The sequence below is a fragment of the Clostridium sp. DL-VIII genome (assembly GCF_000230835.1).
Taxonomy (GTDB): domain Bacteria; phylum Bacillota; class Clostridia; order Clostridiales; family Clostridiaceae; genus Clostridium.
The window spans coordinates 2,251,048-2,308,718 of the sequence record NZ_CM001240.1 but is presented as its reverse complement, the minus strand read 5'-3'; the positions used below and the strand labels follow the sequence as shown (position 1 = coordinate 2,308,718).

Annotated in this window: 64 protein-coding genes and 2 pseudogenes (2 of these 66 only partly in view); 21 read left to right on the top strand and 45 right to left on the bottom strand. The window is 32.5% G+C overall.

Annotated features, from left to right (window positions below; translation table 11 throughout):
- Positions 1-458 carry the 3' portion of a nitroreductase family protein gene (locus CDLVIII_RS10515; protein ID WP_009169435.1) on the top strand. 139 nt of this gene lie to the left of the window's left edge, so only the last 458 of its 597 coding nucleotides appear in the window; its start codon lies off the left edge, out of view; the stop codon is at positions 456-458.
- A gap of 325 nt (positions 459-783) precedes the next feature.
- Here the strand turns inward: CDLVIII_RS10515 and CDLVIII_RS30630 are convergent.
- Both CDLVIII_RS30630 and CDLVIII_RS10510 read right to left on the bottom strand, forming a co-directional pair.
- Positions 784-882: pseudogene (locus CDLVIII_RS30630) on the bottom strand (SHOCT domain-containing protein); the annotation flags it as partial.
- A gap of 17 nt (positions 883-899) precedes the next feature.
- Positions 900-2,348, bottom strand: coding sequence for a cell wall-binding repeat-containing protein (locus tag CDLVIII_RS10510; RefSeq protein WP_009169434.1), 1,449 nt, complete (start codon positions 2,346-2,348; stop codon positions 900-902).
- A gap of 364 nt (positions 2,349-2,712) precedes the next feature.
- Between CDLVIII_RS10510 and CDLVIII_RS10505 the strand changes: the two genes are divergently transcribed.
- Positions 2,713-3,285 (top strand): sigma-70 family RNA polymerase sigma factor, encoded by a 573-nt coding sequence (locus tag CDLVIII_RS10505; RefSeq protein WP_009169433.1) that lies wholly within the window; start codon positions 2,713-2,715, stop codon positions 3,283-3,285.
- A gap of 570 nt (positions 3,286-3,855) precedes the next feature.
- On the opposite strand, the gene CDLVIII_RS10495 is transcribed toward CDLVIII_RS10505, so the two are convergent.
- The 5 genes from CDLVIII_RS10495 to CDLVIII_RS10475 form a co-directional block, all read right to left on the bottom strand.
- Positions 3,856-5,064 (bottom strand): L-serine ammonia-lyase, iron-sulfur-dependent, subunit alpha, encoded by a 1,209-nt coding sequence (locus CDLVIII_RS10495; protein WP_009169432.1) that lies wholly within the window; start codon positions 5,062-5,064, stop codon positions 3,856-3,858.
- 140 nt (positions 5,065-5,204) lie between these two features.
- Positions 5,205-6,041, bottom strand: coding sequence for an enoyl-CoA hydratase/isomerase family protein (locus CDLVIII_RS10490; protein WP_009169431.1), 837 nt, complete (start codon positions 6,039-6,041; stop codon positions 5,205-5,207).
- 142 nt (positions 6,042-6,183) lie between these two features.
- Positions 6,184-7,125, bottom strand: a complete 942-nt coding sequence (locus CDLVIII_RS10485) for an enoyl-CoA hydratase/isomerase family protein (RefSeq protein WP_242835881.1) — start codon at positions 7,123-7,125, stop codon at positions 6,184-6,186.
- A gap of 79 nt (positions 7,126-7,204) precedes the next feature.
- The gene (locus CDLVIII_RS10480) at positions 7,205-7,831 is read right to left on the bottom strand and encodes an enoyl-CoA hydratase/isomerase family protein (protein ID WP_242835973.1); all 627 of its coding nucleotides are present in this window, start codon (positions 7,829-7,831) and stop codon (positions 7,205-7,207) included.
- Positions 7,832-8,066: 235 nt separating this feature from the next.
- Entirely contained in the window at positions 8,067-9,290 is a 1,224-nt protein-coding gene (locus CDLVIII_RS10475; protein WP_035302213.1) for a M20 family metallopeptidase, read from the bottom strand.
- A 377-nt stretch (positions 9,291-9,667) separates the two neighbouring features.
- Between CDLVIII_RS10475 and CDLVIII_RS10470 the strand changes: the two genes are divergently transcribed.
- The 3 genes from CDLVIII_RS10470 (at position 9,668) to CDLVIII_RS10460 (ending at position 13,251) form a co-directional block, all read left to right on the top strand.
- Positions 9,668-10,828 carry a transcriptional regulator gene (locus tag CDLVIII_RS10470; protein ID WP_242835880.1) on the top strand — a complete coding sequence of 387 codons (1,161 nt, stop codon included), beginning with the start codon at positions 9,668-9,670 and terminating at the stop codon, positions 10,826-10,828.
- Positions 10,829-11,248: 420 nt separating this feature from the next.
- Positions 11,249-11,722 carry a MarR family winged helix-turn-helix transcriptional regulator gene (locus CDLVIII_RS10465; protein ID WP_009169426.1) on the top strand — a complete coding sequence of 158 codons (474 nt, stop codon included), beginning with the start codon at positions 11,249-11,251 and terminating at the stop codon, positions 11,720-11,722.
- 233 nt (positions 11,723-11,955) lie between these two features.
- Positions 11,956-13,251 carry a CynX/NimT family MFS transporter gene (locus CDLVIII_RS10460; protein ID WP_009169425.1) on the top strand — a complete coding sequence of 432 codons (1,296 nt, stop codon included), beginning with the start codon at positions 11,956-11,958 and terminating at the stop codon, positions 13,249-13,251.
- A gap of 30 nt (positions 13,252-13,281) precedes the next feature.
- Here CDLVIII_RS10460 and CDLVIII_RS32485 read toward each other — a convergent pair whose 3' ends face one another.
- The 7 genes from CDLVIII_RS32485 to CDLVIII_RS10440 form a co-directional block, all read right to left on the bottom strand.
- Positions 13,282-13,416: a hypothetical protein gene (locus CDLVIII_RS32485; protein ID WP_278245933.1), complete on the bottom strand. Its 135-nt coding sequence runs from the start codon at positions 13,414-13,416 to the stop codon at positions 13,282-13,284.
- Between the two features lie 111 nt (positions 13,417-13,527).
- Complete coding sequence (locus CDLVIII_RS10455; protein WP_009169424.1) at positions 13,528-14,439, bottom strand: phosphotransferase; 912 nt, start codon at positions 14,437-14,439, stop codon at positions 13,528-13,530.
- A gap of 202 nt (positions 14,440-14,641) precedes the next feature.
- A complete protein-coding gene (locus CDLVIII_RS30625; protein WP_242835879.1) occupies positions 14,642-14,773 on the bottom strand; it encodes an AAA family ATPase in 132 nt (43 codons plus the stop codon).
- 50 nt (positions 14,774-14,823) lie between these two features.
- Positions 14,824-14,940 (bottom strand): HTH domain-containing protein, encoded by a 117-nt coding sequence (locus tag CDLVIII_RS32735; protein ID WP_009169423.1) that lies wholly within the window; start codon positions 14,938-14,940, stop codon positions 14,824-14,826.
- 49 nt (positions 14,941-14,989) lie between these two features.
- Positions 14,990-15,805, bottom strand: a complete 816-nt coding sequence (locus CDLVIII_RS10450) for an MBL fold metallo-hydrolase (protein ID WP_009169422.1) — start codon at positions 15,803-15,805, stop codon at positions 14,990-14,992.
- Between the two features lie 730 nt (positions 15,806-16,535).
- Positions 16,536-17,255: a cell wall binding repeat-containing protein gene (locus CDLVIII_RS10445; protein WP_009169421.1), complete on the bottom strand. Its 720-nt coding sequence runs from the start codon at positions 17,253-17,255 to the stop codon at positions 16,536-16,538.
- A gap of 105 nt (positions 17,256-17,360) precedes the next feature.
- A complete protein-coding gene (locus CDLVIII_RS10440) occupies positions 17,361-17,546 on the bottom strand; it encodes a hypothetical protein (RefSeq protein ID WP_009169420.1) in 186 nt (61 codons plus the stop codon).
- 210 nt (positions 17,547-17,756) lie between these two features.
- On the opposite strand from CDLVIII_RS10440, the gene CDLVIII_RS10435 reads away from it, so the two are divergent.
- The gene (locus CDLVIII_RS10435; protein ID WP_009169419.1) at positions 17,757-17,981 is read left to right on the top strand and encodes a DUF1659 domain-containing protein; all 225 of its coding nucleotides are present in this window, start codon (positions 17,757-17,759) and stop codon (positions 17,979-17,981) included.
- Between the two features lie 115 nt (positions 17,982-18,096).
- On the top strand, positions 18,097-18,315 hold the full coding sequence (locus tag CDLVIII_RS10430) for a DUF2922 domain-containing protein (RefSeq protein ID WP_009169418.1): 219 nt from the start codon (positions 18,097-18,099) through the stop codon (positions 18,313-18,315).
- A 64-nt stretch (positions 18,316-18,379) separates the two neighbouring features.
- Here the strand turns inward: CDLVIII_RS10430 and CDLVIII_RS10425 are convergent, their stop codons facing one another.
- The 5 genes from CDLVIII_RS10425 to CDLVIII_RS10405 form a co-directional block, all read right to left on the bottom strand.
- Complete coding sequence (locus CDLVIII_RS10425; RefSeq protein WP_009169417.1) at positions 18,380-18,622, bottom strand: AbrB/MazE/SpoVT family DNA-binding domain-containing protein; 243 nt, start codon at positions 18,620-18,622, stop codon at positions 18,380-18,382.
- Positions 18,623-18,734: 112 nt separating this feature from the next.
- Positions 18,735-19,361 (bottom strand): ATP-binding protein, encoded by a 627-nt coding sequence (locus CDLVIII_RS10420; RefSeq protein ID WP_035302211.1) that lies wholly within the window; start codon positions 19,359-19,361, stop codon positions 18,735-18,737.
- 49 nt (positions 19,362-19,410) lie between these two features.
- Positions 19,411-20,640: a phage replisome organizer N-terminal domain-containing protein gene (locus CDLVIII_RS10415; RefSeq protein WP_009169415.1), complete on the bottom strand. Its 1,230-nt coding sequence runs from the start codon at positions 20,638-20,640 to the stop codon at positions 19,411-19,413.
- 168 nt (positions 20,641-20,808) lie between these two features.
- Positions 20,809-21,390 carry a YqaJ viral recombinase family protein gene (locus CDLVIII_RS10410; protein ID WP_050816251.1) on the bottom strand — a complete coding sequence of 194 codons (582 nt, stop codon included), beginning with the start codon at positions 21,388-21,390 and terminating at the stop codon, positions 20,809-20,811.
- Positions 21,391-21,610: 220 nt separating this feature from the next.
- Positions 21,611-21,805 carry a DUF739 family protein gene (locus CDLVIII_RS10405; RefSeq protein WP_009169413.1) on the bottom strand — a complete coding sequence of 65 codons (195 nt, stop codon included), beginning with the start codon at positions 21,803-21,805 and terminating at the stop codon, positions 21,611-21,613.
- Positions 21,806-21,956: 151 nt separating this feature from the next.
- Here CDLVIII_RS10405 and CDLVIII_RS10400 point away from each other — a divergent pair, with 151 nt between their 5' ends.
- Complete coding sequence (locus tag CDLVIII_RS10400) at positions 21,957-22,310, top strand: helix-turn-helix transcriptional regulator (RefSeq protein WP_242835877.1); 354 nt, start codon at positions 21,957-21,959, stop codon at positions 22,308-22,310.
- 135 nt (positions 22,311-22,445) lie between these two features.
- On the opposite strand, the gene CDLVIII_RS29805 is transcribed toward CDLVIII_RS10400, so the two are convergent.
- The 15 genes and pseudogenes from CDLVIII_RS29805 to CDLVIII_RS10335 form a co-directional block, all read right to left on the bottom strand.
- A complete protein-coding gene (locus CDLVIII_RS29805; protein ID WP_242835972.1) occupies positions 22,446-22,610 on the bottom strand; it encodes a helix-turn-helix domain-containing protein in 165 nt (54 codons plus the stop codon).
- Positions 22,611-22,728: 118 nt separating this feature from the next.
- Positions 22,729-25,104, bottom strand: coding sequence for a trans-4-hydroxy-L-proline dehydratase (hypD, locus tag CDLVIII_RS10395; protein ID WP_347462524.1), 2,376 nt, complete (start codon positions 25,102-25,104; stop codon positions 22,729-22,731).
- A complete protein-coding gene (locus CDLVIII_RS10390) occupies positions 25,105-26,019 on the bottom strand; it encodes a trans-4-hydroxy-L-proline dehydratase activase (protein ID WP_009169410.1) in 915 nt (304 codons plus the stop codon).
- 451 nt (positions 26,020-26,470) lie between these two features.
- Positions 26,471-27,517 (bottom strand): proline racemase family protein, encoded by a 1,047-nt coding sequence (locus CDLVIII_RS10385; protein WP_009169409.1) that lies wholly within the window; start codon positions 27,515-27,517, stop codon positions 26,471-26,473.
- 25 nt (positions 27,518-27,542) lie between these two features.
- Positions 27,543-28,148: a cytidylate kinase-like family protein gene (locus CDLVIII_RS10380; protein WP_009169408.1), complete on the bottom strand. Its 606-nt coding sequence runs from the start codon at positions 28,146-28,148 to the stop codon at positions 27,543-27,545.
- Between the two features lie 13 nt (positions 28,149-28,161).
- A complete protein-coding gene (locus tag CDLVIII_RS10375) occupies positions 28,162-28,890 on the bottom strand; it encodes an amino acid ABC transporter ATP-binding protein (protein WP_009169407.1) in 729 nt (242 codons plus the stop codon).
- A 7-nt stretch (positions 28,891-28,897) separates the two neighbouring features.
- Positions 28,898-29,542, bottom strand: coding sequence for an amino acid ABC transporter permease (locus tag CDLVIII_RS10370; protein ID WP_009169406.1), 645 nt, complete (start codon positions 29,540-29,542; stop codon positions 28,898-28,900).
- Positions 29,543-29,585: 43 nt separating this feature from the next.
- Positions 29,586-30,416, bottom strand: a complete 831-nt coding sequence (locus CDLVIII_RS10365) for an ABC transporter substrate-binding protein (RefSeq protein WP_009169405.1) — start codon at positions 30,414-30,416, stop codon at positions 29,586-29,588.
- 237 nt (positions 30,417-30,653) lie between these two features.
- Positions 30,654-30,824: pseudogene (locus CDLVIII_RS29800) on the bottom strand (iron-containing alcohol dehydrogenase); the annotation flags it as partial.
- A gap of 75 nt (positions 30,825-30,899) precedes the next feature.
- Positions 30,900-32,111 carry an acetylornithine/succinylornithine family transaminase gene (locus tag CDLVIII_RS10360; protein ID WP_009169404.1) on the bottom strand — a complete coding sequence of 404 codons (1,212 nt, stop codon included), beginning with the start codon at positions 32,109-32,111 and terminating at the stop codon, positions 30,900-30,902.
- Between the two features lie 143 nt (positions 32,112-32,254).
- Positions 32,255-32,980 (bottom strand): D-proline reductase (dithiol) protein PrdB, encoded by a 726-nt coding sequence (gene prdB / locus CDLVIII_RS10355; protein WP_009169403.1) that lies wholly within the window; start codon positions 32,978-32,980, stop codon positions 32,255-32,257.
- A gap of 39 nt (positions 32,981-33,019) precedes the next feature.
- Positions 33,020-33,433, bottom strand: coding sequence for a CBO2463/CBO2479 domain-containing protein (locus CDLVIII_RS31920; RefSeq protein ID WP_009169402.1), 414 nt, complete (start codon positions 33,431-33,433; stop codon positions 33,020-33,022).
- Positions 33,433-35,229, bottom strand: coding sequence for a D-proline reductase (dithiol) proprotein PrdA (prdA, locus tag CDLVIII_RS10345; RefSeq protein WP_009169401.1), 1,797 nt, complete (start codon positions 35,227-35,229; stop codon positions 33,433-33,435). Before prdA ends, CDLVIII_RS31920 begins: the two co-directional genes overlap by 1 nt.
- Positions 35,230-35,240: 11 nt before the next feature.
- Complete coding sequence (prdC, locus tag CDLVIII_RS10340) at positions 35,241-36,548, bottom strand: proline reductase-associated electron transfer protein PrdC (RefSeq protein ID WP_009169400.1); 1,308 nt, start codon at positions 36,546-36,548, stop codon at positions 35,241-35,243.
- Between the two features lie 277 nt (positions 36,549-36,825).
- On the bottom strand, positions 36,826-37,698 hold the full coding sequence (locus CDLVIII_RS10335) for a LysR family transcriptional regulator (protein WP_009169399.1): 873 nt from the start codon (positions 37,696-37,698) through the stop codon (positions 36,826-36,828).
- Between the two features lie 924 nt (positions 37,699-38,622).
- On the opposite strand from CDLVIII_RS10335, the gene CDLVIII_RS10330 reads away from it, so the two are divergent.
- Positions 38,623-40,038 carry a glycoside hydrolase family 1 protein gene (locus tag CDLVIII_RS10330; protein WP_009169398.1) on the top strand — a complete coding sequence of 472 codons (1,416 nt, stop codon included), beginning with the start codon at positions 38,623-38,625 and terminating at the stop codon, positions 40,036-40,038.
- A 192-nt stretch (positions 40,039-40,230) separates the two neighbouring features.
- On the opposite strand, the gene CDLVIII_RS10325 is transcribed toward CDLVIII_RS10330, so the two are convergent.
- Entirely contained in the window at positions 40,231-40,638 is a 408-nt protein-coding gene (locus CDLVIII_RS10325; protein WP_009169397.1) for a GNAT family N-acetyltransferase, read from the bottom strand.
- Between the two features lie 369 nt (positions 40,639-41,007).
- Between CDLVIII_RS10325 and CDLVIII_RS10320 the strand changes: the two genes are divergently transcribed.
- A complete protein-coding gene (locus CDLVIII_RS10320; RefSeq protein WP_009169396.1) occupies positions 41,008-41,337 on the top strand; it encodes a helix-turn-helix domain-containing protein in 330 nt (109 codons plus the stop codon).
- A 72-nt stretch (positions 41,338-41,409) separates the two neighbouring features.
- On the opposite strand, the gene CDLVIII_RS10315 is transcribed toward CDLVIII_RS10320, so the two are convergent.
- Positions 41,410-41,850, bottom strand: a complete 441-nt coding sequence (locus tag CDLVIII_RS10315) for a cupin domain-containing protein (protein ID WP_009169395.1) — start codon at positions 41,848-41,850, stop codon at positions 41,410-41,412.
- Between the two features lie 311 nt (positions 41,851-42,161).
- On the bottom strand, positions 42,162-42,482 hold the full coding sequence (locus tag CDLVIII_RS10310; protein ID WP_009169394.1) for a helix-turn-helix domain-containing protein: 321 nt from the start codon (positions 42,480-42,482) through the stop codon (positions 42,162-42,164).
- A 121-nt stretch (positions 42,483-42,603) separates the two neighbouring features.
- Here CDLVIII_RS10310 and CDLVIII_RS10305 point away from each other — a divergent pair, with 121 nt between their 5' ends.
- Entirely contained in the window at positions 42,604-43,251 is a 648-nt protein-coding gene (locus tag CDLVIII_RS10305) for a flavodoxin family protein (protein WP_009169393.1), read from the top strand.
- 268 nt (positions 43,252-43,519) lie between these two features.
- On the opposite strand, the gene CDLVIII_RS10300 is transcribed toward CDLVIII_RS10305, so the two are convergent.
- Positions 43,520-44,344 (bottom strand): TrmB family transcriptional regulator, encoded by an 825-nt coding sequence (locus CDLVIII_RS10300; protein WP_085959794.1) that lies wholly within the window; start codon positions 44,342-44,344, stop codon positions 43,520-43,522.
- Between the two features lie 140 nt (positions 44,345-44,484).
- On the opposite strand from CDLVIII_RS10300, the gene CDLVIII_RS10295 reads away from it, so the two are divergent.
- Together CDLVIII_RS10295 and CDLVIII_RS10290 are read left to right on the top strand one after the other, a co-directional pair.
- Complete coding sequence (locus CDLVIII_RS10295; RefSeq protein ID WP_009169391.1) at positions 44,485-45,408, top strand: EamA family transporter; 924 nt, start codon at positions 44,485-44,487, stop codon at positions 45,406-45,408.
- 1 nt (position 45,409) lies between these two features.
- Positions 45,410-45,856 carry a DUF2000 domain-containing protein gene (locus CDLVIII_RS10290; RefSeq protein ID WP_009169390.1) on the top strand — a complete coding sequence of 149 codons (447 nt, stop codon included), beginning with the start codon at positions 45,410-45,412 and terminating at the stop codon, positions 45,854-45,856.
- 185 nt (positions 45,857-46,041) lie between these two features.
- Here CDLVIII_RS10290 and CDLVIII_RS10285 read toward each other — a convergent pair whose 3' ends face one another.
- Positions 46,042-47,079: an NADP-dependent oxidoreductase gene (locus CDLVIII_RS10285; RefSeq protein ID WP_009169389.1), complete on the bottom strand. Its 1,038-nt coding sequence runs from the start codon at positions 47,077-47,079 to the stop codon at positions 46,042-46,044.
- 144 nt (positions 47,080-47,223) lie between these two features.
- On the opposite strand from CDLVIII_RS10285, the gene CDLVIII_RS10280 reads away from it, so the two are divergent.
- The gene (locus CDLVIII_RS10280; RefSeq protein ID WP_009169388.1) at positions 47,224-47,580 is read left to right on the top strand and encodes a helix-turn-helix domain-containing protein; all 357 of its coding nucleotides are present in this window, start codon (positions 47,224-47,226) and stop codon (positions 47,578-47,580) included.
- A 363-nt stretch (positions 47,581-47,943) separates the two neighbouring features.
- On the opposite strand, the gene CDLVIII_RS10275 is transcribed toward CDLVIII_RS10280, so the two are convergent.
- Entirely contained in the window at positions 47,944-48,549 is a 606-nt protein-coding gene (locus tag CDLVIII_RS10275) for a recombinase family protein (protein WP_009169387.1), read from the bottom strand.
- Positions 48,550-48,826: 277 nt separating this feature from the next.
- Between CDLVIII_RS10275 and CDLVIII_RS10270 the strand changes: the two genes are divergently transcribed.
- The 7 genes from CDLVIII_RS10270 (at position 48,827) to CDLVIII_RS10245 (ending at position 54,058) form a co-directional block, all read left to right on the top strand.
- Positions 48,827-49,468: a TetR/AcrR family transcriptional regulator gene (locus CDLVIII_RS10270; RefSeq protein WP_009169386.1), complete on the top strand. Its 642-nt coding sequence runs from the start codon at positions 48,827-48,829 to the stop codon at positions 49,466-49,468.
- A 1-nt stretch (position 49,469) separates the two neighbouring features.
- On the top strand, positions 49,470-50,678 hold the full coding sequence (locus CDLVIII_RS10265) for an alpha/beta fold hydrolase (protein ID WP_009169385.1): 1,209 nt from the start codon (positions 49,470-49,472) through the stop codon (positions 50,676-50,678).
- Between the two features lie 263 nt (positions 50,679-50,941).
- A complete protein-coding gene (locus CDLVIII_RS29260) occupies positions 50,942-51,472 on the top strand; it encodes a DUF4158 domain-containing protein (RefSeq protein WP_050816250.1) in 531 nt (176 codons plus the stop codon).
- Positions 51,447-51,962 carry a hypothetical protein gene (locus tag CDLVIII_RS29255; protein WP_050816249.1) on the top strand — a complete coding sequence of 172 codons (516 nt, stop codon included), beginning with the start codon at positions 51,447-51,449 and terminating at the stop codon, positions 51,960-51,962. Before CDLVIII_RS29260 ends, CDLVIII_RS29255 begins: the two co-directional genes overlap by 26 nt.
- A 377-nt stretch (positions 51,963-52,339) precedes the next feature.
- Positions 52,340-52,822 carry a MarR family transcriptional regulator gene (locus CDLVIII_RS10255; protein ID WP_009169384.1) on the top strand — a complete coding sequence of 161 codons (483 nt, stop codon included), beginning with the start codon at positions 52,340-52,342 and terminating at the stop codon, positions 52,820-52,822.
- Positions 52,823-52,902: 80 nt separating this feature from the next.
- Positions 52,903-53,532 carry a class I SAM-dependent methyltransferase gene (locus CDLVIII_RS10250; RefSeq protein ID WP_009169383.1) on the top strand — a complete coding sequence of 210 codons (630 nt, stop codon included), beginning with the start codon at positions 52,903-52,905 and terminating at the stop codon, positions 53,530-53,532.
- A 25-nt stretch (positions 53,533-53,557) separates the two neighbouring features.
- Complete coding sequence (locus CDLVIII_RS10245) at positions 53,558-54,058, top strand: GNAT family N-acetyltransferase (RefSeq protein WP_009169382.1); 501 nt, start codon at positions 53,558-53,560, stop codon at positions 54,056-54,058.
- Positions 54,059-54,226: 168 nt separating this feature from the next.
- Here CDLVIII_RS10245 and CDLVIII_RS10240 read toward each other — a convergent pair whose 3' ends face one another.
- The 5 genes from CDLVIII_RS10240 to arsA form a co-directional block, all read right to left on the bottom strand.
- A complete protein-coding gene (locus CDLVIII_RS10240; protein ID WP_035301723.1) occupies positions 54,227-54,487 on the bottom strand; it encodes an aminotransferase class III-fold pyridoxal phosphate-dependent enzyme in 261 nt (86 codons plus the stop codon).
- A 42-nt stretch (positions 54,488-54,529) separates the two neighbouring features.
- On the bottom strand, positions 54,530-54,742 hold the full coding sequence (locus tag CDLVIII_RS10235; RefSeq protein WP_009169381.1) for a hypothetical protein: 213 nt from the start codon (positions 54,740-54,742) through the stop codon (positions 54,530-54,532).
- Between the two features lie 140 nt (positions 54,743-54,882).
- Positions 54,883-55,944 (bottom strand): ACR3 family arsenite efflux transporter, encoded by a 1,062-nt coding sequence (gene arsB / locus CDLVIII_RS10230; protein ID WP_009169380.1) that lies wholly within the window; start codon positions 55,942-55,944, stop codon positions 54,883-54,885.
- A 26-nt stretch (positions 55,945-55,970) separates the two neighbouring features.
- Positions 55,971-56,384 (bottom strand): arsenate reductase ArsC, encoded by a 414-nt coding sequence (locus CDLVIII_RS10225; protein ID WP_009169379.1) that lies wholly within the window; start codon positions 56,382-56,384, stop codon positions 55,971-55,973.
- A gap of 25 nt (positions 56,385-56,409) precedes the next feature.
- A protein-coding gene (arsA, locus tag CDLVIII_RS10220) for an arsenical pump-driving ATPase (protein ID WP_009169378.1) crosses the window boundary here: on the bottom strand, positions 56,410-57,671 show its 3' portion. It continues 487 nt past the right edge of the window; 1,262 of the gene's 1,749 nt are visible here — the last part of the coding sequence; its start codon lies off the right edge, out of view; the stop codon is at positions 56,410-56,412.

Below are 57,671 nucleotides of genomic sequence, written 5' to 3'. Positions count from 1 at the left end.
ATTTCACAGTCGTTCAAAATGAGCGTTTAATTGATCAATTATCTGAAGCAATAAAAAAAGTATACGCAATGATGCCAGTTTCGTTTTTAGAGCAGATGAAAAATGATAAAAAAGCTCAGTTTTTACAGAAGATAGGAAACAATGAAAAAGTTCATTTATTTCATAATTCCCCTACTATTGTTGTGATTTCAGGTGACAAAACAGAAATGTACACAGCAGAAAACTGTTCTCTTGCTGCCGGAAATATGATGAATGCCGCTAAATCTTTAGATGTTGGCTCATGCTGGGTTAGCGGTTTGCCACAACTTATTGATGCAGATCCCGATAACCAATTCATAAAAGAGCTGAACATTCCTGAAGGTTATAAACCTGTGTGTGTTATTTTGTTGGGATACAACGCTGGAGCGGATACGAAAGCACCTGAGAGGAGAAAAAACGTAGTAAACTATGTTAAATAATTCTCTGTAATTAGTTCCCAAAAGGTTCATTTCTGAGTATTTAGGTATTGTCCATGAACTAAAAAGGCACTTATGCCTTTTTAGTTCTACTTTACCTATGGGGACACACTTTAGAGTATAAAAATTAAGGAATTCATGATTTCTAGATCCTTAGAGTGTAATTTCCGCGTTTTGCTGCCTGCTTTTCATCTATTAATGTTCTATTACTTCTTAAATGATAAATTTGATTACTGCTTTATATTATTTATAGCAAATGATTTAATTAGCAATTCGACTCTAGCCAGAGCGGCACCATTAATTTTAGTGAATTGCCATATTACTTGGTTTAGATACCTTGTAGCATGGCTTTTCTCTTTACATATTCTTCTTGACTCATTTCTCCACTTGCAAATTTTTCATTAAGGATTTTCATTGGATCATTAGAGATAAAATCGTTTTATTTTATCCTAATAATTCATCTATACAAATTACTCTATAATCAGTATTACCGAATTCACATCTATGCCCCTTATTCATTTTCTTTTTACAATTACAAGTAGTTTTTTTATAATTTTTGTCATCATATTCATGAATATGCATTTCATGCGTATATTCCATGTTTTCTTCCTCTTCCATCCCCATCATTTTATCATGCATGTCAGTCATTCCATGTTCCATTTTCATCATTTTACCTTGTTGATTCATATTATCCATATGCATGCAACTTGAGCAATGCTTACCGGGTTCCATATTCATCATTTGGTGGTTCATACTCATAATCTTATTCATGTCACAATCCATACCCATCTTTCCATCATACATTTCATACTTCGTGTTCATCATCTTATGGTTCATCTCCATCATGTGATGATCCATGTCCATCATTTCATGATCAATAGAAAGCATTTCTTCAATCATTATTTGTTCTTTATAACTAATATTTTGAGTAGATCCTAAAATAAATCCATGCATAAATGGAGGTTTAGGCATATCTTTTGGCAGCATAGGTTTCACCGATTTAACATATCTTTCTACTACTTCAGGTGTTCTATCTTTTCCCACTAAAAGAGATGGGGTATGCTTACCCATATGAGCAAATAATACACCAGCTATAATATCCATTGGCTTATTAAGCACTCCAAATGTAAAAGCATGACCTTCTCGATAATCTCTCCCCCATCCAAATTCAGTTTTAGAATCTTTGTATTTAGCAAAATTTACTGCTATCTCATAAGGATTATCGCCATTTATTCTATCTACATGCTTAACATTATCAAACTGTGAAAAGTATTTTTCAAAGTTGTTTGATACAGTCTTAGTGGAACCAATTATATAAATATTAATATCATTCACTTTTTTGATTACTTCTAGTACACATTCTGGAATCCTATTTTTCTGTACAAACAAAATTGGATCTCCATGATGTGCTGCCCAATACCCAGAAACAATTCCTTCAGAGTAATCTTCGCCAGACATTATAAGAATATTTTTAAATTCTCTCCTTGCCCTAGCTATCATGCATGCAGTTTCATAATGATTACTACCGCCAATATGATGTGTTTTAAACCCATAATGATTTAATTCTGAAAATACATTTTTTGAAATATTACCAACTAAAATCACATGAATTCCATTGTAGCCCTTAGGGGACAATCTTTGAATTTCTTTTATTGTTTCTTCATTCAAACTGTTACTATCTGTAAATAAAAGAGAAGCGTTAATTGGAAAATGAATTAATGAAGTAGCTGCTATTGCATCAAAAATTTCATTTTTGTTAACTAATATGACAGCATTAGGTCTCATATTACTAAAGCCAATTTTTGATACTTCTACAGCTGTATCTATAGAATCAGCGCTACAAATTCTTGTAGTATTTAATGTAAGCGGACAATTTTCTAAAGTGTTATTCATTATTTTCCTCCTGGAACTTTATCAATAAATAACATATGATTGAATAATATATTTTGCTATAACATAAAAACTGCTAGTGTAACCATAATGGAATTGGTGTAACGTTTCTAATAATAAATATTTTATCATTAGTTTTTTTATCAACCATATAATTTAGAAAATAAATTGTCTTTCCCCCAAAATCTTTTTTATAAGAAAATTCTTAGCAAACGCATGTAAGTCGAGCTTCCTTTAAAAATTTTATCTCATATCAAAATTTTATATTTACATATAAGATATATGTTCATTTACCATATATACTAAATGTAGAGGTTATTTTTATTATTTCTACCATAAATTTATTTTTTAAATGGAGGCGGCCTATATGGATTATGATTATATTGAAAGCTTAGTTTACAAATGCAAAAATGGAGATGTGATAGCAAAAGAAAATTTAGCTAGTGAATTTAGACCTTTAATTATTAATATTTCAAAAAGAACTTTTATAGATGGATTTGATAGAAATGACATAAAGAATGAGTGCTATCAGTCACTTTTTAAATGTGTTTCTTTATACAATCTAGAGAAACATAAATTTGTTGCTTATGCTTCTAATGGAATAAAGAATAACATAAATGACTTAATTAAGCATATTAAAACTAGAAGCTCAACTAACGGCGATGATGCTTTAAGCCTTCATGCTGATGTTGAAAAAGATTTACCTTCTCAAGGTATAAGCCTGGAAGATTTATTTTGTGATAGATGCGATTCTGAAGATTTAAAGCTGGCCATAAATAATTTGACTGAAGAGGAAAAAGAACTTATTGATTTTATATTCTTTAAAAATAATACTATTCAAGATTATGCGTACTATAAAAATATGTGTTACTCAACAGCTTGCCTTAAAAAGAAAATTACATTAAAGAAAATTTATGATTATATTTCTTTAGATTATTAAAATATCTATGTTTAAAAACCAAGGTCACATGAGCCTTGGTTTTTCTTTACAATATATCTTACTTGACATTGTTTTATTCAAAAGAAAAGCTATTTACAATCTCCGTAGTCTTATTAATATAATCTTCAGCTACTTTATCAATTCCATTGCAAATATATTTGAGAGAACATCCCTCACATTTAAATAACAATAATTTATTTGCAGCTTCAAAGAAGTTTATCCGATAGCTAGCATCCGTAACACACTCACTTCTTCAAGTGACGCTAACGGCTGCACGCTCCTGGATGAGTAAAACTCTATCTGCTGCTATTATGGATATATGTTTTAAGCTCAAAATAACATTAAAAATCAATAATATTTTTATGTCAAAACCTTCTCAAGCCGCATTTTTCAAGCATATTCTTAAGAATATTTATGGTGATATGGCTCACAATATATATTCTTATATGGTAATATTCTTCAGAATAAATATGGTAGAGAATATTTATGGTAAACCATATTAGAATATACAGCAATTTAGCATATATTCTAAGCAAGAATACCAGTAAAGGAAAATGCTCATGTCTGAGTTTAGATGTCTATTTTGTAGAGTTTGGCGAGCCCACCATCTGCAGTTTCGCGGTAATCGCTGCTCATATCCAGGCCAGTTTCATACATAGTCTGTACAACCAGATCAAACGATATCTTACGGGTGTTTGACAAGAAATTTGCCAGACTCAGCGCATTGATAGCTCTCATCGCAGCCACGGCGTTCCGCTCTATGCAAGGGATCTGAACAAGTCCGCAGATTGGATCACAGGTTAACCCCAAATGGTGCTCCAACGCGACCTCCGCTGCATACTCAATCTGGTCGATACCCATTCCAAACAACTCTGAAAGAGCTGCCGATGCCATGGAGCAAGCAGTACCAACTTCCCCCTGACAGCCACATTTAGCACCGCTGATGGATGCATTCTGCTTGATTAGGTTGCCAATTAGACCTCCAACTGCCAGAGCCCGTATGATCTGTTCGTCCGTCACATTTTTCTTCTCTTGCATATAACGGAGCACTGCCGGCACCACACCGCTTGCGCCACATGTTGGGGCTGTTACGATTGTACCACCGGCGGCATTCTGCTCGCTGACAGCGAAAGCATAAGCACAGACAATCCTGTTTTCACGAGTCTCCGGGCTCTCATCGATATGCCGCTGGTTATAAAGAAATTGCGCCTTTCGTTCTACGTTGAGACCACCTTCTAGAACACCTGTGGATATAAGCCCTTCGTTAATGGAATGCTTCATCGCATCCCAGATTTCATAGAGAAAATCCCAAATCTTTTTGCCTTCGCACTGCTCGATGTACTCGCTTAGGCTGATATTGTTTGCTTTACAGAGGCTGCTGATTTCTGCAAAGGTATTTTCCTTATATATATCCGGTACCAACATTTCCTCACGCCCATCGATAACTATATCCCCGCCGCCGACACTTACAACACGCATTGATGTTGTTTGCCGCCCGTCTTTGTAATCTAAAAAATCAATGGTATTGGGATGAGGCAGAATAAAATCTGCGTGAGTAATAAATTCAATCTCAGTTGGAACTGGTGACAGTGCCTTAATAATGGCCTTGTCAGTCATATGACCCTTGCCCGTTTTTGCAAGGGAACCATAAATCAATACCTTGAAGCGTTCTGCGCCCTCATTTTCTGTTTTAAAGATTCTAGCGGCTTTTTCCGGACCCATTGTATGGGAACTGGACGGCCCACTGCCGATCTTATATAATTCTGTCAATGATTTCATATCGCCCTTATCTCCTTTCTTTGTGCTGTTTGAAGATCAAAAGACCTTCCTTTCCCTTGACCAATATATTCATCTAATTATAGGCTAGTTGGTCGAATCGGACAAAACGAGTAATTACCAAATCCTTTTAACAAAATGGACTATCTTTCATTCCCCTGAAAACGTCCCTTGATTTTTATCAATCTCTCAAGCACACCCTCTTCATCAATGGACATGTCGTACAATTGGCGAGTAAGTTGGAAACCTTGATCACTGACTAAGGCTTTTTTCCAAGGGCGAGATAAAATTGAATGAGTAAGATGTCTCGCAGAGCGAGGTGCCTTCATTATCATCTCTGCGAGTTCCCATGCACGTGAAAGAAGCTTTTCACGTGGCAGTACTTCACTAACCATACCGAGGTCTAATGCCGATTGAGCATTAATGTTCATACCTGTGTATGCGTAAAATGCCGCTCTCTTAATCCCTAGTAAATTTTGAAATGTTAAAACTATTCCATCTCCAGGAGGTATACCACCAAGATAATGTGCATCGAAAAATTCTGTGCCTTCAGCACAAATTGTAATATCACAAAACGTTCCCAGTTGCCAGTGTGATCCTGTACCATTAATCGCCCCAATTGTTGGAATGTCGATGCAATAGATCATATTTTCAATCATTCTCAAGGATTCATGATACATTTCCAGCTTACGGTTTCTCGGCCAATCCATAAATTTTGTTTTCCAGACTTCTGGATTTCCTATTTGCCACAAATCCCCTGTCCCCGTAAGAATCATCACCTCGTTTTCAGGGTCACGGCCAATATCTGACCATACATTACCATATGCGGTTTGGCCCGGCCAGTCAAATTGAAACGGTCCCCTATTAGTATGAAAACGTACTTCGATTATGCCGTTACGGCGGGTCATTATGAAAAAGTCTTTGTACTTCTCTGAGTATTCTTCGAACCTTGTAGGCCCCACCATACATCTATCAGACATTTCGATTCCTCCTTAGCAAAAATGCCAGTATTTCTTAAAAAACTTAACAAAGGGGCCGTTTGCCTTTAGTTTTATACTTAAAGGCATATAGCCCCTCTATCACTATTTCTTTACTTCCAATATCAATTTAATGCTATTGTCCTTATTTGCCCATTAAGCGCCCTTTCATTTTCGTCAATCTTTCAAGAACACCTTCTTCATCAATAGCCATGTCGTACATTTGGTGAGTAAGTTGGAAACCTTGATCACTGACTAAGGCTTTTTTCCAAGGACGTGATAAAATTGAATGAGTAAGATGTCTCGCTGAACGAGGTGCCTGCATTATCATCTCTGCAAGTTCCCAAGCACGTGGAAGAAGCTTTTCGCGTGGCAACACTTCACTTACTATGCCAAGCTCTAATGCTGTTTGCCCATTAATATTCTTACCAGTGTATGCGTAGTATGCTGCTTTCTTAAAACCAATCATGTTCTGCAATGTAAGAATCATTCCATCTCCAGGAGGTGTGCCTCCTATAAAATGTGGATCAAAAAAGTCCGCGTCTTCTGTACAAATCGTAATATCGCAAAGAGATGCAATTTCACAGTGAGTTCCAGGACCATTTATCGCCCCGATTGTAGGGATGTCAATGCAGAATATCATATTTTCAAGTAGTCTTAGTGATTCATGATATTGTTCAAGTTTCTTTTGTTTAGGCCAATCCATAAATTTTGTTTCCCACACATCTGGGTTTCCTACTACCCATTTATCCCCTGTTCCAGAAATAATCATTACCTCATTTTCAGGGTCACGGCCAATATCTGACCATGCATGAGACCATGCAGTATGGGCTTCCCAATTATGTTCATATGGTCCTCCGTTGGTGTGCAATCTTACTTCAATTATTCCATCACGACGGGTCATTGATAAAAACTCTTTGTACTTCTCTGAGTACTCTTCAAATTTTGTTGGTCCAATCATACGGTTCTCTGACATTTTAATTCCTCCTAATTTTGATTTTATATTATTAGTTATTTTCAATCCAATCTCTGGCAAAATCCGCGTAAGCGGCAGCACCTTTATTAAGTCTTTATCCGAGAATATCACCTTTAGATGCTGGAGAGGTAACACATATAGCCCCTCTGTCACTATTCTTTACTTAAAAATCAATTTAATACTATTGTTCTTATTTGCCCATTAAGCGCCCTTTCATTTTTGTCAATCTTTCATGAACACCTTCTTCATCAATGGCCATGTCGTACATTTGATGAGTAAGTTGGAACCCTTGATCACTTACTAAGGCTTTTTTCCAAGGACGTGATAAAATTGAATGAGTAAGATGTCTCGCTGAACGAGGTGCTTGCATTATCATCTCTGCAAGTTCCCAAGCACGTGGAAGAAGCTTTTCGCTTGGTAACACTTCACTGACTATACCAAGCTCTAATGCTGTTTGACCATTAATATTCTTACCAGTGTATGCATAGTATGCTGCTTTCTTAAAACCTATCATGTTCTGCAATGTAAGAATCATTCCATCTCCAGGAGGTGTGCCTCCTATAAAATGTGGATCAAAAAAATCCGCGTCTTCTGTACAAATCGTAATATCGCAAAGAGATGCAATTTCACAGTGAGTTCCAGGGCCATTTATCGCCCCGATTGTAGGGATATCAATACAGAATATCATATTTTCAAGTAGTCTTAGTGATTCATGATATTGTTCAAGTTTCTTTTGTTTAGGCCAATCCATAAATTTTGTGTTCCAGACATCGGGGTTTCCTACTACCCATTTATCCCCTGTTCCAGAAATAATCATTACCTCGTTTTCAGGGTCACGGCCAATATCTGACCATGCATGAGACCATGCGGTATGGGCTTCCCAATTATGTTCATATGGTCCTCCGTTAGTGTGCAATCTTACTTCAATTATTCCATCACGACGGGTCATTAATAAAAAGTCTTTGTACTTCTCTGAGTACTCTTCGAATTTTGTTGGTCCAATCATACGGTTCTCTGACATTTTAATTCCTCCTAATTTTGTTTTAATATTATTAATTATTTTCAAGCCAATCTCTGGCGAAAGCCGCGTAAGCGGCAGCACCTTTCTTAAGCACATCATCCGAGAATATTACCTTTGGATGGTGCATAGGGTAACTATACCCCTCCTTGGAATTGCCTGCATTAATAAACACCGAGATACTTGGCACCTCTTGCGTTACAAATGAGAAGTCTTCAGATCCCATTAATTTACCACCGGGTATTAGTTGTGATAGATAGATATAGGAATCTGCACCAAAAGTGTTTGCTATAGTGGTTCTCATTTGACGGCTAAGCTCGCTGTCATTTTTTATTTCGGGACAGCCCCTGGTATAAATCACCTCTGCCTTTGCATCAAATGTTTTCGCAATACCTGTGGAAATTTCCCGGATACGGGTTTCGATTTTTTCCCGCAATACGGCGTCAAAAGTACGTACGCTGCCTTTAATCCTGGCAGTATCGGGAATCACGTTGTTTGTAGTTCCGCCTTCCATTACTCCAACCGTAAGAACTGCACTATCAGTTGGAGAAATTTCATGGCTTATGATACCCTGTAGCGCCAGATGAAGGTGAGCAATTACATTTAATGGATCTACTGCGGCATTAGGCATCGCTCCATGTGCACCCTTTCCTTGGATGATGACTTCGAACCAATCTGAAGAAGCTGAACTCGCTCCTCCAGCCTCAGGCGTAATAAATAATCCAATTGGAAACGGAATTCCTGTCATTACATGTAGCATCATTGCCGCATCCACTTTAGGATTTTCGAGGATCCCATTTTCAAGCATCATCTTGGCACCATGCAAGGTTTCTTCGCCCGGCTGAAACATAAGTTTGACCGTTCCTAAAAGCTTTCCTTCATTTGCCTTTAGTATCTCTGCAGCGCCTAGCAGCATTGAAGTATGCATGTCGTGACCGCATGCATGCATATTTCCGTTGGATGACGCAAAAGGAAGATCCGTTTCTTCTTTAATTGGCAGCGCATCCATATCTGCACGAATAAGAATCACCTTCCCGGGGCGTTGTCCGCCGATGGTTACCATTAAGCCTGATTCTCCCACGGGAGTGGGCTTAAGGCCAATCGACTCCAACGCCTCTTTTACATAAGCAGTTGTCCCAGGTAACCTTAGATCAAGTTCCGGAATCGAATGAAGATGATGTCTGTACATGACCAATTTTTCCTGTAACTGATTGGCCATATTTAAAAATTCTTCAGTTTTTTCAGCCAAAATTAACACCTCCTTAAAAATAAATTGTATTAGTGAATAACAGATTGAAATTTTCTTATTTTTTATTTTAAGACATTTTAAGAACACTTTCATTGTACTTTAAGCACAAAAAGTTGTCAATAATAAAATAAGACATTTTAAGAACATATTTTTTCCAACTACTGGCATCATTGAAATATCATATTTTTTATGTTATAATTCATGTCATTAATTGTTTATGAAAGGAATTTGCCATGAAAATCAGACTTGGTATAATCACGACGGAATCTTATATAGACTATTTCCGTGAAATTGAAGAAGAATTGCAGTCGGTATGTAAGTTTCGGATTCTTACAATCAGTAACTTTAGGGAAACAAAAGACTTATATCTAAACAACTTAGATTCGGTGGACGGATTTGTTATCAGCGGCAGGCTTCTTTACGAGTCAATAGATAAGGAATGTTTAGATACGAAAGTACCTACGCACATTTTGCAGGATAATGAAACCCTTCTTTACAGAGAACTATTTAGGCTGCTGCTTACTGAACCGGGGCTTGACATATCAAGAATTTATGTGGATTTTGCATATATTATCGATTCTTTCAGTGAATTCCAAAAGTATCTGACTCATCAGGGAAAGCCTATTGATAGCGATAATCTGTTCGAAAGAGTTGAAACAATGCTTGAAAACCATATAACACTGTGGGAAGAGAATAAAATAGACTTGTCGATTACGGCATTCAGCCACTTTGTTCCAGAACTAAAAAAACACGGGGTAAGGTATATCTTAATACGACCCACTTTGGAAAACGTTAAAGAAACCATAAGTGGGATCATCAACGAAATTACCATCCTCGAGCTCAAGAGCAGGAGTGCAGTTGTGGCATGCTTATCGATCGAAACGGCGCACCCACAGTCCGAAGAGCAACTTCATGAGCTGAAAGTGCTAGCCGGCAGGTTTCTGCGCAATGTGAATCTTCCAGATACGGCCCAAGTCTCGGAAGGCTTTGTCAAACTATACACCACCTACGGAAATTTTATAAAAATCACCTCTAATGCACAGAACTGTGCACTGTTGAAATATTTAGAAGAGTATGCAAGCGACAAGGTAATAATCGGATGGGGCTCTGGGCATGAATATTATCAGGCTAACGAAAACGCCGTCAGAGCTCACCGTCAGGCCAATGCCTTTACAGGCAGCTGCAGCTTTTTTATAAACGAGGATCAGAAGGTAATCGGACCAATGCAGAACATGAATGTTATACAGTTCTCTGAAAAGGGCGATCCAGCAATCATGGCATTGGCAAAACGCATTGGAATAAATAATATCAACCTACAGAAAATCATGTATTATGCAGAAATTATGAGAACAAACAAACTATCTTCTGAGGATGTCGCCCAATGCCTGTCCATCACCGTCAGAGGCGCAAACCGTATTCTTAACAAAATCGAAGAAAAAGAATATGCGAGAACTGTATTTGAAAAAAGAGACAGCGGCAAAGGAAGACCCCAAAAGTACTATGAGCTACTATTTCTCGACAGTGAGGGAAGCCTCTTAGAAGGATAACCGCGTTTTTTTGTGGTTATCCTTTTTTATTTAGCTCATGCTTTTGCTCTTCTGCTAAAAATGTAAGAACCAATCACGTATTAATCTCTTCATTTAAAGCCTTTCCCAAATTATCTTCATCCTTTCCATCACTGTTTTTCTACTCAAATACCCAAGATGACTTCAAAAACCATATGACTTGCACTCTTGAAAATAATTTTCTATGAATTGATCATAATATGCTCCCCTGACATAATAATTTAAGCATGCATCTTGTGAATCAAGTCCAAATTGATTTTTAAGGCTGTTTTCATACGCCTTAAAAAAAGAGAGCGTTACTTTACAAAAGCAGTTTTTTAGCTTTTCCCCTACTATATATCATCTCGTCACTATATAAGAAAATTACTTGACAAAAGTGTATAGCAACCATATACTATTAACATGGATAAATTTATAAATAACAAACATCAAATTGCATATAATTCTATGGACTTAGCGTTTGCCTTGACTGACCTTGATAAAAAGACTCGCTACTTCGGAACGGATGTACCGATTTTTCACTCTGAAATACATGTAATAAAGGCTATTGCCGGACATCCTGGCATTCATGTAGGTGGACTTGCCGATATTCTAGGAGTAACAAAAGGGGCTGTTTCTGAAATTCTCAAAAAGCTAGAGAGAAAGGCTCTGGTTATAAAAGAAGTTGATGATCTTAATTTATCTAGATATTCATTAAGTCTTACTGAAAAAGGTAAAAAAGCTCATAGCAACCATATTCTCTATCATTCTATTATAAATAATATGGTTGAAGATGAACTACAAAATGCCTCCGAACATGAATTAGAGTTTTTGTCAAACTTTTTGTCGAGCCTGATAAACAAGGTTAAATTTTTTAACGAAAATTTTGATGAATAAAAATTTTACGCAAGTGTATGGATGCTATACACATTTTCAGTGTAATTAAGTTAGGAGGGCTAGCATCAAAAAGAAAAACTCATCAAGGCTATATATCAGTTATGATAATAGTGAAGTGAGTGAACAAAAGTATAAACTTAAAATACTTGTAGCTAAAACGATGCAATGAGAGACTCTAAATATTATATTTAATGTAAAAAAATCGTATCATATTTTAAGGAGAGACTATATAAATGAATCAATTACATAACGAACACAAAAAGAACCTATATTCAAAAAGAAATACACCAATAATGCTGATAATTGGAATTGTATTTATTGCAGCAAATTTACGTTCACCTTTAACAGCGGTTGGCCCGTTGGTCAATCAAATTCGTGGTAGCTTACATATTTCAAATACATTAGCAGGTATGATTACAACCCTTCCGTTATTCGCTTTTGCAGGGTTCTCACCTTTCGCTCCACGTTTGGCGCGAAAATTTGGCACTAAATTGGTGCTGCTTTGGTCACTTATTTTTCTGACTTTCGGAATTATATTACGTTCATTGCTTGGAGGGGTGGGACTATTTCTTGGAACATTAATCCTTGGATTGTCCATTTCTGTCGGCAATGTGCTAATACCCAGTCTAATCAAACGTGAATTTTCTAAACAGGTCGGTTTGATAACTGGCATCTATACTGCTTCTATGAGCCTTTTTGGGGCGATAGCATCCGGTATCAGTGTCCCTGTTGCGGCAAAATCGAGATTTGGATGGAGCGGAGCGTTAAGCATTTGGGCTGCACTTAGTTTCTTATCCATTATCATCTGGATACCTCAAATAATACATAGAAAGCAAGAAATGTCCATTGATAAAGGAACGATCGATAATGACATTAAAACAAAAGTAAAAGACATCCATGAAGAAAAAAATGAAATAGAGAGTATTAACGGAGATGTCATTAATAAAGTTAACTTATGGAAATCTACTTTGGCATGGCAGGTATCGGTATATATGGGATTACAGTCTATGCTACTCTATTGCATGGTTGCATGGTTGCCTGCTATTTTAATCCAGCAAGGTATGAATTCAGACAAAGCAGGATGGATGCTCTCCCTTTATCAATTGGTATCGCTCCCTGTATCATTTTGGGGTTCTGTCCTTGCTCAACGTAAAGCCAATCAACGTCCATTAGTTATCATTGCCTCTCTATGTGTTTTGGTGGGACTTTTGGGCATATTCTTAAAATGGACAGGGCTTATATTCCTATGGATGATTATGTTGGGCATTGGTGGAACACTTACTTTTTGCCTAGCTATGATATTTTTTAGTTCTCGTACAAGAAATGCAGATGAAGCGGCAAGATTGTCCGGCATGGCACAGTCAATCGGCTACCTACTCGCTGCTTTTGGACCGATGCTTTTTGGTTTTCTACATGATGCATCTAACAGCTGGGAATTACCACTTATTGTCTTAATCGGTGCTTCCGCGTTATGCTTATTTGCTGGACTGGGTGCATCACGCGATCTGCATATTAAGTACAACTGTTGATAATAACGTCATACATAGTTTAGTCAATGCTTAAGCAGAGAACCAAAAGCTTGTCTTTTGTATTGATAACCTATCAACATCAATAAATAAATCAAATACCATAATATCTGCAAAGCTTGGAGTAGCTATAGAATAGATACCGATGGCTCTAATGATGATTCTCATAAGGTTGCATAAGAAACAGGCGATAGACATTGATTTTTTTAATGTTTATCGCCTTTAAATTTATTTATTCATTTCCTAAGAAATTCAGTGCTTGTTCAGAATTATATTCAATCATATCATTAACCTCAGTAATTTTTGTTTAAGCTCCAATGCACCTGAGAGACATGAAATGTGCAAATGCATTTTATAAAATTTTAATCTATCTAAATCAAGGTTATCTTTATTAAAATATTTATAATACTCACCAAATCTGAATTGCAAAAAACTATGTTCATATTCTGCATCAAAAAACATAGCGCTCTCTATATCTATTAAGTAAGTATTAAGATTTTCATCCACCAAAACATGATTTGGGCCTAATTCCCCATGTATAAATACATAATCATTTCTAGGTTTCATATTATCATACAATTCTTGTATTTTATTAATTAACATGGTCTTATTTTTTAATATTCCTTCATGAAATCTTGATGAATATTCAATTTCTTTTATATTTCTATCCAGTAATATTCTTTCACTTCCAAACTTCAATGTTTTTTCAGTTTTAAGATTTCCATAAAGTTTATTTCTGATAAAATGCATTTTCTTAATGTTTTTGCTTAAATCAGTAAATACTTTATATTTAGTCTCTTCATCAGCATAAAAATATTTTTCTATTTCTCCACCTGCTATATATTCAACTAGTGCAAAATCAAATGAGTATTCTTTCTTATTTCTGTCTATATAATATATTCTTGGTGTCCTAATCCCATTTTGTGTAAGGAATTTATTATTTAATTCAAACAAATCTGCCCCATTTGATTTAAATATATCATCCTCATCTGTTTTTTCATTAAAATAATCCATAGAATTATCCCAAACATAAAGAATACAGGAGAAGCCTTTGTTACATTCTATTTTATATGTTACTTTCCGTGCTCCTCCATAAATTCTTATAATTTTGAGTATTTTAAAGTCTTGACTTAAGTTTTTACATAAAATCTTTTGTAAATATACTACTTCTATATGACAATCTTTATTCATTAAGTTTATCTCCTTTACAATTGATACTTTTTTTATAATCAAATGCACTCGCGAGTTAACCTGATATTAAAATTTTATCATTTTATACATATATTACTAGACTTATAATTTCCATTGTGTTATCATAATGTCATAAGTTTTTTAAAAAATCACTGGAGAATTTCCAGTGATTTTTTGCTTTTCAATAACTTATTTTATATTCTTAACTTTCCCAATTGTCTCTCCAATATAGCTTATCAAGGTGAATTAAAGGAATTTCTAATTTACTAGCTAATGTTTGTGCTAATGTCGTTTTTCCGCATCCATTACCACCAATAATTAAAATACGTTCCAACCACTCTTCCTCCCTGTAATATATAACTAGTCTCCACTACAAATTACAATTTACGGTTCTAATTCTTTCAAGAAAAAATGTAATGACATCACTGTTTTAGATACCTTATATTTACTTTCTAAAGAAACTAATTTAGGATTTTCTACTAAATCATTAACTCCAGACATCAAGTTAATTTTCCCCTTCAAGTTATAATTTGCCGATTTCGCGTTATACTCATAATTTTTCCATTATCTCATAACTCAATGTACGAAATACCTGACAGTACTTTTGAAATCCATCCTGCCCAATAATATAAATATTAGGCATATAGTCCATTCTAACTTTTGAATACATAATACGCTCCAAACCATTATCTATAGCTGTATGATTACTTAAAGCTACATCTACTTTTTTATGCATTGCTTCACTGATAAAGTAATCCAATGACTTGAGATATTGTTTAACTTCATTCTTTGTCCATGGTGGTGTCGTACCTCCCCATAATGCTGCCATATGGATTTCTCCATCTTCTTTTACAGGAAATATGTAACTTAATCCTCCTGGAGCATGACCAGGGGTACCGTAAATATATATTGTTTTATCGCCTAATGTTATGGTATCTCCATCTTGAACATAAACATCAATTTTATAATCTTTCCATGTTTCTGGTCTATTAGGCTTCGTTGGATGTTCCTCCCAGAAAGCATCATCTATTTTAGAAAGGTATGTGTAAACATGATACTTTTCAACAAACCATCTCCCACATCCTGTATGATCAACATGTCCATGTGTCAAAACCAGTTTTTTTATTGTATCTGGATTCCATCCCACATCTTTAATCGCGTCTACTATTGCCTCAAAAGCTTTTTCTGCTGGCCAAATAGCATCTATCACTATTAAACCATCACTCGTCTTCAATATAAAACAATTTGTTTGCTTTTGTGCAACAATTAGCAAATCGTCAAAAATCTTAGCATGAGTGAAAAATGACATATCCTCCATTGCTTTTATTGTTTCTTTTGTAATAACTGGTTTATTTAATCTATCCATTTAATATACACTCCTCTGCACAATATTAATTCTATAGTTGCACAGAGGTTAATACATTCTTTGGATGCATACGTAAAAATGTCTTCATGATTTCACCTTCTCTATATATTACTACTGGTCTATTCATTATATAAATAATTTTACTATATATATTATAGCAATATTTACAATTTCTTAATATGTATTACAAACATTATTTATGTACAAAAAAGCACCTTTTTAGGCACTTTTACTATTTATAATTTATTCTCTAATACATAATTTCATGTAGCCTCTTATTGCCTTACGAAAGCCGAAGAAAATTAGTTCTATACTATAAGCTAGAATATAAACATTACCTTGATACAAACCCTATACAGCTTGAAATTGAAATAAAATAATCCTAGAAAGGTCTTCTTCAGGATTATTTCATTTATACAATTTACCATAAATTATCTAACTCCATAAATAAAAAAGAATGGTCTATTAGGGTGTTATAGACCATTCTGAATACTGGTTAGTATTTATTTAATAGGGGACAAATAATGTTTAACTACTTTATATTTATATAATACTTGAGATTTGTGACAGCAATATGACAAAATCAAATTTTAATTATCTGCTACCTTTGAGTAGAATTACGCAGTTAAAAAATACCACACATTTATTTATTATGAATAGTGTGATATTTTAACTTGCTATTTATTTTACTTATAGAGATGTTGCAAAATACTACATCCTCCTGGATACTTTAATGTTCTATATAAGACGAATCAATTGATTTTAGATACCTGTCAATTGTTTTAATATCTAAGTTACCTTTTGTGACATTAAATTGTTCTCCATTAATATCAATTGGATTATCAAAAGATATATCCATTACCTCTTTATCATTGATATAGAATAATGCCCTATGCAGCCAACCTGTTACTACCGGAACATCTATGTTATTAACAGAATAAGCATCTAAATATCCCATAAATTCTTTAATCTTTTGTTTATCTTCAATTGTTACTGTGTTATTTTTTAATGATCCGTCGCAAAAAACTATTTTTGTAATATCATCAAATTTTATACCAGTTACACCACTTATTGTTGTGGCGTTTGGATTAACCTTTGATACATGTATTGAACTAGTTCCAGCAATTTGATTCCATGCGCCATCTGAACCTACTGCACATCCATCTATTGTCGTATCATGGGCCATACTTCCATCTGAATTTAAATAATATGATTTACTATCATATTTTATCCAACCTGTTTTCATATACCCATCTTCTCCAAAATAGTACCATTTCCAATCAATTAGCTTCCAACCAACTGACCATGAACTACCTTCTGTATACCACCAACCTTGATTATCTTGCTCCCACTCCGCACTTGCTCCTATTGGATTTAATATTAATACTGAAACTATTACTAATGTACTAACTATTATTTTAGTTAATTTAAGCATTTTAACTTTTATCATCCAAATTCCCCTTTTATTTGTAACCTTGTACTGTTATTAATTATAACATAAATTGTACATAGTTAATGTAGCAACACTTATTTGCATCGCTACATTTTAACTTTTCTAAAATTTACTTTTATAGGTTATATCATCAACTTTTTTCTTATCTAATTCTTGAGTAAGTAATATATATTTTCTCTCATATTTTACTATTCCTATTATATACACTCCTGTAATAAGCACCGTAACTATACATCCACGTAATAAGACTAGTGTTAAATTATATAAGCTATTTATCATATCAGCCATAAGTCCCTCCTAGATCTTTTTATTTTAATCCTTTCCTTATTTTTAAGTATTTAATCATATATAAATATTTTTCAGTCTATTTACTCTACCTTTTTCATGCATGCTCCTTTCAAAACTTATAAAAAATATAAAAATTTTTTTAATATTAATGTGACATTTCTAAACCTTACATATATCCTATATGAAATAAAAATAAAGGAGGTTTAGACTATGGCTGTAACAAAATCACTTCAAACAACATCATTAAGCATTGAGATCCAAAGTGGAACTGATAAAGCGGGCGACGCGATATTTACCAAGAAAACTTTTTCCAATGTTAGAACAGATGCTGCTTCCCAAAACATCTATGATGTTGCTGAAGCTATAAAAGCTGTTTTATCAGTTCAGACTAGAGATTACTTTGTAAATGAAGCCTCTAGTTTAGTTAATGCTTAAGCAGGCATCGCGAATCTATGATTTGATGATGGTCGCTTACTATGTGAGTACTCCTACGACGCTAGGAGTAGGAGTTTCCTTAACTTAATGAACTTTATGAAAGGAGGACCTATTAATGGAATATACCTTATCTTTGACTTTTCTAACTGAAAATGGCGAAAAGACTACTTTAAATATTCCAAGTGTTAAATCAGATCTTACTAAAGCTGAAGTCAATTCACTTATGGATACTATAATAGCAAAAGATATATTCAAAACAAATTCTGGTGGTTTAGCTAAGAAATCTGGAGCTCAAGTTACTCAAAGACAAGTCACAAAATTTGATATAGCTTAATTTTAAGTAAAATTATAGAAGTTTATCCTTTAGCAGATAAGCTTCTATTTTTTACTCTGAATATTTACTCTTGACCTAAAGCCTTTCTACATTCGTTGCAAACAATTATTTCTTTAAATTCAGAAATCTCCTGACTACTTCCGCAAAAGATACATCCTTTGCTATATTTCCTAACAACCACCTCATTGTTTACTTTAATAATTTCCACTGGATCTCCTTCCTTAATCGCCATTAAATTCCGCATTTCTTTGGGTATTACAACCCTTCCCAAATTATCAAGATTTCTTACTATTCCCGATGCTTTCATGCTCAAACGCCTCCAAAATTTTATTTATCCCACTCAAACATTGTTATTATCATCTAAAGATATGCATAAGTTTTAGTAGTTTGAGATTAAGTAAAACTCAACTAGAAAGGTTTCACTTAAGTCTATAGTTATTCCTTATATCCTTTTCAACTTCTACAACATAATCTTTGGCCATCTCATATATGCGTGACCCCACCCCTTCATCAAAGTTTAAAAGCCTATCAATTGAAAATTCGCTGCTTACTATAATTGGTAAAAAATTAAGATACCTATAATTTATAATCTCAAACATCACATTTATATCACTGTCGTTTATTTTTCCTTTAAAGAGGTCATCAATAAGCAATACTTCACATAATTGATATTTTGAGATTGCTTTTTTATAATATTCCTGATCAATCATATTCTGCTTTATTTCTGTTATTACATCTCTGTACGGCATATAAACAACTTTAATCTTTTGTTTTAAAAAGTTTAGTGCAACTGCAACACTCATGTGACTTTTGCCACAACCAACCTGACCACATAGCAATAGACTGTTTCTTCTCTTATCTCTTATATCATCAAAATCAGTACAATAAGCTGCTGCAGTATCTTTTATTCTACTAGATGCTTCATTCCATACCTCAAAATTTGAAAAAGTATATTTACTTTGCTCAACATTTATTCCAGAATACTTCCACTCACTTTTCAGCTTTTCTATTTTTCTGCATTCACAGGCTACCGCAAGTGGCTGCATATGTTCCTGTGGTATTAAAATCCATCCAGTATCACAGCATTTATCACACTTATATGAGGTTTGCATGAATTCTCTTTCTTTCAGCTTCTGTAAGTTTTCGTGATTCCTTTGGTTTGAATCCTGCAAATTCGTTTTTATCTGCTTTGATATTCTTTCCATAGCTTCTAACCCCATTTTTCTTTACCTCCTTATCCTCTTTTGGATATCCATCTCTCTTCCAATTTTTTAATATGCCATTAATATACTTAAATCCAGTTTGATTTTGATCAAAGGCTGTATCTATAGCCATCTTAACTACTTTTTCACCATAAGTATCAATTGCTTTCCTAATGGCAAAGCTATAGGCTCCACCAGGTATTCCCGTTATTTTTTGATAATAAAACATAATTCTCATAGAGCTTGCGTTTATGTCATCATCCTTATGTGATGTAGTTATTTGATCTGCCATAACTTCTGGTACCATGGATATTACAGAATTTACTTTTTGACTTGTAGAAGTCTCATTATTTATCTTAGAAATCAAATTTGTATTCTCTATTTCTATATCTTTTTTATCCCTCTTTTTCTTATTCTCTATCTCTTTCTTATTCTGCTCCGTTACAATAGCGTTACTTTCATTTTTTGTAACGTTACTGTTTTTTTGAGTAATGTTTCCTTTATTTTTATTGTTTTTTATAGAATTGAGATCAGCTATCTCATCATTATTAGAATTATTCTTAGCAGGATCTTCTGAATCAATTTTACTTTTATCATCAGAATCAATTGCTATACTTTCATTAGTTTCAAAATCGTCTTTTGGTTTATTTTCATCAGCCTCCATCTCATCTAAATTTTCAGCTTCAAAAATATTTGCATCATTCTCTTTGTTATTTTGTGAAGCTTTCTCATCTAATTTTTTCTTTTCTCTATAGTTCTCAGCTCTTTTTCTATTTTGTTCACGAACTCTTTCCATTCCTTCTATGTTTTGATGCTTTTCCCAATTTACAATTTTAATCACCTTATTAGGAGCTATTTCAATCATGCCAAATCGAGATAATACTTTTAGTGCAAGTTTAATGTCCTCTAATGATCTTGAAAATAATACGGCTAACATTTTAGCTGTAAGAGGTTTTCCTTCTGATAAAAATATCTCTCCGTTTGCATTAAGCTTTCCACCCAATAAAAGTATTCTTATCCAAACATAATGTATTGTATCTCTCTTTGGCATTGCATCTATTAATTTCATCTTTTCATCATCATGCATATTAGTAGATAACTTAATCCATTTGATATCTGCCACTGTTTCCACGCTCCCTTAAACAAAATAACCTGAACCTTTCAAGCCCTTCCCATGATGGAGTTAGTCCAATAAAATTACAAACGTAGATATAAGATTTAAAGATTTTGAAATTCATTTATAAAATCTCTCTTTCTACTCTCCTTACCATTTTAAAATTTTGAGCATTAATTAATCCAAACTCAATGATTCATTAGGCTTGACTTTCTTTTTTATATAATAATTCCAAAACTTTTCTTCTACTTTAACTATCTTAGAAATTAAACTTTCATCACGTTTAATTTCTTTTAAGATGAATTTTCGACCGTTAATAAGCATTGCAATGTAGCATTTATCTACTTCTTTTACTTTCATATTATGTTGAGCCTCTAATACTCTCATCCTAATAAAGTTTTTATCATTTATCTGAGCTTCATCTATTCCATTAATTACTTTGCAATCCAGAATTGAATTTTCTCCTATGATTTTTCTATTAACATTAGAAACCATATATTCATAATCCTTATCAACTGAATTTATATTATTCTTCCGTATCTTCTTTTTAGTTCTAATCATAAATTCTCTTGAAACTACTTCTTCTAAGGTACTTGTCCAATATATAACTTCAAGACCTTGTCTTAAAAATTCAATTTCTCCAATCTTTTCTGCATAGACATCTTCAATACTTCTGTATTTATCAAAACCAAGAATTGCTCCAATATCTTTTCCTTCAAACTTCTCGGTTTCTTTTACTAGGCATTCTAATTTTCCCATTTTATAAATCACCTCATTTAATAATTAATCTAAACCTTTACACTGTATAGACAATGCATTAATTTAAACCTTTGTTTAAGTTATTTTTTTATCTTTTCAATTTATTATCTTCTTACTTCCTGATGTGTTTTTGAGATATTTTCAAGCCATTGCTGATTAATAGTTATTAATCTCTAGTTATCTATGTTTAAATTATATATTTTACTTTCTAAGTAACTTACTAGGCAAAAAAAATTTCTATCGGATTTTGTATTTCTAATATTCTTATCATATTTTCAATTTCATCAGATCCGAAGATCCCTTTGTTTAGTTTAGTACATAAAGTTTTTGGAGAAATTCCTAATTCTCTCGCGAGTTTTTCTTGAGTATAGCCTTTTGATTTTATTTTCCCTTTCAACTCATTAACTAGTATCATAATAATCCCCCTTTTGTTACTTGTTAAGTAATATAATACATTATTTGGATATTGCTGTCAATACTTAACAAGTAACTTATTCCAAGTTTTAGGAAATAATTGTTGCATATACAGAAACAAATGTTATAATATAATTAATTTGAATTAAATTATGAGGGGAAAGATAAAAACTATGGGATTAAAAGAAAATATAAAAAAAAGACGCTTAGATTTGAACCTCACATTGGAGGAAGTCTCGAATAAACTATCTGTTAGTAAGCCAACTCTTCAACGATACGAGAGTGGTGTAATTTCCAATATACCCTCTGATAAAATTGAAAAACTCGCAGCTATCTTAGAGACAACACCAGCATACTTAATGGGGTGGGAAGAAGAAAAAATTGACATAAAATCACAATTAACTGAAGAAGAGAAATCTTTATTAGATAAATACAATTCCTTAGATTATGTGGGCAAGCACACGGTTAATACAGTATTGGAAATGGAATTTAAAAGATGTAATTAATATAACATTTACTAATATTTTAGGAGAATTAAGAAATATTATGTTTATAAATTTGACTTTTTTTGTAAAATTTTCAGTTAGAAGCATAATTGAAAATTTTATATATTCTTTTAAGATCTAAATGAACTTTAAATTTTAAAGTTTATCAAAACTATTAATTTTAAGATCTATTTGCTGCATTACTTCTTCGTATTTATCATCAAAAAAAATGGAAAGTGAACTTAAAAGATCATCTTTCCCATTAAAATAGTAATAAAACGTACCTCTTGAAGCATCAGCTTCATCAATAATTTCATCTATGGTTGTATCCTCATATCCTTGCTTTTTAAATAAACTCCATGCTGCTGCTACAATTTTTCCTTTAGTTTTTTCTTCTTAGCCATAGTTCTTATAAGTTTTATTTCTTTTTTAATTGTTCCTAATTAAATGATTGTTCTGTACGTTCAATTATTTCATCTTGTAGTGCCTTACTAAGATTTCTAAAATGATCGCTATAGCCTGCAACTCTCACAATCAAATCTTTATATTCTTCAGGATTTTTTTGTGCTTGTATCAAAGTTTCTCTATCAATAACATTAAATTGAATATGATGTCCATCCATATTAAAATAAGTACGTATAAGATTTGACATTTGTTCCAAACCATTTTCCCCTGCTACAACACTAGGAGTAAATTTTTGATTTAATAATGTTCCCCCTGTTCTTAAATGATCCATCTTAGATGCTGACTTTATCACTGAAGTAGGACCTTTTGTATCAGCACCCTTTTCAGGTGAAATCCCCTCTGATACCGGTTTATAAGCAAATCTACCATTAGGACTGGCCATCATTACTTCTCCAAAATATACATGACATGTAGTTGGAAGCATGTTAATTCTATATGTTCCACCTTTCATATTAGGCCTGCCTGTAACACTTTTGCTATAAAAGTCAAAAACACTTTTCATAATTGAATCTGCATAAGGGTCATCATTGCCATATTTCGGTGTTTTATTACGAACTAAATTAAGTATTCTCTCATAGCCTTCAAAATTATTTTCAAGGGCATTCATGAGCTCTTTCATAGTAAATTTTTTTTCATCAAATACATTATATTTTACAGATGCCAAGCTGTCTGTGATAGTTCCTATGCCAACCCCTTGAATGTAATTTGTATTATAACGTGCTCCTCCTGCATTATAATCCTTTCCTTTTTTAATACAGTCATTAGTAATTATAGACAAAAACGGTACAGGCATATTATCTGCATATATTTTTTCAATAATATTACTTCCCTTAATTTTTATATCAAGGAAATATTCAATCTGCCTCTTGTAAGCATCAAAAAGTTTTTCATAAGTATTAAAATCTTCAGCATACCCAAGTTCTAAACCCAATTGTTTACCATTTACCTTGTCATATCCATTATTTAAAGTAAGTTCAAATATCTTGGGAAGATTAAAATATCCAGTTAAAATATAAGCTTCATTTCCAAAAGCTCCTGTTTCTACGCAACCACTTGTTCCTCCAGTTCTCGCATCCTCAATACTTTTCCCAGCATTTAATAATTCCTGAATAATTGCTTCCGTATTATAAAAGGCAGGCTGTCCCCATCCTTTTCTTGATATTTCACAAGCTCTTTTTAAGAACTTCTGTGGAGTTTTACGACTGATTTGAACATTTGAACTTGGCTGCAAAAGTTTCATTTCATCCATGCAGTCTAAAATCAAGTAACTAACAGGATTTACACCATTTTCTCCATCTGGAGTTATTCCTCCAGTATTAATATTTGCAAAATCTGTATAGGTACTGCTCTCTTTTAGTGTAATCCCTACTTTAGGTGGAGCAGGCTGGTTGTTAAATTTTATCCAAAGACATTCTAAAAGTTCTTTTGCCTTTTCATCATTTAAAATATTTTTTTCAATATCATTCTCATAGAAAGGATATATATGTTGATCTAATCTTCCTGGGCTATATGCATCCCATGGATTTAATTCAGAAGTAACCCCAAGATGCACAAACCAATACATCTGTAAGGCCTGCCAATAGGTTTTTGGTTTATGAGCTGGAACTACTTCACAGTTTTCTGCAATCTGCAAAAGATCCGCTTTCCATGAAGGATCTGATGTTTTTTCTGCTTCTTCTCTTGCAAGCTTTGCATATCTTTCGCCTAAAATAATAATTGCATCGCATGCTATACTCATTGCTGATAATTGATTTTTTTTGTCTAATGCTTCGGCATCATTTAAAAAATCTAACTCAGTTATAGCTTTCTTTATATCTTCTTTGTAATCTAAAAATCCTTTTTCATATATTTTTCCAGAACCCACAGTATGACCTGGCCCTCTTTGTTCCATAAATTCAGTAAAAATACCGCATTCATAAGCATTTTTCCATTCATTACTCATATTTCTTAAGATTAAGTTACGAATAGAACGATTTTTCCAAAATGGAATAATAACTTCTTCTTGATATGCATAATCTTTATCTTTAACATTAAAGCTAATTAAATCTCTATCATTCATAACATGCATATCTTCTATAGTATGACAGCAAAGTTCTGGAAATGTTGGAGCTGCTTGAGGACCATCACCTTTTTCTCCTACAATGAGTTCACCTTCATTAATACATAGAGTTTTTTTTGAAAAATAATTTTTAAGACAAATAGCACGAAGCTCTGGTACAGATACTGTACCTTCATATTCTTTATATGTTTCAGTCATAATTTTAGCTCTTTCCATATATATATGCGCTTCTGTATCTACACTTTGTTTTCTAAGTTTTTTAATACGATCGTTCATTCCTCTTTCCATAATTTAACCTCCTATAATAACATTTATAAATCCATACTTTTCAAATTCTTTTTTATATTCTTGCATCTTCTTAGGATCTGGAGCACGCCAGTTATCACCTTCATATATTTTTTGTAATTTGTAATATTTACTCATTCCCGTATTATGATATGGCAAAAGATTAATTCTATGAGGCCTTATATTGTTACTTAGCAAATATTTTATTATATCTCTTATATGCTTCTCCTCAGCATTCACACCTTCAATGAGAGGAATCCTAATATAAATTTTGGCTTTATCTTTATAAAGTTTTTTTAAGTTATCCAGAATCAGTGTATTATCTACTCCTGTATACTTTTTATGAAGTTCATTATCTATAAGTTTTAAATCATATAAAAATGTATCTATAACCGCTAGAATTTTTTCAAAGTTTTCATAACAAGTAAAGCCACAAGTATCAATATTAACTCTGATTCCTCTTTTGTGAAATTCTTTTACAAGTTTTTCTACGTATTCCATATCCATAGCCATAACTTCTCCACCAGATAAAGTAACTCCACCTCCTGATTCTTCATAAAATAAATAATCTTTTTCTACCTCTTTTATAAGCTCTGAGACAGAGTAATGTTTTCCAGCTATATTTCTAGCATTTTGCAAGCAATAGTCAGTGCAAGTGCCACAAGCTTTGCAAATTTCTTTTTCTGTAAACATATATTCTTCTTTAACATGTATTGCTTTTTGTGGACATATTTCAATACATTGCCTGCATTTTGTACACTGTTCTTTATTGTACATTATTTCCTTCTCATAATTTTGAGTCTCAGGATTATGACACCAACTACATCGTAAAGGGCAGCCTTTAAAAAATATAGTAGTACGAATTCCATCCCCATCATGTATTGAATATTTTTGAATATTTGTTATATATACATTTTTCAAAATTAACTCCTCAATTCTTTTTGGATAACGATATCTTAAAACTTTCTTTACTATTCAACTATTCAAGTTCAACTAAGATTCACTTAAATTCTTAAAAAGAGTGAGATTTCCCCCACTCTAAAATTTCATTTTAATTACTTATAATCATAATTTTTTTTGTATTTTTTCGATTCTCTTATCTGTATTTCAATTCCTACTATTATCATAGTAATGCCTACAAATTCATTACTGAATACTTTCTTCCCTCTTCATCTCCTTAGGCACATGAAAATAAATAACAAGTCCAAAGTTGACATGGATATTTTTCATCAGGCAAGAAAGTAATTGCCCTCATAGTGGGCCTATTATAAGTGAGAGTCCAAATCTTGTATTTGGTTTCTCGAACTTAGTTAAATTGCACATGCAATTTAACCTCCTTTGATGATGGAAAATAGGCTGGCAAATGGACTTGTTATTTATTTGATTGTACCTTAGTACCAATGCTAAAACCAAATTCCAGCGGATCGTCATCATCTAATATCCATGTATTCATTCCGGTGATATATGCGCTTCCAGTTATTTGTGGTATAATTCCCTTTTTTCCGTCAATTTCAATTTCTTTTGTCACTTTTCCCATAAATAAAGAACCTATAATACTTTCATAAACAAATTCTTCTCCAATTTCAAGCTCTCCTTTTGCATACAGTGCTGCAAGCTTAGCACTTGTTCCTGTTCCGCATGGGGATCTGTCTGCCTGAGCACCTCCAAAAATTACACAGTTCTTCATACTGGCTTTGTCACTGCAATCATGCGTATAAAATTCCACTAAATCCACAGTTGTTATGTCCAAATATGGATGCTTAATATTCTGTGTATAATTAATCATCTTTCTTAGTTTCATTCCAAGATCTGTAATCTCCTTCATGTTCTCCTCTGTTAATTTCAGACCAATAGCATCTGCATCTACCAAAGCAAAGAATGATCCTCCAAATGAAATATCATATGTGATGTTTCCATATTGAGGTACTTCTATTTGCAAATTACTCTTATACAAAAATGATGGAACGTTTATAATGCTTACATTTACTGCTTTATGGTTAATAACCCTAACTTTTGTTTGTATTATCCCGGAGGGGGCATCTAAAACCACTTCAGTATATGGTTCTTTTACTTCAACAATGCCAGTTTCAACAGCCATAGAAGCCACCCCAATACTGCCATGCCCACACATATTTAAATAATTATCACTGTCCATGAATATTACTCCTATATCTGCCTCTTCATGGATTGGTTCTGTAAGAAGTGCCCCAAACATATCTCTATGTCCTCGTGGCTCAAGCATAATTGCTTCTCGACAATTATCATAATGCTTCTCTAAATACTGCTTTTTCTCCATCATTGTTTTACCCGGAATTTCTGGAAAACCTTCATATATAATTCTAGTTGACTCTCCCATGGTATGAGAATCTATTGTTTTGAATTTATATTTATAGTCCATTGTTTTTGGATTGAACTTCATATTCATTCCCTCCTATATTCTTTTGTCAAAGGGCTTTTAATTCACTAAATTTTTTTCTAACAACATATGCCAGTAATTGTGCCGTACCCTCAACTCCGAGAAACGCGCTATTTACCAGAATATGCTTGGACGTTGGTTCTCCAGGACTATATTTTGCATACTGTTTATGAAATGCCAGTCTTGCCTTGTCGACACTCATAATCATCTTTTCTGCTTCTGATGTGCTCATTCCCAAACTATCAACACAGTTTCTCATACGAGCATCCAAAGGTGCATAAATATATATGTGAAATGCATTTTTTTCATTTCTTAATATATAATCAGAACATCTTCCTACAATGATGCAGGTTTCCTTATCTGCTAATTCCTGAATGATCTTTGACTGTGTCTCAAATATTTTTTTCTGCTGACTTAAATTTTCTGTTCCAAGGGGAAACAGCATTTTAAAGAAATCAGAACTGCTCTCTTCCTGATCACTTATAACAGATATTGGAAGATTTAATTTCTGTGCTGATGCTTCCACAATATCTCTATCATAGTATTCTATATTCAGAATTTCTGATAAACGTTTGGCAATTGGACGCCCTAAACTTCCAAACTGCCTAGTAATTGTAATTACATATTTGCTCATTTACCTCTCCCCCTTATGCTGTTAAGAATCTGGCAAGAAATGATTTCGTACGCTCTTCCTTTGGATTTTCCAATACTTCTGAAGGTCTGCCTTCTTCTACAATAAGTCCATCTGCCATAAAAACAACGCGATCTGCTACATCTTTGGCAAAGCCCATCTCATGAGTTACAACAATCATTGTTATGCCATCTTTTGCCAAATCCTTCATTGTATTTAACACATCTCCAACCAGTTCAGGATCTAACGCAGAGGTTGGTTCATCAAACAATAGTGCTTGTGGCTCCATTGCAAGTGCTCTTGCAATAGCCACACGCTGCTGCTGCCCACCAGAAAGTGTAGGTGGATAGACATCTGCTTTTTCTTCAAGTCCAACCCTTTTTAGTAATTTTATTGCTAGTTCCTTTGCTTCAGACTTTGATTTATGTTTAGTTAGCATTGGAGCCATCATAACATTTTGCAGTACTGTTTTTAATGGGAAAAGATTAAACCTCTGAAAAACCATTCCAACTTCTTCTCGAAATTTACGAATATCATATGATTTATCAATAATATTCTTGCCATTATATAATATTTCTCCGCTTGTAACTGTTTCCAATTGATTTATGCAGCGCAGAAATGTACTTTTACCTGAACCTGATGGTCCTATAACACATACTACTTCCCCAGGCTTTATGTGTATATTCACATCACGTAAAACTTCTAAATCACCAAAATTTTTCTTTAAATGTTTAACTTCTATCATTAATTATTCACCTCATTTTCTTTTCAATAAATTTTTGAATAATAATCAGAACTGATATAACAATTAAATAAAATGCTGCTAGTACTGTATATGTTGGAATTGTCTGAAAACTTAATGCTGCATACGTCTGTGCCTGATGAGTTACTTCACTTACTGTAATAACAGATAGAAGCGCTGTATCTTTTACAGAAATAATAAATTGATTAAACAACCCTGGAAGTGCAATTTTTGTTGCTGGAGGAATAATAACATGAATCATAACTTGAATCTTTGTAAGTCCCAAAGAGACTGCCGCCTCTTTCTGACCTAAATCAACACTCTGAAGCGCACCCTTAATTATTTCTGACATAAATGCACCTGAATTTAATGCTATTACAATAACTCCAACTGTTGTTGCCCCAAAATCTATTCCTGTCAATTTAGGAATGACAAAATATACATAGAGAGCTTGCACCATTAATGGAGTAGCACGAATAATCCAAATATAAACTTCTGCAATAATCTTTAAACCTTTTAATTGTGACTGTAAAATGAAACCGCAAAAACCAGCAATTACTAATCCAAATAAAATACCTAATACTGCTATGAAAAATGTGATTTTAATTCCAGAAAACAGCATTGGTAAAATTGTTTGATAGAATTGTATATTCATACATTATACCTGTCCTTTCTTTAGGCTGCATAGACTTATCTAATTATTTGCACCATTTATCGTAAAGTTTATCTAATGTTCCATCTTCTTTTAATTTTGCAAGTGCTGCATCGAACTTATCTTTATACTTAAAATTATTATTATACGCAATTGCATATGGTGCCTGTCCATTATTAAACTCATCTCCAACTGTCTCTAATGCTGTTCCATTTGTTGTCTTTATATAGAATGCGCATCCTGGAGCATCCTGAATAACTGCATCTACCTTCTTTTGTTCTAAAGACTCATAAGCTGTTGTAATAGTATCATGAACTTCAATTTTGGAATTTGTTAGATTTTTCTGTGCATAAATGTGTGACGCTGTTCCTTTTTCAACTGCTACTGTTTTTCCTGCTAATGAATCTACACCTGTGATACCTTCATCATTGTTTTTATTGATCATAACTTTCTGACCTGAATCACAGTATGTATCTGAGAATTTCATTACTGCTTTTCTTTCATCTGTTGCACATAAAGCTGCTGCTCCTACATCTAACTTTCCTTCTGCAATAGAAGTTGTAAGTGCAGAATAATCCATTGCCTGAAGACCGCCGCCATCAATTTTAAATCCAAGAATTTTCTGGATATCATTGATTAAGTCAATATCATACCCAATTAATGTTTTTCCATCTTTATCATAATACGAGAATGGCCCAAATAACCCCGAAGTACCTATTTTAATTGAAACATCTTTCATTGACCCCTCTAAATCGGTTGTTGATGCTTTTTGAGCATCTGCTGGTTTTGAAGCTGAATCACTTCCAGAACTTCCACATCCCATAAACGATAATGTCATAACTCCTAACATCAAAACAGCTAATATTTTCTTTTTCATAATATTTCCTCCCCATATTTTAATAATTTTTTTATTGACCTATCAGCAAGTTGTTTTATGTTTTTTAACTATAAGATATAAAAAAAAGGCAGGCAAATTACTTTTTTTAAGCACCTTTGCCTACCTTATATTTTATTATATATATGCATTATACTCATATATTTCCTCTTTTGTAAACTGATATTTTATTATATATATCATTAAATTTTGTCATGACACCTTAACCAGCATTTCTCTATAATTATATATTTTATAATATTCACCGTTATCAGCAAGTGCATTATACTCTATAATTGTTGGAAGTACTATTGCATTAGCGACTCCATGAGGCACATTAAAAAATGCACTCACCGGATGACTCATAGCATGAACATTTCCTAATCTTGCAAATGAAAATGCAATACCTGCAGAAAATCAAACTCATTCATAATATACCCCATTCCTGCAACTACAATATATTAAAAGGTCTGCGCAACTATTATTTTATAAAGATTCAACTGCTTCTTTAATTATTTGAACAGCCTTATCGCAGTCTTTCTCTGAAATAATAAGCGGAGGAATCATACGAATAATATGAGCACCAATTGCAGTAATGAGCAGCTTTCTGTCAAAACATGCATGTTTAACATCAACACCACTTATACTTTCATCAAATTCAACCCCAATCAAAAGTCCCTGACCTCTTACCTCTTTGACGTGTGGCAGTTTGCTTAATTTTTCCATAAAATAAGCACCCATTTTTTCTGCATTACCTGCAAGATCTCTATCAATAAGTTCGTTCACTTCAGCTAAAGCTGCTGCACACGAAACAGGATTACCACCAAATGTCGTACCATGTGAACCAGAAGTAAATGCTTTTGCAACTTCTTTGGATGCGCATATAGCACCAATTGGCATACCACCCCCAAGAGCTTTAGCCATAGATATAATATCTGGTTTGATACCATAATGCATAAACGACATGAACTTACCAGTTCTGCACCATCCTGTCTGAACCTCATCAATTAAAAGAAGCATTTCATGTTCATTACAGAATTCTCTTAATCCTTTCATAAATTCCTGTGTTGCTGGATGAACACCACCTTCTCCCTGAACAGGTTCAATCATAATAGCTATTGTATTTTCACTACATGCATCCTTAAATGACTGAAGGTTATTATACTCTGCATATGTAAAACCATCTGTCATAGGACCAAAACCAATCTGGCATCCATTATCAGGCTGACCTGTGGCTGACATTGCACCAAATGTTCTTCCATGGAATCCCATTTTTGCAGTTACGATATTATATTTTTTAGGACCATATTTTTCGACTCCATATTTACGAGCCATCTTAATCATAGCTTCATTGGCTTCTGTACCTGAATTCTGATAAAATATCTTATCCATTCCAATAGTTGTACATACTTTTTCCGCCAAAAGTGCTTGTGGAATAGTATATGGATAATTAAATGTATGCATAATATCTGATACTTGATCTTTTACTGCTTCCACTACTTTTTCATTACAACTTCCAGCAGAGTTTACTGCAATACCAGCATAAAAATCTAAATATGCAGTTCCGTTTTCATCATATATATACTGATCTTTGGCTGTTTCTGCCAAAAAGTCAAAACGCTCATATGTCTCTATCATATATTTGTTGACTTTATCTTTAATATCCTGTGCACTTAATCCTAAATCCTTTAATCTCATTATTATAGCCTCCTAATATTTTTTTTATTATCACTTATGCTTTGCATCTTATGTGAGTCATCCCACATAAGATATATTACAAGTGAGCATCAAAACATTTGGCTGTTAAGGTGCTTAAAAAATGCAATTATTATAACTTTAATTTATACATTATGTCTGTATTCATATGGAAGTACTTTTATAGCATTGTAACTTGGACAATCACGAACCCACTCCAAAGATTCTTTTATAATTGCTGTTTGTTGTGGAATATTGTTAGGTTCTCCTGCATTAGACCCAATTGGTACATGTGGAGCTGTAATTCTAGGTGCTCCCTGCTGCTTTGCAATCGGAGGAAGTGCTGCTATAACTACGCAGCTCATACCCTCAGCTTCACAACATCTTGTAACGATAGTTGCTGATCTGTGGCAGGTTCCACAACCACCAGTACAAAGTACTATGTCTACTCCTTGCTCCTTTAATTTCTTGGCAATCTCTGGGCCTGTCTCATTCTTAAATTTCTCAACATTTCCACCACCACCCATGAATGTGTATGTCTCTGTCGAAAGTGATCCTATAAAGCCTTCATCTACAAGTTCATGAAGACGATCAATTGGAAACATTGCATTTACATCTTTATTAATATCAGAATTATCAAAACCTCCATGTGTTACCATTAACTGATCTGATGGAATCTCAAACGGAATAGTTCTGTAAGAAAAATCACCTGAAGTATTAAATGGCACCTGACTTTTGATGTGTATTCCTCCTGCTGTAATAAATGCTACCTTACATTCACTTAATGGCTTTTTTAACTCTGTAAACACCGGTTTAGGTGTAATTGGTACAAAAATTTCTGACTGCATTCCTTCTACTGTTGTTAAACTCATAATTCTACCTCCTATATTGATTCAAGTGGGATGTTTTTCTTACCTACTTACCTGCATACAGCTGAAATAAAATTCTATATTCTGACCTTCTTTTAGCGGTACAGGTGTAAATACCCAGCGCCTTGGCACTGCAATAGTTCCCAATTGATTTATAATTTCTACTTTTACTGCTGTATCATTTACCTCTGAAATCTTTCCTCCAAGCAGGCATGGACTTATTTCATGATCTGTAATCATATCCGATGAATCATAATCATACGGATCTTCAACTACCTGTATATAACTAAAATAAAATTCTGTTTCTAGGCCTTCTTGCAAATTATCGCAGGGTATTACCAGATGTTTTGGAATAGAAATAACTCCAAGCCTCCCGTGCAAATGGACTTTTATCTGGTTATCCGATACCTTTTTTACAAGCCCTCCCATTTTAATTGGGTTGATTATATAATCCATCAATGTAGTGTTCCATTATCAACCAATTTTGTTTCTGAAAGTCCTAAAAGCTTATTATTGGCATTAATAATGTCGTTACTCCATTTTTTTGATGCCGGCTTAATATCCACACCTGCCATCTTGTTTTTCAACATTTGAATTGCACGGGCTGCAACTTCTTTTGTTACACATGAGCATCCAGCTACATTATTTTCAAATCCTCCCATATCCATATTTTCTTCAACCATTGCTGTTGCATATTTATTACCAACTACTAGCTGGCCCTGATATGCACAGAATGATACTCCTACTACTGGTATATCTCTCTTTCCAGCCTGTTCAATATGCTGTATAAAGTCAATGTGATTATTACCAAATCCCTCTGTTGTTATAATACAACCATCTATATCTAAAGATTCAAGAAGAGAACCTAATCTCTCTGATACCCACATTTTCTCATCATTTACCTGAGGGGAGCCAACAAATACAACTCCGATAAGATCAAACTCATCATCAGCTGCCAATCCTTCTACTAAAGGTTCACGAATATAATGACGTGTCATTTCCTTAGTAGCCGGTCCTATACATGTTAATGCATGTATTGAACCATCTCTTACTTGATTTGGTGTAAGCATAATTGGTACATTACCACAATCAACATTCTTTTGGCCTCCTAGAATTCCACAAGGTTCTGTAGGACAAATTACATTATCATGCATGGCTCCTTGTCCCATAATCTCTTTAACAAGTACAACACGAGGATTTCCACTACGTCTTACATCTTCACATACTTCCTCATGCAATACTTCTCCATCATAATTCTTAAGCTCATCGCGGACTGCCTGAATAATATAATCCTGACACTTATGTGCTGAAAATGGACCTGGACGAGTCATTCCTGTATTTTTTTGTATAACAACATGACATCGAATGATAATATCATTTTCATCTGCACATCCAGGATGACCAAAATACATCTTTTCATCAAGATATCCTTCAGATGAACCAAACTCATGAACCTGAACTCCTTCTTCATCAACACCTGTTAACATGAATACAACTCCATCTGCAACCTTAGTAATACCTTCTCCAAGTTCACCTTCCACTTTTGTAGCAATTGGGCAGACATCCATAATTGTTTCAGTGTAAACATGACGCTTATCTGGATATATAACATCAAGTTTTATACTCTTACATAAAGGATCTTCTTTCACTGCTTTCTCTACAATATTCTTATCTATGCTGATCTTTCCATCTTTTATAAATGTCTTTTCTCCTATTTCAACATCTGTGATTTTCATATGTTTCTTCACAAGAGTTCTAATTGATTTCTTTTCTCCTGCTACTGCTTTTGGTATAGTAGGTGCAGCAACTTCTTCTATATTACTTCCCCCGGCAAATACAGGAATATCTAATTTTAATCCTGTGATATTTTCTGCCTTTTCAATCTCAATATGAATCATTCCATTCCCTCCTGTTGTCGTATGAACTATCTTTTTTAGCAAATCATCTTTATCTTCCTTAACCATGTTTTTTGATGCATCATTTTTTACTGGCGCAGTATCGTTTATTTTGTCTAACACATCAGTTGTAATAGGTGTTAATGCCTCAACATCTTTAATAAGCGTACTTCCTAAGACTTGTTCAATCTTAAGACCATCTGGACTAAGGGTTAATAATCCAGCCTCTTCCATATCATCAAATAATGTTGGATCTTCTAAATCTGCAGCACTTATTACAAGTCCCTTTTGTCTCCTGCAACAAAAAATAGCAGGATCTTTCATATGAAGTTTTAATGTTTCATTTGTAATAGACATATCGTTTCCCCCTAGCTTTTATTAAATTTTCTTATTAATTTATGGTTAACAGCCCTAAGCGCACCATCCGTACAGTGGTATACTGGAAGCCCTAATTTGGGTGCACATGACATAACTGTATTAGAACAATCTGTACAATTACTTATTAAAACCGCTTCTGCTCCACTCTTTTTTAATGCCATTACCTTTTGTACCTGTCCTGGGCATTTTCCAGGGTTTTCACATTTCCTGCTTCCATTTACTTTGATAGCCTGTTTACAATATTCAACTCCGGCTACCTGTGAACCCATACTTTCTGCTATCTCACATAAACGGTCTTTATCAGCGCCACATGCACATACCAAAATCCCTATCTTTGATGGACCCTTTATGAAACATTCTGAAGCTATCAGACCACCTGTAGTTTTGACAATTGGAGAATCCATTGTTGTTCTCTTGCCAGTAAATGGTCCACCCATTATTAATTCACCGTAGTCTTTAGAAACACCGCCTGCCATCTCAAATACATCTGAAACCTTTATTCCTAGTGGAACATCATAAAAAACTTGAATAAGTTTGTCATTTGAATTATCTGCGATTTTTCCAGCTACCGTAAGATCTTTGTCAATAAAGGGTTTTTTCTCATCAACAGCCTCTTGAATTCTGCATGCTGTTTCTGCATTAATTACAATTGCATCTGCCTCCAGCGGAAGTGAATTAACTGGCAACAGCTTCCCAAATACTTCTCGAATAATAGCTCTTTCTTCACCCATAGGATAAATATCATCTAGGGTTACAATATGTATATTACTGTTTGTATTTGCTTCTTCCAGCTTTTTGATTGCCACGCTTTGGTATTCTTTAATTGCAATGACTCCTGACGATGCATTAGAAACTTCCATAGCAATTTCTAAGCCCCTCAGTAATTGCTTTGGTTTCTTTTCTATTTTCCCTATATTATGTGAAAGTATTGGTTCACATTCTGCTGCATTTATCACAACTGTTCCATTTTTCTTGAACGGTTTGGATAATTTAGCATAAGTAGGGAATCCTGCACCTCCAGCGCCTACAATACCTGCTTCTTTTATCAGTTCCAGAGGAGTTGATTGTGTTAGAGGAATATAATCAGTGCTCTGCTTTTCATCTGCTAGAATAAATATACTACTATCTGAGACTTCACAGACTCTTCCAGATACACTTGCATATATATTTGCCCCAAGTGAATTTTCCCTTTGAAAAGAAACAAGTTGTCCCCGCTTTACGTTGTCACCTTTGACAACTGCGGAAACAACTTGTTCACCAATGTGTTGTTTCAACAAATATTCATAAATATGTCTCATTATAACCTCCTATCTACGTCAATATTGCTTGATGTTTCTTTGTCTTCCTGGTTATGAATTCAGTATACGGCAGCATATTTAATTAGTAAAGCGACTTTTTGTTCTGTTATTGATTAGTAATTGTCATGTTTATTTTAAGAAAATTCGCTACCCTCATGACTTTGCTCAAGTTATAGAATTCTATAAATTCCTAAAGAATAAAAAATAACTGCGTACTTAGCTAAAATAAAAAGTACCCAGTCATCTAACTTTATTTGATTGTGCCTTATATTAAAATTTACTGATTTGTTATATAGTCTTTGGCAAATTCTATGAATTTTTTGACAGATGGTGTAAGCATATCATTTAATTTATATGCGATCCCAAGTTTTCTGCAATAATATGGATTTAATGGTCTCATAGCTATTATATTTTTATAGTCTCTTGCAATCAACTCTGGCAATATACTAATTCCTAGATTATTTGCAACCATAGATATAATCGCATGATCATCAGTACAGGAGTACTTCATAAATGGTTTTACTGCTGCATCTGTTAATGCATTATGAATATCATAATCAGTTCCTATTGTAGATATTATGAATGGCTTGTCATTAAATTCTTCAATTTGAACCGATTTATTTTTACTAAATTTATGATTAAGTGGCAGTATTGCAACTAGCGGATCTTCGTACAAAGGAATAAACTCCATTTTATTAATATGACGTTCACTTAAAAAACCTATATCTATTGTATTGTCATCAATCCACTGCTCTACATCATCTGTTCCACCCTCTTTGATGCTTATTTCAATTTTGGGATATTTTTTTTCAAAAAGATATATAATCTGCGGTAGCCAACTAATTGCGACACTTGTAAAAGTTCCAATCTTAATTTTACCAATTTCGTAGCCTTTAATATCCTGAATTGTCTCTTCAACATACTCATTGCTGGATAAAAGACCTCTGATAAGTGGAAGTAAAATTTCACCACTATGGGTTAATGTAACACCTTTCTTAGATCGAATAAATAGAGCTAAACCAATTTCACTTTCAAGACTCTTAAGCAAATGACTAACTCCTGACTGGGTATATCCTATTCTCTCAGCGCTTTTTGTAAAACTTCCAGTTTCTGCAACATCTACAAACAATTCGTATTTTTTAATATCCATCTTAGCCCCCCTTACGACTATCGTCGGCACATATAAAAATGAAAGAGTGCCGATTTAGCCTGTTTAACTTTATAATACTTGCGCTTATTGCAAATTCGATGTATTATGATTAATATTGTACATAACAGTAATGCTTATTACTGTTATTCCCTTACTTGTATTATAGTTGTTTCTATTCTTTTGTAAACTCTTTATTAATACTTAACACTTAAGCTCATCTTCAAAAGTAGAATTTCTAATTATAATAGCTATTTGTTTTTTATCAAAGCACTCTCATCCCGCATTTTAGGCGCATATTCTTCAGAATATATATGGTAATATGTTGTAGAATATATATTCTCCTATGGTAATATTCTTAAGAATAAATATGGTACATAGAACTTCGATATTTTTTCATCTAATTCAAATTTATTAACACATGGAGAACTACCATAAATCCTTGCCACTCTTTTAGCCATTAACTCTACTTGTTTTTATAAAATTTGAAGCTGGGTAACTTATTTGAATGCCCAAAAATATTTAAGAAAATTAAAATAAAATTGTTGACATTTAATTGTATAAACGTTATCATCGAATTACAATATTTATACAATTGTCAGGATTGTTACTGATTTGATCAGGCGAAACCTCAATTAATGAGAAGAGATATTAATTAATCTCTTTTGATTAATTGGGGTTTTTATACTTTAATTCATAATATAATTTGATTGGAGGCTAGGAATGATAATATAAAATTATCTTATACTTAGAATATTAATAGTTTCTAATATGAGAAAATTTTATGATTAAGTTATGTATCAGCTTTTGTCAATACATAGTATATATACTTTTAATTATAGTACTATAGATTGTGTATTGCTGTTATTAATTTAAATTATGCAAAATTTTCATTTATTTATAGAGTGGACTGAGGAGGAGAAAAATATGTCAATTAAGTTTCCAGAAGGATTTTTATGGGGAGGGGCTACAGCTGCTAACCAATTTGAAGGTGCATATAATGAAGATGGTAAAGGATTATCAACTCAAGATATAGCTCCAAAAGGATTAATGGGTCCATTAACTGATGAACCTACAGAAGATAATATGAAGCTTATAGGAATTGATTTTTACCACAGATACAAAGAAGACATCAAATTATTTGCTGAAATGGGATTTAAGACTTTCAGATTATCTATTGCATGGTCAAGAATATTCCCAAATGGTGATGATAAAGAACCAAATGAAAAGGGACTACAATTCTATGATAATGTATTTGATGAATTAGCTAAATATGGAATTGAACCTTTAGTTACAATTTCGCATTATGAAACTCCACTTGCTTTAGCTAAAAATTATGATGGTTGGGTTAATAGAAAACTTATTGGATTTTTTGAAAACTATGTTAGAACAATTTTTACAAGATATAAAGATAAAGTAAAGTATTGGCTTACTTTTAATGAAATAAACTCAGCAGTTCACCAGCCTTATATGAGTGCTGGTATATGGACTCCAAAAGAAAAATTAAGTAAGCAAGACTTATACCAAGCTATGCATCATGAATTAGTTGCAAGTGCACTCGCAGTAAAAATTGGTCATGAAATGAGTTCAAATTTTAAAATAGGATGTATGGTTCTTGGATTGCCAAATTACCCATTAACTCCAATGCCAAGTGATGTACTTAAAGCAATGGAACAGGATAGAGAAAATCTATTTTTTGCAGATATTCATGCAAGAGGAGAATACCCAAGATACATGAATAGATTCTTTAAAGAAAATAATATAGAAATAAAAATGGAAGCTTTGGATAAAGAAATATTAAAAAATACAGTAGATTTTATTTCATTTAGTTACTATATGAGTTTCTGTGCAACTGCAGATTCAGAAAAGAATAAAGCTGGAGCAGGAAACATTTTTCCTGGTATACCAAATCCATATTTAAAAGCATCTGAATGGGGCTGGCAAATAGATCCTGAAGGTTTAAGATATATTCTTAACCAATTCTACGATAGATATCAAAAACCATTATTTATAGTTGAAAATGGCTTAGGTGCAGTGGATGAATTAATAACTGATGAAAATGGTAATAAGACAGTAAATGATGATTACAGAATTAAGTATTTAAATGATCACTTAGTTCAAGTTGCAGAAGCTATTGAAGATGGTGTTGAACTTATGGGATATACTACATGGGGATGTATAGATTTAGTTAGTGCATCAACTGCTGAACTTAAAAAAAGATATGGCTTTATCTACGTAGATAGAAACGATGATGGAAGTGGAACTTTAGAAAGATATAAGAAAAAGAGTTTTGATTGGTATAAAGAAGTAATCGCAACAAATGGAGCAAGTTTAAAAAAATAAAATTAAAGTCTAAGATCTATATCTTTAATTGTTCTTTTACCTCCTAATGGAATACGAATAGTATCTTAATACAAGACCAATACAGCTTGAATTTGAAATAAAATAATCCTGGAGAGGCTTTTCTCTTCAGGATTATTTTATTTCATTTATATAATTTAACACATGTGAGCTAACTATAAATACATATAGTTATTATAATACAGCAATTTTATGCATGAATTTTTCAGCATTTCTTTCAAATCCATATTTTTCATACAATCCATGTGCATTTTTAGTAAGCAAAAGTCCATGCAAATTTTTCAGATCATCATCTTTTGCAATGAATTCTATCATTGACTTTCCTAAACCTTGTCCTCTATGCTCCTTGTCAATAATTACATCGCAAAGATAATAAGCTGTGGCATAATCTGTAATAACTCTGGCGAATCCAACCTGATTATTATGGCTATCAAATACCCCATAGCATACCGAATTTTCAATTGATTTAACTATTGTTTTTTCTGCACGGTCACATGCCCAATATGTTTGCTTTAGTAAATCCTTTATCCTCTCAATCTGTAATCTAGATTTATCTTTACTAATACAATATCCATTTATCACTTTTATCAGCCTCCAAAGTTAATAAAATAATTATCTTTTCCATTTAAATTTATTTTAAATCCTTCCCTCAGGGCAGAGTCAACACCAATTCATTGTTAAATAACAAAAGTTTCTTATATCAATAATACATAGTAAAAGCCATAACTAACTAATTAATTATAGCTATACTATAAATATTATTAGATTTCCAAAGAACGTTGCTATATAATAAGTTCAATAGTATACTATTATAATTAAGTACCCAAAAGTACTATAGCACTTAAAAAGTAACTAATAGTTTTTTAGTATTTTAATGCATGGATGCTAAAGTGCAAATCACTAAATATTTATTCTTTATCTTAAAATATAAAAAGAAAGTATGTGCAATTTATGAAAAGAGAATTACCCGCTTGTTCAATTGAAACAACACTATTACTTATAGGTGGGAAGTGGAAAGTGTTAATATTAAGAGACCTCATTAATGGAACTAAAAGATTTGGAGAGTTGAAGAAATCAATAAATTCTATAAGTCAAAAGGTGCTTACACAGCAGCTACGAGAAATGGAAGAAGATGGGCTTGTAGAAAGAACTGTATATGCTGAAGTACCGCCGAGAGTTGAATATTCACTTACCGAAGATGGCATGAGCCTAAAACCTGTACTTAATTCTATGCTTACATGGGGAAATCAATATAAACAGAAGATCAATAATAATCTATGATTCAATAAGCACAATATATAATAAAAATAGTACCTTGCTTTCAAAAGCTTAGTACTATTTTTGCTAATAATCCTATTTTTCCATGTTAAATGTACCTTTTATATGATTTCCCAAAACCATTACTTGGTTACTATCTGGTAAGCTGACAACTTCTGGTACGTTGTGTGTGTCAAAATCAACATAAACAAGATTTTCAGTATCGGAAGCATTACTAATTACATGTGCACCTTCTTTACCTGGTGGAAAAGTTATAATATCACCCGCCTTAACTGATTTTATCCCGTCAGGTGTTCTAACTGAGCCAACCCCACTAATTATATAGAATACCTCTTCATTTTTTTCGTGATAATGGTAACCAAATGCTTGGTTTCCAGGTGGCACTTCAATAAATGATACTGTACATTGGTTAGCATCAGAACCAGCGACTACTGGTTTAATGTAAAATTCATTATCATTTTGTTTTCTTTGAATTGCTTCAATGGCATTTAAATTTTTAATAGTAAGTTCTTTCATAGAGAAAGCCTCCTCAATGTAATTAATTGGATATTATCTATCTATGTTTTTATAATACGGTTATATATACAGTATGTAAAGTAAGCACTTCAAAGTGGTATAGGCACCTAAAGGTAACTATTATCTTTATAATCCGAAAAAAATTTTTATACAAAATAAATGATTATATCTGAAGTTTATTCCAAATTTTTATATACCAGATTAGTATGTTAACCTTTATTTTTATATAGGGTTCCATATAGATAACATAACCGTGACTTTGACTTATATAACTCACCGAAATAAGTAATATAATCGTGTTCTATATAATTTTAACTATTTTCAGGATGATGCTCATCTCCCCAAAATGCCATTAATTCTAGGATAGGTATTAATGTTTTACCCTTTTCAGTTAACGAATATTCTACTTTTGGTGGAATTTGATTATATTCTTTACGGTTTATTAACAGACTACTTTCTAATTCTTTTAACTGCTGACTTAACATTTTATGTGTAATATCATCTAAATCTTTCTTAATCTCACCATATCTTTTCACATTATCTCTATGTAATAACCAAAGTATTATCCATTTCCACTTACCACTCATCACTGATAGTGTATATTTAATTGAACAATCATGTGGCTTAGCCATTCATACTTCACTCCCCTTTTATATAGTATCTACCTAAAAAGTGCGTACTATCTTTTTATTCTACATAATATATAATTTAGAACATGAAGTCAAACAATATATTAAAAATGGAGGTTATTTTATGAATATATTAGCGTTTAATGGAAGTCCAAGAAAAAATAACAATACAGGTACATTGTTAAATAAAGCTCTTGAAGGTGCTGCCTCACAAGGTGCAAGTACCAAACTTATAAATCTTTATGATCTGAACTACAAAGGTTGTATGAGCTGTTTTGCTTGTAAAACAAAAAATGGTAAAAGTTATGGTAAATGTCCTATAAACGATGATTTAAAACCAATATTTAAAAAAATTGAAGAGGCTGATGCTATCATTTTAGGATCTCCTTTATATGCTGGAACTGTAACCGGTGAAATACATTCGTTTATGGAGCGTTTGTTCTTTCAATATTCTGTATATAGTGCCAAGCCTCAATCTCTTTTTCCTAAAAAGATTCACACAGGTTTTATTTATACCATGAATGCAACAGAGGAAATCTTGAAAGCACAAGGCTGGGATCATCATATTAATTTTAACCAAATGATGTTGACTAAAATATTTGGTTCTTCAGAAACTCTTTTCAGTTTTGATACTTATCAATTCGAAGATTATTCAAAAGTAGTTACAAGCGTTGATCCTGAAAAGAAAGCAAAAATACGCAAAGAAGTGTTCCCAAAGGATTGTGAAGAAGCTTTTAAAATGGGAGCAAAATTTGCAACATCTATAATCTAATAATATAAAAACAGTTTGTTGATGGCTAAAGCGCCCAAATAAAATCTATAATTAATTACCAAAATTATAGGACAAACCTCTGCTGTTTTGGGGGCAAATACTTAAGCTCTATATAAAATAAATAGTGTTAAGGGGATTGTGAGCACTCACCCCTTGACACTATTTATTTTATACTGATATAATTGCTTTCCCAAAAAACATTGTTTTATTAAATTTATATTCAATGATATAGCTCTTGAAATTAAAATATTATGATTTCATAGATTAATTATACATAATGTTTTTTTAAATCTTGGTATATAGAAAATTTCTTACGAAGTTCAATAAGATTTTTGCCAAAACTTTCTTCTAATAATTCTCTATGCTTCTCCATGATTTCCATAATATACAGATCATGAATCATGACTTCTGTTATAGGCATAACCAATCCTTGATGCATTGTCCATGCTGCCCTGCTATCTTTACCGAGTGATACAATACCAGCTACAACTTCTGAATTATCAGCACTAGCTACAAGCCAGCGTCCTCCGTATTCATCGGTAATTTCTGTACTCATATCATGTAAGTAAACATTTGCAAAATCAGCTATTATTTCTCCATAAGCAATGATTGTTACTACTACTCCTTTATCAGCTGCCTTTTTTAATTCAGCTTTCAATTCTTTGAATTCCTCTTTCCAAAGTTCAATCAGAATTCTATGTTTTGCTGAGAGGATGCATTCTTTTACTTTATCAAGTATTTCGTCATGACCAGTTATATTCCAGATATTCTCACGATTCTTTGCAGATTGATTATATTGTTCTAAAGATTTTTCTGCAAGTTTAAAACTCTCTTCAGCTTTTACCCTGCGATTTTTAATAAGTTCTTTTGCTGGAATTGGAACGTACTGTTGTGTATTTCCATGGCTAATTAAAATATCTCCACGCATAGCAAGACTATCTAAAACCTCATATATTTTTGAACGTGGCACACCTGAATTTTTTGCTACTGCATAGCCTGTTAATGGTGATTCTTCTAATAATGTAAGGTATGCTTTTGCTTCATATTCTGTAAAATTTAAATTTTTTAATACTTCTAAAATGTTATCTTCCATAAATCCTCCAATAATATTAGTCGCTACTTTAGTAACTAATATTATAACTAAATCTATTGACACAATCAACTAAAACTGATATTGTAATCACAAGTAGTTACAATAGTAGTCACTAAATTTAAAGGGGGATATATATTTCTATGTTAAAGGCCAAATCATTACTAGATAATCAAAAAATAAATATACAAAATGGAACTTTATCTTACTATTACTTGGCTAGTACTGGGGCTGTTGTATTATGGAGTGCATCTTTTATCGCAACAAAATTAGCTTATGAAACTTTTGCTCCTATTCAACTCGCTGCAGTTAGAACTCTTTTTGCTGTGCTTCTCTTTTGGTTCATGAGGAAAATCACATCAAATAATGAACAAATACAAAAGGAAGATCGTATCCGTATCGCATTAAGTGGATTTTTGGGGATTACACTTTATTTTGCAATAGAAAACATTGGGGTTAGTATGACCTCTTCTTCAAATTCTGCTTTGATAGTAGCTTCTTTTCCTGCTGTTACAACATTACTAGAATTTTTTATTTATCATTCAAAACCAAATATAAAAAAAGTACTTGGAATTATACTCGCTATCATTGGTGTTGCAGTTCTAACTCAAATTAATGTAGATGGTAATTCTAAATCTATGTTAGGAAATATAATCCTAATAGGAGCCGGAATTGTATGGGCATTCTACAACTTTATCACAAGAGATTTGACAAATAAATATTCTGCAATGACGTTAACATATTATCAGATGCTAGCAGGCTTCATCTTCCTTTTGCCATTTGTCATCATCGAGGGTAAAACATGGAGAATGCCTACCATCACTTCAGCAAGCGCATTGATCTATCTAAGTGTAGGTTGCTCTATTGTTGCATTTCTATTATATAATTTAGGACTCAGAAAACTCTCCGCTAGTATTTCAGTATCTCTTATGAATCTAGTTCCTGTTTTAGGTTTAATATTTTCAATATTAATCTTACATGAAAGTGTATCTGCCCTCCAAATATCAGGCGGAGTTATTGTTATCATAGGTGTTATATTAAGTTCTATTCAAAAAGGAGAAAATTAAAATGTATAATGAAAATAACGAATTCTTAACAATATTATCAGAAATCCCTACTCGCTGCACTATTATAATGGACAGTTCCTTATCAGGAGGACTTCTTGCTAATGCAATTGCTGTAATAGCACTAACAGCAGGCAGACGTCACCCTGTACTTCTTGGCGAACAGCTCATTGATGCATCAGGTGAAATACATCCTGGTTTAATTCCTACAGGAATTCCTATGTTGTGCACAAATCAAGAAAATTTGAAAGCACTTCGTAATGCTGCATTGGAAAAAGGCTGCGATGTTATAGACTTCCCTGTTGAAGGTCAGCAGACAAAGAATTATGAAGAATTTCTATCTATTACACGAGATATACCATCAGAAGATATGAAGTACCTTGGAATAGCTTTAGTTGGTTCAAAAAAGACAATTAGTAAACTTACTGGAAAATGTGACATGATAAAATAGTAAAATAGAACCACTTATAAACATGTAACAAAGTTACCAAAAGAAAAGCCATCACCTCTATTAAGGCGATGACTCGTCCTATGACTTATTTATTTAAGTTGTTTAGTCTGCATAGCTATTGATTTCCTTAAATTTGCACGCTAAACTTCCATCTGTTAATGAAAGCTACATTCTCGCTTTCGGCCTTACACAACTGTAAGCACGATCTTGCCTTGGATATGCCCGTGGGCAGCTCGCTCGTGCGCCTTGCGAGCATCAGCAAGCGGGAACGTGCTGTCAATTGCAACGCGCACTGTGCCTGAATCAAGTAAGAGTGCCAATTCTGCGAGCTGTGAACCGTTCGAGTGGACTTGGAGCATTGATACTGTTACACTAAGCTTTGCAACCTCCTCAGCGTCAGCAGAACCAAAGAAAATCGGAAACAAAGCGCCGCCCTGCTTGAGTGTGCGCAAGAAACGACCGGTTGTTGGACCACCAATGGTGTCGATAACGAGATCAGCGTCATGCACGACATCCTCAGGAAGGTTCTTGGTGTAGTCGATGAATTCGTCTGCACCAAGTTCGCGAAGGAACGTCTCATGCGCACCTGATGCCACCGCTATGACATGAGCCCCCTTCCATTTGGCCAGCTGTACGGCGAAATGTCCCACTCCGCCTCCAGCACCATTTATAAGCACAGTCTTGCCGCTAAGCGGAACCGGGCGATGCGGCGCCAGTTGAAGGGAGTTTAGTTCATTATGCCCAAGATCAATCATGTACTGCCACGCAGTGAGCCCTGACATCGGCGCCGCCGCTGCATGCACGTGATCGATGCCAGCAGGTTTGAGTGCTAGGTCCGACGCAGGAGCAGCAACATACTCTGCATAAGCATTACTCCCAGGTTTAGGGAAACGAACCATGCCGAAAACGTCGTCGCCTATGGAAAAGTCCTTCACATCCGCAGCTACAGCCTCAACAACTCCGGATATATCTGTTCCTGGAATGTAAGGTAATGGTATAGTCGGCCTTATCTCGGGAGGAAGAATCTTCATCCCTTCACGCATGTACCAGTCTGGTGGATTGATGCCGATTGCGTGAACTCGAACGAGCACCTCGCCTGTCTTAAGTTCAGGACGCGGCACATCCTCGTAACGTAGCACATCAGGACCACCGAACTCATGGAATCGAATTGCCTTCATAGTGTTTGCCGAAATATCTTTCTCTTTTTGAATTGTAGTAATCATCAAATTTCCTCCTATTTTCTTAATTTTTGACTAATGTATTATTTACATATAGTTTGCTTTTGATGTATAGTGTTATTATAGTTTCATAGGTAACATAATAACAAGTACGCACATTTTTGTGCCTTAAAATCGGAGGTATTACTAATGACAGATCAACAAGGAAACAAGATAATTTATTACAAAGACGAATGTCACATTATTGACGCTCTTGAAATCATTGGTGGAAAGTGGAGACTGCCTATCTTGTTCGTTATATACCGTACAAAAAGCATTAGATATAATGAACTTAAGCGAAATCTACCTGGAATAACTAATATTATGCTGACCCGTTCCTTGCAGTCTTTGGAAGAACATGGTCTTGTGAAAAGAAAGGAATTTAATAAAATTCCTCCTCATGTGGAATATTCTTTGACGGATATTTGTAAATATTTAGAGCCTGCTTACGAATCTTTAAATGAGCTGGGTAAAAAATTGTCAGAGCAACCTCCTGATAAGATATAGATAATGATCCAACGGAAGGCTTTTGGGACATTCTAAAATCTGAAATGTACTATCTAAGAAAATTCGATACATTTGATGAACTTAAAAAGCAATTGGTTGCAGCTTTACTTTATGAGGCAAAAATCTATAAATAAAAAAGAATGATCTATTAGAGTGTTATAGACCATTCTGAATACTGGTTAATATTTATTTAATAGGGGATAAATAATGTTTAACTACTTTATATTTATATAATACTTGAGATTTGTGACAGTAATATGGCAAAATATTATTTATATTATCTGCCATCTTCTTGCAGTATAGGGTACACGCCGAGATACATGTAAAAAGCGGTAACATGATGTATATATTTTACAATTCATATTATAGTTCTATCAAATCCTCATGTTGCTTAACTAATTTATAGAAAGTATTTTTCTTTAAGTTCAACTCTTTCATGGCTTTTACTGCAGTTATCTTTTTATCTTTCCAATCTGTATATATTTCTAGCCAGTTTGGAGGAAAATTAATATTGGGTCTTCCTAAATGTTTTCCTTTTTCTTTTGCAGCTGCAATACCTTCAGCTTGTCTTAATTTTGTATTTAACTTTTCCTGTTCTGCCATTGTAGATAAAACTTCAATCAATAAATTATTAATCATATCCAATAGCCACTCTTGACCTTGTTGTATATCCATCATAGTTGTTGGAATATCTAATATTTTAAGTCTGACCCCTTCAGTTTTAAAGTATTCTAGCTCTTGCTTAATTTGCTGCTTATTCCTTCCTAAACGATCTAATGATTTAATATATATAATATCTCCAGATTGTGCAACTTTTCTAAGTAGTTGGTATTGAGGTCTGTCAAAATCTTTACCACTTTGTTTTTCTGTAAAAATAAATCTATCATCAACATACTTTTCGAGTTCTATTAATTGTCTATCTAAATTTTGATCTTTAGTGCTAACTCTACAATATCCATAAATTCTCATTTTTACTTTTCCTCCAAATTATTTTAAGATTATTATACAAAATCAGTTTGAAAAAGTATATATTATTTATTAAACGTTTATAAATAAATTTGTATATATTTATAAACGTAAATTAAATGAGAAAATAGGTATCTTAAAAGGTATACCTTTGGGGATATATGTTTTTTTATTTAATTTTAATATTTTTTATTAGGTAAATTTTGTATTGACTTATATTGTTTGTAATGATATATTAATCCTAATGAATGACATCAGTCATTAACAAGGGGGATGAAAAATGGCTAGAGTAATTAAAGATCCGGAAGAGAGAAAAAATGATATATTAAAAGCAGCAATGGAACTATTTAAAGAAAAAGGTTATGAGAAAACAGCTGTAAGTGACATTGTAAAAGCAGCTGGTATAGCTCAAGGAACTTTTTATATCTATTTTAAAAACAAAGAAGATGTTTTTATATCAGTAATTGAAAATACAAGAGAGAAAATCATTGAACAGCTTATTGATGTACAAAAGAGAAATGATTTAAATGCAGTTGATAAAATGAATTTAATTATAAGACTTGAATTTGATATAAATCGTACAGATGATGATTTAATTCTACAATTACACCTTGAAAAAAATTCAGGAATTCATCTGCAATTCATTATTAATACAATACACAAGCTTGTTCCAATTTATACTTCAGTTATTGAACAGGGAGTAAAAGAGGGATTATTTGATATCCAATATCCTAAAGAAGCTGCAGAATATATGCTAGTAGCTACTAAATTCATGTTTGATCCTGGAATATTTAACACCAATTTGGAAGAGTTACAGATAAAATCTAAAGCAGCAGAAGATATAAGTGAAAGAATACTTGGATCTTCTAAAAATAGCTTAAAGTCGCCAAATGCTATGTATTTATCGAAAGGAGAAAATTAATATGAAGGCAATTTTTAAAGACAATCAATTTTCATTTCAGATTTTGAGACTTCTTGGAGGTGCTACTTCATGCACCTCTGACATAGGTGAAGTTATTTCAACTGCTCAAAAAATAAAAGAAGGGGATTTTGAAAGCTGGTGCAAAGAGTGGACAGAACTTGCAAAAAGGATTGAAAATTTTGCTAATGTATGTTATTCAAATGGACATTTAATTAGTGCAAGACAGGCATATCTTAGAGCATCAAATTATTATAGAACTGCTGAATTTTATTTACATGAGAATCCAAATGATCCAAGGATAAATGATCTATATAATAAAAGTATATACTGTTTTTCATATGTAATGAAATTAAATACTCCTGCCATTGAAGCTATTGAAATACCATATGAACATACAACTCTTCCAGGACATTTTTACCATATTGATAATAAACCAAGACCAACTTTAGTTCTAGTTAATGGGTTTGATGGTACTAAAGAAGAATTTTATGGACTAGCGATGTCTGCGCTTGAGCATGGGATGAACTTTTTTACTTTTGAAGGTCCTGGACAGGGTGAAGTGGTTCGTAAACAGCATTTATTTTTTAGATATGACTATGAAAAGGTTATATCTCCTGTTTTAGATTATCTTCTTTCAAGAAAAGAAATAGATCCAAATGCAATAGTGTTGATGGGAGAAAGTTTTGGAGGATATCTAGCGCCAAGAGCCGCAGCTTTTGATAAACGTATTGCTGCTTGTATTGCTAATGGCGGAGTATATGATTTTATGGGATTCAGAAAACCTTCTAATTTTTCAAGAGAAGACTTTTTTGCATACGTACGTAATAATCAGGACGAAGTTAATGCTATTAACTATGAAGAAATTAAAAAGAACTCAGAAATGAGATGGGCAATTTCACATGGAATGTACGTATCCGATGCAAAAACTCCTGCTGAATTCATTTTAAAAACTGAAGAATATTATCTTAAAGGAATAGCAGAAAAAATTACATGCCCTACACTTGTTATTGATACTGAGAATGAAAACTTTTTTCCTGGACAGGCTAAAGTACTTTATGATGAACTTGAATGTAAAAAAGATTTTATGCTATTTACCAAAGATGAATGTGCTGAAGAACATTGTCAGGTTGGAGCTAAATTAATTGCAGGTGAACGCATTTTTAATTGGATTGAAGATACTATAAATAATCACATAAATGTTGGCTTATAATAAAGCGTGCTTATTTTAACTAAAAAACTATAAGGTATCAACACTTTATAGTTTTTTATATCATAAACAAACATTGAATATATTTAATTTTTTGTACAAAAATATTGAAAATCAGGAAGGATGCTAATGGCTTTAATTGAACGCACTATATATCCAAGATTTAGTAAAATGACAAGTAAAAATGAACTAATAAAATTGTATACTCCATTTCAATTGCATATAAATACGCAAAAGGCTTACCTAACATAGTTGTTTTTATTATAATGTTAAAAACATTTAAACTACTTAACTATTTTCCAAGTTATAAGAGTATCCATAATAGAATAATTGAACATATAAAAGAAAGCATTAATATATGTGATAATATTGAGATAAATGTATCAGAAAAAACTATTCAAAAATATAAATTAATCATAAAAATATACTTAAATGTAATAGATGATAAGGAATTTATAACTAATTTGGTATTAAAAACAGTTATGGAGTTCGATCCTATCATGGAACATCCTGCGGACGTTTTTAATGCAATAATTGAAATTTTAATCAAAAACAATTGTGAATTGCCCGCATTTAGTACACTTGAAAGATTAATTAACAGTAAAAGAGCTACAATTAATAAAGATATATTTGAGTATGTTTCGAGTAATTTAAATGAAATCACTAAGAAAGCATTAGATTTAATGTTAGAAACTAATGAAAAAGGAATTTCAGGATTTAATTATATAAAGGAGCTTCCTAAAAGTCCAACATTAAAACATATGAAAGAAATTGAAAAAAAACTATCTTTATCTTAAAAATATTAACCATGGGAAAGAGATTTTAAAAAATATTCATCCTTCAAAAATTAAGTTTTTTGCAGCTCAAGGAAATGCATTAGATGCTTCTGAAATGAAAGATTTTTCCGAAAATAAAAGATATACCATTATACTTTACCTTATCTATATATCTACTATTAAAACATGTGACAATCTCATAACTATGTTTATTAAAAGAACTGGTACAATACATAATAGAGGTAAAGAAAAATTACAAAATATAATTGAAAAACAAAGATCAAAAACAGAAAATATTATTGAAGCCTTTCGTGAATTACTAATACTATCGCCAGAAAGCACTGATATTGAAATTACTGAAAATTATAGAAAAATTCTTACAAGTAAAGGTGGATATGAAACTTTAGTCAACGATTGTGAAGAAATATCAGCTTATAATAATAAAAATTATTTCCCATTATTATGGAATAGTTTTAAAAATCATAGGAAAATTCTTTTTGAAATAAAATAATTAGCAACTTGCTCTTGAGTAAGATTTTCTTTTTTTCTACATTTTCTAATAACTTCACCTATTCTCATAAAATAAACACCTTCACTTATCTATACATTAATTAACTTCGGCCTTCGTTAATTAAATCATATCAAAGCTACATAATTTTAACAATTGAAGTATTTTCATTTTTTGTTCATGAAAATTAACTATTGGTTAATTTTCTTTATGATTAAATATTTCTTTATATTATTCTTAGTGATTGGATTTCTTGAGTAGACTTAATCATATTACTACTATTTTATAACTCATCTAATATAATTTAAAAATTACTTTCTAAGTACAATAGTTGTATATTGCAATTAATTATGCTATTATTTTCCTAAGGAGTGATATTTTTGAATGCTGCAGATAGTAAAGATTTTAGAGAATTAATAAGAATACTAGAGCGAAAACTGGGATTATTAAACAAACAAGATAGCTGCTGTTTAGAAGTTACTTTAGCTCAATGTCATGCATTAGTTGAGATAGGACGTGCCGAAAATATTTCACTAAAAGCTTTAGCCAATTTAATTGACCTAGACATTAGTACTATGAGTAGAACTGTAGACAGCCTTGTAAAAAAAGAATTTGTATTTAGAACTCCATCAGAAACGGATAGACGAAGTGTAGATATTGAATTAACAGAAAAAGGATTAGTACTTTTTAGAGATATTGAAAACAAAATGGATGATAAATTTAATAATATTTTTAATCAAATTTCTTTTGAAGACCAGTTAACTGTTTTTAATGGATTAAACATTATTATTGAAGCACTAACAAAAAATGAAAACATATCTAACTGCTGCAATAAGGGTTTAAACAATAGTGAAAATAAATAAACCGGAAAAGACGTTCAGTTTACGCATTTTTATTTTTACTTAAAGAACTCTTTCCTAATAAAAATATTGGAGGGTTAATAATGAAAGAAAGTAAAGAATATTTTGATGAAGTATCATCTAATTGGGACAATATGAGAAATGACTTTTTTTCGGATGAAGTAAGATTGGTAGCCTATAAAACTGCTGACGTTCAAGAAAGAAAAGTAGCTGCAGATATAGGAGCTGGTACTGGATTTATAACAGAAGGTTTAATCAATAAAAATGTTAAAGTTATTGCTGTTGACCAATCAGAAGAAATGCTTAATTTATTAAAAAACAAGTTTTCAAATTACAAAGATCTTAAATGCATTCAAGGAGTCGGTGAAAAATTACCTATTGAAGATAACTCAGTAGATTATGTGTTTGCAAACATGTTTTTACATCATGTTGAAAATCCAAGTTTAGTAATAAAAGAAATGCAAAGAATCTTAAAATCTGGAGGAAAACTTGTAATTACTGACTTAGATAAGCATAACTTCGAATTTTTGAAAACTGAGCAATATGATGTTTGGATGGGGTTTGATAGAAATAATATTATAGAATGGTTTGAAGATGCCGGGCTTAAGAATGTAACTGTAAATTGTGTAGGAAGCAACTGTTGTACTGATTCAAAATGTGGATGTGAGAAAGTTAGCATTAGCATTTTCGCCGCATATGGAGAAAAAATTTAATTATTTTTATAAAGGAGAAAGTATTATGAATTATACAATTGAAGAAATGAAAGAATCTGATTGGGAAGAAGTTTCAAAAATATATCTTCAAGGAATCAATACAGGTATAGCCACCTTTCAAAACTCTATCCCAACTTATGATGAGTGGAATAACGGACATATTAAATCTTGCAGATTAGTTGCTAAATCAGATGAAAAAGTCCTTGGCTTTACTGCTTTAAGTGCTACTTCAAGCAGAGCTGTTTATTCTGGTGTAGCTGAAGTTAGTATTTACATTGGTAAAAATTACAGAGGACTTGGAATAGGTAAAGCTCTACTAACAAATTTAATTAATCTCTCAGAAGAAAATAATTTTTGGACTTTACAATCTGGAATAATTAGAGAAAATACTTCTAGCATAGAGCTGCATAAAAAATGCGGTTTTAGAGAAATAGGAATAAGAGAAAAAGTTGCTAAGATGGATAATGGTATCTGGCATGATACTGTTTTAATGGAACGTAGAAGTAAAGCAGTTGGAATCAATTAATTATAAATTCATAAATAAAATTAATAATAGATAATCAAAGTAAAATTTTAACTTGATTATCTATTATTAGTTTAAATATTTTTAAATCTTATTTTTTCTTGTTTAGCATATTTTTTAATACATCTCTATTGGTTAATAAATTCTTTAATTGTATTTTTTAAATTATACTTATTGCACTAATACTTTATCTAATACGCTACAAAGAATATTAAGCATCTTATCAGTATCATTTTCAGTTATTATTAAAGGAGGCATTAAGCGAATTATTGATGGTCTTGGTGAATTTATTAAGAGCCCTGCATTTAAGCATTCTTCGACAATTTCACTTCCCTTATCTTCTGGAATATCAAAGGCTAAAAGTAATCCCTTTCCTCTTATATTAGTTAATTTATAAAAACATCTATCCTTTTTCAGAATAGATGCTTTCATCAATATTATTGTACTTATAAATATTTTAAATTCATATCCAAGTTATCTATTCAATTTTAAATATTGTTCTTCAGTTATTTCAGTAAAAAAGTTTAATACAAAATTTTTATAATGATTAATTGGTGGTTTTCTTTCCTCTTCTTCTTTTACTTTTATAAAATAATCTATAGGATCAATATTTATAGCTTTGCTCCAATAAATTCTATTACCACTAAGTGTAACTTCTGCACTATAAGTCATAAAATAATACTTCATATTTCAATCTCCTTTTAAATTATTAATTTCTATATGTTTAAATTAATTTAAAAATAAGATTATATATTTTGAATATGGCTTTTTATATCTTTATGAAGTTAATTTAATTAAAAACTAAATTAAATATAAAATTTTATACTTTATGCATTTTCTTCTTTAGAATACGAAAAATACTTTCTTCCCCAGTGTAATGCTACATTTACAAGTCCAATCATTACTGGCACTTCAATTAGCGGTCCTATTACTGCAGCAAATGCTACCCTTGATTGAATTCCGAATACTGCTACTGCAACAGCTATTGCGAGTTCAAAGTTATTACTTGCAGCTGTAAATGATAAAGTAGTAGTTTGGTGATAATTTATACCTAATTTGTAACTTATATAGAATGATATAGAAAACATTACTATAAAATATATTACAAGCGGTATTGCTACTTTAATAACATCCATAGGTAACTCTACAATATATTTGCCCTTAAACATGAACATTACTACTATTGTAAATAATAAAGCTATTAAAGCTAATGGACTAATCTTAGGAACAAATTTTTTCACGTACCATTCTGTTCCCTTCATAGGTTCTAATATTAGTCTAGTAAGCATTCCAAGCAAGAATGGTATACCTAGATAAATTGCAACAGATGTTGCTACTTGTCCCATAGAAATATGAACTTCATATCCTGTAAGTCCAAACACAGGTGGTAACACAGTAATAAAGAAATAAGCAAATACCGAATAAAATACTACTTGAAATATAGAATTAAATGCTACTAATGCTGCTGCATATTCACTATCTCCATCTGCTAAGCTGTTCCAAAGAATTACCATAGCTATACATCTAGCAAGACCAATAAGAATAAGTCCAGTCATTAATTCTGAATCAGATTTCAAAAATACAAATGCTAGAATAAACATTAAAACTGGCCCAATAAACCAATTTTGCACTAATGACAATCCAAGAACTTTTGGATTTTTAAATACTTTTCCAAGTTCCTTGTAATTTACTTTTGCAAGTGGTGGATACATCATAACAATAAGTCCTATAGCTATAGGTATTGATGTTGTTCCAACAGATAAACTTGCGAGTCCCTCTGATAATGATGGCACTCCCCATCCAAGTATTATTCCTAGTGCCATTGCTGCAAATATCCACAGTGTTAAGTATCTGTCTAAAAATGACAGTCTCGATGATTTATTACTCAATTTTAAATCCCCCCTAATTTACTTTATTAATCTAAATTAATTTCATTATCTTTAATTCTCTTTGCTAAATCTTTTATTTTTTCCTCTATCTTTTTAGCTGTTAGTATAAATTCTTCATCACTTTTACCAGTTGGATCATCTAGCCCCCAGTCTTCTCTATGCTTAGATGGTAAAAATGGGCACTGAACATTACACCCCATTGTTACTACAATATCTACCTCCGGAATGTCACTTAAAAGTTTAGATTTTTGTGTTTCATTCATATCAATATTATATAAATCCTTTATAATTCTGACTGCATCTTGATTTATTTGAGGTTTTGTTTCTGTTCCCGCTGAATAACTTTCAAATACTGAACTTCCATAAAGTTTTCCTAGTGCTTCTGCCATTTGTGATCTACACGAATTGTGTACACATATAAATGCTACTTTTGTTTTCATATTTTTTATCTCTCCCTTGAAAAGTTTATTTAATTAAATTAATTAAATTATTTTCTTTTATATCTTCTGCTTTCCATTCAATAACAGCAAAGTTTCCATTTGAAATTTCATCAACTTTATTTATCCATTGAATTTCATTGTTTGCTTTTGCCTTTAAAATTTCATTAGTCGTATTAGTCGCATAAAGACTTGAGTTTATTACCCACCATTTGCTATAAATTTTCGCTCTATCTAAATCCTTTTGTAATCTCATAGCTTCATATACCGGAGTAGTCTCAGCTAAAGTTACTATTATAACTTCAGTTTCTTTTTCATTTCTTAATTTAGGTAATAACTTTATAACTGATTCTGGTATATCACCCTCTGATCTAGAAATTTCTCTATTATAGCTTTCTGTTGAATCTAAAAGCAATAGAGTATGACCTGTTGGTGCTGTATCTATTACTACAATTTCATTTTCTGATCTTTCAACAATATCTGCAAATGCTCTAAATACTGCTATTTCCTGAGTACAAGGAGATCTTAAATCTTCTTCGATATACTCAATATCTTCATCACTCATATTGTTTTCTCTTGCCTTAGCTAATACTTCTTGTCTGTACTTTTCAAGTTCTTCTTTTTCATCAATATTGCTTAAAGAAATTCCATAACTTTCATCTATTACAAATTTTAAATGAGCTGCTGGATCAGTAGTTGTTAAGTGAACTTTCTTACCTCTTTTAGCTAAGCCTAATGCTATAGCTGAAGCAATAGTTGTTTTACCAACTCCCCCTTTACCCATTGTAAATATAACCTTTTTGTTGCTATTATAAAGATCTTCTATGACATTTTTAAGTTTTAGCATATCAATAGTATTTATCGTATCTTCACTAATTTTAATATGATCTTCTTTTAGTAGAGCTCTTACATTATCGAGTCCAGTTATATTATAAGGTCTTAAAGGAATTTCAAAAGTTTCTATATTTTTAAATTTAGCTGGCATATTTTGAAGAGCCTTTTGTTGTTTTTCGTAAATAGCTGTTGAAAGTTCATCATCATGATTTTGAAGTACACCATTAATAATTAATATTTGGTTATTCACTCCTATTTCTTGAAGTTCACTGGAAGCTCTTTCAGCTTCTTTTAATGGAGAATTTTCAGGACGAGATACGAGCACAAGAATTGTTTTATCTTTATCAGCTAAAGTTTGTACTGCTTTTTTGTATACTTCTTTCTTTTCTTCAAGTCCCGCAAGCTGGCCTAAACATGATGCTCCATGAGTACTTTCACTTATAAAATTACTCCAAG

Bases quoted from the DNA above. Each gene is read 5' to 3' on its own strand.
- CDLVIII_RS10510 (WP_009169434.1), bottom strand. From the start codon at position 2,348: ATGAATAACACTTTAGAAAATTGTCCGCTTACATTAAATACTACAAGA.
- CDLVIII_RS10505 (WP_009169433.1), top strand. From the start codon at position 2,713: ATGGATTATGATTATATTGAAAGCTTAGTTTACAAATGCAAAAATGGA.
- CDLVIII_RS10495 (WP_009169432.1), bottom strand. From the start codon at position 5,064: ATGAAATCATTGACAGAATTATATAAGATCGGCAGTGGGCCGTCCAGT.
- CDLVIII_RS10490 (WP_009169431.1), bottom strand. From the start codon at position 6,041: ATGTCTGATAGATGTATGGTGGGGCCTACAAGGTTCGAAGAATACTCA.
- CDLVIII_RS10480 (WP_242835973.1), bottom strand. From the start codon at position 7,831: ATGATTATTTCTGGAACAGGGGATAAATGGGTAGTAGGAAACCCCGAT.
- CDLVIII_RS10465 (WP_009169426.1), top strand. From the start codon at position 11,249: ATGGATAAATTTATAAATAACAAACATCAAATTGCATATAATTCTATG.
- CDLVIII_RS10460 (WP_009169425.1), top strand. From the start codon at position 11,956: ATGAATCAATTACATAACGAACACAAAAAGAACCTATATTCAAAAAGA.
- CDLVIII_RS32485 (WP_278245933.1), bottom strand. From the start codon at position 13,416: ATGAGAATCATCATTAGAGCCATCGGTATCTATTCTATAGCTACTCCA.
- CDLVIII_RS10455 (WP_009169424.1), bottom strand. From the start codon at position 14,439: ATGAATAAAGATTGTCATATAGAAGTAGTATATTTACAAAAGATTTTA.
- CDLVIII_RS32735 (WP_009169423.1), bottom strand. From the start codon at position 14,940: ATGTCTGGAGTTAATGATTTAGTAGAAAATCCTAAATTAGTTTCTTTA.
- CDLVIII_RS10450 (WP_009169422.1), bottom strand. From the start codon at position 15,805: ATGGATAGATTAAATAAACCAGTTATTACAAAAGAAACAATAAAAGCA.
- CDLVIII_RS10445 (WP_009169421.1), bottom strand. From the start codon at position 17,255: ATGATAAAAGTTAAAATGCTTAAATTAACTAAAATAATAGTTAGTACA.
- CDLVIII_RS10440 (WP_009169420.1), bottom strand. From the start codon at position 17,546: ATGGCTGATATGATAAATAGCTTATATAATTTAACACTAGTCTTATTA.
- CDLVIII_RS10435 (WP_009169419.1), top strand. From the start codon at position 17,757: ATGGCTGTAACAAAATCACTTCAAACAACATCATTAAGCATTGAGATC.
- CDLVIII_RS10430 (WP_009169418.1), top strand. From the start codon at position 18,097: ATGGAATATACCTTATCTTTGACTTTTCTAACTGAAAATGGCGAAAAG.
- CDLVIII_RS10425 (WP_009169417.1), bottom strand. From the start codon at position 18,622: ATGAAAGCATCGGGAATAGTAAGAAATCTTGATAATTTGGGAAGGGTT.
- CDLVIII_RS10420 (WP_035302211.1), bottom strand. From the start codon at position 19,361: ATGCAGCCACTTGCGGTAGCCTGTGAATGCAGAAAAATAGAAAAGCTG.
- CDLVIII_RS10410 (WP_050816251.1), bottom strand. From the start codon at position 21,390: ATGGGAAAATTAGAATGCCTAGTAAAAGAAACCGAGAAGTTTGAAGGA.
- CDLVIII_RS10405 (WP_009169413.1), bottom strand. From the start codon at position 21,805: ATGATACTAGTTAATGAGTTGAAAGGGAAAATAAAATCAAAAGGCTAT.
- CDLVIII_RS10400 (WP_242835877.1), top strand. From the start codon at position 21,957: ATGAGGGGAAAGATAAAAACTATGGGATTAAAAGAAAATATAAAAAAA.
- CDLVIII_RS10385 (WP_009169409.1), bottom strand. From the start codon at position 27,517: ATGAAGTTCAATCCAAAAACAATGGACTATAAATATAAATTCAAAACA.
- CDLVIII_RS10380 (WP_009169408.1), bottom strand. From the start codon at position 28,148: ATGAGCAAATATGTAATTACAATTACTAGGCAGTTTGGAAGTTTAGGG.
- CDLVIII_RS10375 (WP_009169407.1), bottom strand. From the start codon at position 28,890: ATGATAGAAGTTAAACATTTAAAGAAAAATTTTGGTGATTTAGAAGTT.
- CDLVIII_RS10370 (WP_009169406.1), bottom strand. From the start codon at position 29,542: ATGAATATACAATTCTATCAAACAATTTTACCAATGCTGTTTTCTGGA.
- CDLVIII_RS10365 (WP_009169405.1), bottom strand. From the start codon at position 30,416: ATGAAAAAGAAAATATTAGCTGTTTTGATGTTAGGAGTTATGACATTA.
- CDLVIII_RS10360 (WP_009169404.1), bottom strand. From the start codon at position 32,111: ATGAGATTAAAGGATTTAGGATTAAGTGCACAGGATATTAAAGATAAA.
- prdB (WP_009169403.1), bottom strand. From the start codon at position 32,980: ATGAGTTTAACAACAGTAGAAGGAATGCAGTCAGAAATTTTTGTACCA.
- CDLVIII_RS31920 (WP_009169402.1), bottom strand. From the start codon at position 33,433: ATGGATTATATAATCAACCCAATTAAAATGGGAGGGCTTGTAAAAAAG.
- prdA (WP_009169401.1), bottom strand. From the start codon at position 35,229: ATGTCTATTACAAATGAAACATTAAAACTTCATATGAAAGATCCTGCT.
- prdC (WP_009169400.1), bottom strand. From the start codon at position 36,548: ATGAGACATATTTATGAATATTTGTTGAAACAACACATTGGTGAACAA.
- CDLVIII_RS10335 (WP_009169399.1), bottom strand. From the start codon at position 37,698: ATGGATATTAAAAAATACGAATTGTTTGTAGATGTTGCAGAAACTGGA.
- CDLVIII_RS10330 (WP_009169398.1), top strand. From the start codon at position 38,623: ATGTCAATTAAGTTTCCAGAAGGATTTTTATGGGGAGGGGCTACAGCT.
- CDLVIII_RS10320 (WP_009169396.1), top strand. From the start codon at position 41,008: ATGAAAAGAGAATTACCCGCTTGTTCAATTGAAACAACACTATTACTT.
- CDLVIII_RS10315 (WP_009169395.1), bottom strand. From the start codon at position 41,850: ATGAAAGAACTTACTATTAAAAATTTAAATGCCATTGAAGCAATTCAA.
- CDLVIII_RS10310 (WP_009169394.1), bottom strand. From the start codon at position 42,482: ATGGCTAAGCCACATGATTGTTCAATTAAATATACACTATCAGTGATG.
- CDLVIII_RS10305 (WP_009169393.1), top strand. From the start codon at position 42,604: ATGAATATATTAGCGTTTAATGGAAGTCCAAGAAAAAATAACAATACA.
- CDLVIII_RS10300 (WP_085959794.1), bottom strand. From the start codon at position 44,344: ATGGAAGATAACATTTTAGAAGTATTAAAAAATTTAAATTTTACAGAA.
- CDLVIII_RS10295 (WP_009169391.1), top strand. From the start codon at position 44,485: ATGTTAAAGGCCAAATCATTACTAGATAATCAAAAAATAAATATACAA.
- CDLVIII_RS10290 (WP_009169390.1), top strand. From the start codon at position 45,410: ATGTATAATGAAAATAACGAATTCTTAACAATATTATCAGAAATCCCT.
- CDLVIII_RS10285 (WP_009169389.1), bottom strand. From the start codon at position 47,079: ATGATTACTACAATTCAAAAAGAGAAAGATATTTCGGCAAACACTATG.
- CDLVIII_RS10280 (WP_009169388.1), top strand. From the start codon at position 47,224: ATGACAGATCAACAAGGAAACAAGATAATTTATTACAAAGACGAATGT.
- CDLVIII_RS10275 (WP_009169387.1), bottom strand. From the start codon at position 48,549: ATGAGAATTTATGGATATTGTAGAGTTAGCACTAAAGATCAAAATTTA.
- CDLVIII_RS10270 (WP_009169386.1), top strand. From the start codon at position 48,827: ATGGCTAGAGTAATTAAAGATCCGGAAGAGAGAAAAAATGATATATTA.
- CDLVIII_RS10265 (WP_009169385.1), top strand. From the start codon at position 49,470: ATGAAGGCAATTTTTAAAGACAATCAATTTTCATTTCAGATTTTGAGA.
- CDLVIII_RS29260 (WP_050816250.1), top strand. From the start codon at position 50,942: ATGTTAAAAACATTTAAACTACTTAACTATTTTCCAAGTTATAAGAGT.
- CDLVIII_RS10250 (WP_009169383.1), top strand. From the start codon at position 52,903: ATGAAAGAAAGTAAAGAATATTTTGATGAAGTATCATCTAATTGGGAC.
- CDLVIII_RS10245 (WP_009169382.1), top strand. From the start codon at position 53,558: ATGAATTATACAATTGAAGAAATGAAAGAATCTGATTGGGAAGAAGTT.
- CDLVIII_RS10240 (WP_035301723.1), bottom strand. From the start codon at position 54,487: ATGAAAGCATCTATTCTGAAAAAGGATAGATGTTTTTATAAATTAACT.
- CDLVIII_RS10235 (WP_009169381.1), bottom strand. From the start codon at position 54,742: ATGAAGTATTATTTTATGACTTATAGTGCAGAAGTTACACTTAGTGGT.
- CDLVIII_RS10225 (WP_009169379.1), bottom strand. From the start codon at position 56,384: ATGAAAACAAAAGTAGCATTTATATGTGTACACAATTCGTGTAGATCA.